Below are 57,671 nucleotides of genomic sequence, written 5' to 3'. Positions count from 1 at the left end.
GAATACATAATTATCTTGAATTGAGGACTTCCAAGTTAATAATCAAAATTTATGATAATGAAAAAATTGATGTCTATGACGAACAAGAAAATCCTTTAATTATTGATTATCGAGCTACTAGAGTTCCGCTTGATCGGCAAATAGATGAAATCCATCAAAAATTAGCTGAATCAGAAGGCCACGATGTAGCGACTAGGTCAGAAAAGAATAGTCACTATTATGAAATAGTTAAGGAATTAGCAGATGATGAGCAATTTTATGGCTTAGGGGATAAAACAGGATTCTTGAATAAAAGGCACTATGCATATGAAAACTGGAATACAGATAATCCAGAACCACAAGTGGAAAGTTTTACGCGACTTTATAAATCTGTTCCCTTCTTAATTGGTTTGAAAAACAATCATCCCTATGGAATGTTTTTTGATAATACGTATCACAGTTATTTTGATTTAGGCAAGGAAAGCAATCACTATTACTACTACGCTGCTGATAATGGCAATCTTGATTATTACATTATCGGCGGTAGTAGCTTAAAGAAAGTTGTTGAAAATTATACTTACTTGACTGGCAGAGCACCACTTCCACAAAAATGGACTTTAGGTTATCAACAGTCTCGTTGGGGATATAGTATTAGCGCTAAAAAAGTAGAAGAAATTGTTAATAAAATGCGTAAATATCATCTTCCTTGTGATGCGATTCATTTGGATATTGACTACATGGATGGCTACCGCGTCTTTACCTGGCGAACAGATACCTATGATGATCCTAAGAAATTTATTGATAAATTGCATGAATTAGGTTTGCATGTTATTACGATTATTGATCCAGGCGTGAAAAAAGACGAAGCTTATCGAATTTATCAAGAAGGGCTTCAAAAGGGCTATTTCGTTAAAGCACCTAACGGACAAGTTTATGTTAATAAGGTTTGGCCAGGTGATGCAGTTTATCCTGATTTTGGACGAGATGCAGTTAGAAAATGGTGGGCAGAAAACTGTAAATTCTTAGTTAGTTTAGGTGTTGATGGTATTTGGGATGACATGAATGAACCAGCTTCATTTAATGGTGAAATTCCTGAAAATATTATCTTTAGCGATGAAGATGAAAAATCCACACATGCGAAAATGCATAATGTTTATGGTCATAATATGGCTAAGGCAACGTATGATGGATTAAAGAAAGCAACCGGCAAACGGCCATTTGTGATTACTCGTGCAGCTTATGCTGGAACGCAAAAGTATTCTACTGTTTGGACTGGAGATAATCAGAGCCTATGGGTACATTTGCAGATGATGATTCCACAATTATGCAATTTAGGGATGAGTGGTTTTTCTTTTGCAGGTACTGATATTGGCGGTTTTGGTGCTGATACAACGCCGGAATTATTAACAAGATGGATTGAAGCGGCTATTTTTAGTCCGCTTCTCCGTAATCATGCGGCTTTAGGAACACGCTCGCAAGAACCCTGGATATTCGGTGAGCCAACCTTATCAACATACCGTAAGTATTTACATCTTCGCTATCACTTTATTCCATATCTTTATGATCTCTTTGCTCAAGAAAGTAAGAATGGCTTACCAATTATGCGCCCTTTAGTTTTGAATTATCCAGACGATCCCCTTGTTAAAAATATAAATGATGAATACATGGTTGGCACGCAAATTTTGGTGGCGCCTGTAGTTGAAGAAGGAAAAGAATATAGGGCTGTTTATTTGCCACAAGGCGAATGGATTGATTTTTGGAATAACGTTACATATAACGGCAATAACACCATTTTGGTGAATGCTCCACTTGATAAGTTACCTTTATTTATTAGGAAAAATACAATTTTACCTTGGGGAGAAGTGAAAGAACATATTTCATCTAAGCCAGATGAGAAGATGATTTTTAGAGTGTTTGGTAAACATGGAAACTATACACACTATCAAGATAATGGCACTGATTTTGCTTATGAAAATGGCGAATATAATGTGTATGAGATAAGTATTGATGGGGATAAGGCAAATATTACTTTGAGAAAACATGGCTATAAGACCTACCGAAGAATTGATCTTAGAACTCCAAATGAAGAAATAAATTTTGTTTATAGAGATCAAAAATACGTTCAAATTTAATAATAGATAAAAGCTGACGAATAATTCGTTAGCTTTTTTATTTAGGTTCAACTTTTTGTAAATTTAGTTATGACTAATAATGAATGAACGTGAATGATTTTGAAGAAAAATGATTGATTTTATGAATGGAAACGCTTATCATATTATACGAGGTGATGATGAACGATGCTGACTGAAGAACGTCAACAAGCGATAGCAACCTATATTAATAATCACAGTATCTGTCGTGTTAATGAATTATGTAAGTTGACTAAGTCATCAGAGTCAACAATTCGCCGTGACCTCATTGAATTAGAAAAACGTGGTGTAATTGTACGTGTACATGGAGGTGCACGTTCATTGCAAGATTATTCACGCGATGTTGAACAGCAAGTAAGATTCAATCTTAACGTTGACAAGAAGCGTGAAATTGCACGTTTTGCGGTAATGAACCATGTTACTAGCGGAGATCATATTTTCCTTGATGCAGGAACAACAACTTATGAAATGGTGCCATTCTTGCGCGATATTAATGATTTACACGTAGTTACTAATGGGGTTGATATTGCACTTGCATGCTTAGATCATGGCATTCATACTCGCTTGTTAGGGGGCGAGGCGAAGATTGAAACGCATGCAGTAGTCGGCAATACTACCATGAAGCAACTTCAGGAAATGAACTTTACTGTTTCCTTTATTGGTGCTAATGGTTTAACCGCAAAAGGGCAATTTACTACACCGGATCCTGCTGAAGCTGGAATCAAGAAGGCTGCAATTAAGCAGGCTAAAGAATCTTTTATTTTAATGGATAGTAGTAAGATTGGCGTAGCAAATTTTGCAAGTTTTGCACATATTAATGAGGCAATACTCATCACTAACCATTTAAGTATAGGCAAGAAAGAGATTTTGCCTAAACAAATCAGAGTTGAGGAGGCTCGGTCATGATTTATACTGTTACAGTTAATCCAGCATTAGATTATGTTATGCAATTAGAAAAGGTGGATGCTGGTAGCGTTAACCGTTCAAATGATTGTCAATTTTTAGCTGGTGGTAAAGGAATTAATGTATCTCAAATCTTAAACCAACTTGATGTTGATAATACTGCTTGGGGCTTTGTCGGTGGATTCACTGGTAAAGAATTAGTTCGCCAATTAAACGTTAAAAAAATCGAAAGTGATTTTGTAACTATTTCTGACGATACCCGTGTTAATGTTAAAATCCATGCTCAAAAAGAAACTGAAATTAATGCGGCTGGTCCAAAGATTGATGAACAAGAAATTACTGCTTTTAAGGCGCGTTTGGATGATCTTAATGAAGGCGATATTGTTGTATTAAGTGGTAGTTTAGCACCAAGTTTGCCAACAGATTTCTATGAACAATTGTTACCAACTATTAGAGAAGCCGGTGCTGAATTCGCAATCGATACTACTGGTGAAGCTTTACTTGCAACTTTGAAGTATCACCCATTGGTTATTAAGCCTAATCACCATGAATTGGCAGCTTTGTTTAATACAAGCTTTGCTAACGATAAAGAAATGCTTGAAGCAGCTAAGAAGCTTTTAGACATGGGTGCACAAAATGTCATGATTTCTATGGCTGGAGATGGCGCTTACTTAGTAACTAAAGATCATGTTTACCACGCAAGTGCTGCTGTTGGTACTGCAGTTAACTCAGTTGGTGCTGGAGATTCAATGATTGCTGGATTTGTAGGTACTTACTACAAGACACATGATGTTGTTGAAGCATTAAAGGTTGGTTCTGCTTGCGGCGGAGCTACTGCATTTACCGAAGATATTGCTGTTAAGAGTCAAATCGATACTGTTTTACCACAAATTAAAGTTGAAGAAGTAAAGTAGTTAAAACTAAAAAATAAGAAATAAAGTTAGGATAAGGAGTTACTTTCATGAAAATTGAGGATCTTTTAAGTCCTGATTTAATGATTATGGATCTTAAAGCTACTACTCAAGAAGAAGCCATTAAAGAAATGGCAGATCTTGAAGTAAAGCAAGGCGTTGTGAACAACGAAGATGAATTCATTAAATCAATCTGGGCTCGTGAAAAAGAATCAACAACTGGTATTGGCGATGGAATTGCTATGCCACACGCAAGAAACAAGTACATTAATCGTGCTGCTGTTTTATTTGCAAAAAGTCCTAAAGGAATTGACTATAATTCTCTTGATGGTCAGCCAGTTCACTTATTCTTTATGATCACTGCACCAGCTGGTGCTGATAATACACACTTACAAGCTTTAGCTAAATTATCTAGTTTGTTAATTAATCCAGATGTTGTAAATGCTTTGAAGGCAGCAACTAAGCCTGAAGAAGTTATTGATATCTTCAAAAAAGCTGAAGCAGAAAAGGATGCTCAAGATAAAGCTGACGCTGAGAAGAGAAAAGAAGAAGCTGTAAAAGAAGCATCTAAGCCAGCTAGTGAACAAAAGCCATTAATTGTTGGTGTTACTGCATGTATTAACGGTATTGCACACACTTACATGGCTCAAGAAGCATTAATTAAGGCTGGTAAAAAATTAGGCGTTGATGTTCGCATTGAAACTAATGGTTCTGAAGGTGTAAAAGACAAGCTTACTCCTGAAGAAATCAAGCGCGCCAAGGGAGTTATTATTGCTTCCGATAAGAAAGTTGAAATGCCACGTTTTGACGGTAAAGAACTTGTGATGAAGCCAGTTGTAGATGGTATTAACCACCCACAAGAATTAATTGAAGACATTTTAGAAAACAAGGCTCCAATTTATCACGCTGATAGTAATGCCAGTGCAAGCGACGATAGTGCTAAAGAAAAACAAGGTTTATGGGCTTCCATCTACAAGAACTTAATGAGTGGTATTAGCCACATGCTTCCATTCGTTATCGGTGGTGGTATCTTAATGGCCATTTCCTTTATCGTTGAAAACTACATGGCTGGTGGTGCTAAGAACCCTGCATTTATTTTCTTAAACAGTGCTGGTAATTTAGCCTTTGCTTTCATGGTTCCGGTTTTAGCTGCTTATATTGCTGAATCAATCGGCGATTTACCTGCTTTGATGCCAGGTTTCGTTGGTGGATACATGGCAGCCATTGTTAATGGTACTAATGGTTTACAAGTTAACGTTCAAGCTCATGCTGTATCTCCGGCTGGTTTCTTAGGCGGTATTGCTGCTGGTTTTATTGCTGGATACATGATGATTGGCTTGAAGAAGTTATTTGCTAAACTTCCTAAATCTGTAGAAGGTATGAAACCAATGTTGCTATACCCAATCTTGGGCTTGCTATTCATTGCTTTGATTATGTTCTACATCATCAACCCAATCTTTAGTTCAATTAACTTTGCTATTACCCACTTCTTAAACAGTATGGGTACTGGTAATCTTGTAATTTTGACTATGATTTTAGCTGGTATGATGGCTATTGATATGGGTGGTCCTTTCAACAAAGCTGCTTACGTATTTGCTTCGGGAGCTTTTGCTAACGACCCACATTCTGCAACTGCTGCTGTTATGATGGCTGCTGTTATGGTCGGTGGTATGGTTCCTCCATTTGCTACTGCAATTGGTACTACTTTCTTTAAGAAGCGTTACACTAAAGAAGAACGTCGTGCTGGTGTTTCAAATTGGATTTTAGGATTTTCATTCATTACTGAAGGTGCTATTCCATTTGCTGCAGCTGACCCAGGTCGTGTAATTCCTTCCTGCGTAATTGGTTCAGCAGTTGGTGGTTTACTTGTTGGATTATGGCATATTCAAGTACCAGCTCCTCACGGAGGCCTATGGGTATCACCATTATCCAACCACATTTTACTTTACTTCGTTGCTACAATTGTTGGTTCTATTGTGGCTGGTCTAATTATGAGTTTCTGGAAGAAACCTGTTTCTGAAGATCCAGATGAATAAAAATAGTTTTGTGAAAAACGCTACCTCTGGGTGGCGCTTTTTAGTATAGTGGAGTGTGGATAATAAAAGTGGAAAGTGAGACTGGAAATGATTAAGCTTATTGCAACTGATATGGATGGTACTTGGCTAAGAGAAGATAAGACTTATGATAAGGAACTTTTTGAAAAAGAATTCCAAATTATGCAAGATCGCAATATAAAATTTGTTATTGCCAGTGGTAACCAATACGAAAATATTTTAGATCGTTTTCCAGAAGCCAATAAACATATGTACTTTGTGGCTGAAAATGGTGCTTTAGTAGCCCATGGAAATGAAATTCTTCAAATTTCTGATTTGTCTGATAAAGACTACCAAACAATGCTTGAAATTGTGGAAAAACTCCCATATAAGGCTATTGTAGCTGGAGTGACTAGTGCATACGTTGAAAAAAGTAGTGGAAAAGAATTTGCGGAAGATTTGAAAAAATACGTTAAGAAAATTCAAGTTGTGGATAGCTTTAACGAAATTGATGATCGAATTTTTAAAGTTAGTCTACGTGTTCCAGAAGACGAAATGCCTAAGGTTTTAGATAAGTTGCGTGAAGATTATCCACAGATTGGCTTTGTTTCAGGAGCCAGTACAGCTATTGATATGCAAACTAAGGGAATGAATAAAGCTGTTGGGCTAGAATATTTAGGTAAAAAACTTAAAATTAAATCAAGTGAAATGGTTACTTTTGGTGATAGTGGTAATGATGTTGGGATGCTCAAATTTGCTGGAACAAGTTTTGCTACAGCAACTGCTCTTCCAGATGCCAAAAAAGCAGCTAATCAAATTATTGGCTCTAGTGAAGAATCAAGCGTTCAAAAGAAGATTCTTGAATTACTTTCATAATAAAAATGTAAATTGAAATAGGTGAAAAAGGTGAATGAGCAAATTATTCGGGTTACCAGGGCTTTAAATCATCCCATTCGAATACAAATTCTTTATTATTTAAATGACAATGAAAAAAGTAGTGTAAATAATTTAGTTAAGCAGTTCGATGTAAGTCAGCCAGCTATTTCTCGGCACTTACGGATACTAGAGGAAGCAAAGCTCGTTAAAAGCGAGCAAGTGAAGCAAGAGCGCTATTATAGCTTAGAAGATAAGCATGTGATCAAGATTTTAGACGTCTTAAGACAACATGTTAAGGAAGATTTTTAGTTTAGGTATTTGAATAGTTTATAAAGTTTAAGCATCTTTTTTTCATGATCGGCTTTGACAAACATATAAAAATATGTTTATATAAAGATGTAATTTTAGAGAAAAGCATTAAATTAAAAATTCAGCAAAATTTTTATTATTAGCACTTATTGGTAGCATCAAGTCTGAGACGTCTTGGTGCTATTTGTCTATCTAAAAAATATTGACATAATAAAAAAAGTAGCTTAATCTAAGCATTAAGTTAGAACTTATGCTGAATTTTCTAACTTAATGCTTTTTTATTTTGCACAGGAGGATATAAAAATATGCAAAATTTTAAATCTAAAATTACAAAATTTATTTCTATTATTGGGCTAGTGGGGCTTTTAGCACTTGTGACTACAGCATGTGCTGATAAAAAAGAAGCAACTAACCAATCAGATAAAATTTCGATTGTTACAACAACTAATGTCTATTCAGACATTGCTAAAAATATTGTTGGAAAATATGGTACAGCTACGGCAATTATTGATAAAAGTAGTATTGATCCACATGACTTTAACCCAACAACGGCTGATGCCAAGAAATTAACTAAGGCAAATATTATTGTTGCTAATGGCTTAGGGTATGATTCATGGATGAATAAGTTAGCTAAATCTGTTGATAAAAAGCCAGTTTTAGTTGGCGAAGATCTAATGGGATTAAAGAAGGGCGATAATCCTCACATTTGGTACAATTTAAATATGCCAACTAAGTATGTTGATTATTTAGTTAAACGTCTATCTAAGTTAGATAAGAAGCATGCTGCTTACTTTAAGGCGAACGGTGAAAAGTATCTAGCTAAAGTTGATAAAATTAAGAATTTAGTTAAGACTGATAAAAGCAATAAAAAGCCAGTTTATGTAAGTGAACCTGTTTTTGACTATGCTTTAGAAGAAGCTGGCTATAAGGTGGGCGATAAGGAATTTGAAGAAGCTATTGAAAATGGCACAGATCCTAGTCCAAAAATGATTAACAAGATGAACACTGAAATTGAAGAAAAGAAGATTGCCTTTTTCGTTAACAATACGCAGGCAAGTAGTTCAACTGTTAAAACATTTGTTAAACTAGCTAAAAAGAACAATGTTCCAGTTTTAAATGTTCGTGAAACTATTCCAAACAACACTACTTACTTAGCTTGGATGAAAGAAAACTATCAGAATTTAGCTAATATCGAAAATAAATAGGATCATTTATAGGATGAAGAGAGGAAGGGTGAGATGACTGATATATTAACTGTTAAAGACCTTGGGATGAAATTTGAAGATAAGGTGATTTTTAAAGATTTGAATTTTACCTTAGCTAAGGGGTCAATGACGGCTTTACTTGGTGCAAATGGTACGGGGAAAACAACCTTAATTAGAATTTTGATGGGGATGCTGCAACCAACAACGGGCTCATTTAAGTTTGCAGCTGATACTAAAGTTGGTTATGTACCTCAATTTAGAAATTTGGATGCGGACTATCCACTTTCAATTAGGGCATTTGTGGAGCTTAATACTCCCTTATTTAAGAATGCCCAGGTAAAGGCTAGAGTAAATCAGATATTAAAAGAAACTCATCTACTCGATATTCAAAATACCAGAATGGGTGAAGCTTCTGGTGGTCAAAAGCAGCGTGCATATTTAGCTCAGGCTCTATTAGATAAACCTGATTTTATTATCTTAGACGAGGCAACTGCTAGTTTAGACCCAGTTGCTAAAGAAGAATTAATGTCATTAATTAAGCACTTGAATGAAAAGCATGCAATGACTGTGTTATTTACAACTCATGATATTCCTTTAGCAAAGAAGTATATGAAGGACTATCTTTTGTTTAAAGACAAGGGCTTAGTAGCTGGTAAAATTAAGGATTTAACTGAGGAGGTGGGTGAAGAATAATGTTTGCATATGACTTTATGCGTTATGCATTTCTAGCTAGTACCTTTATTGCAATTACTTGTGGAATAGTTGGTGTATATGTTGTAGCTAGAGGATTTTCATTTCTAGCCCACACACTTTCAGAAATTGGGTTCGCTGGTGCTGCTTTTGCAGTCTGGATTGGCTGGGTTCCTCTATGGGGGATGGTTCTCTTTACCCTGCTTGGTTCAATTAGCGTTGGTGAATTATCAATGAGAAGCGACCAGAAGGAATCCGCAATTAGTGCAATTTCAGCCTTATTTATTGGATTAGGTGTGCTGTTTTTAGCGATTGCAGGTGGTAATAGTCGCTACGCCACTAACATCTTATTTGGATCAATTATTGGGGTTGATAAAGAGGGAGTTATTCAATTAGTTATCTTGTCTCTCTTTGTTTTAGCAATCATTTTCTTAGTTTTAAGACAATTGAACTATGATTCGTTTGATCATGTTGGAGCAATTAGCCACCATATTAATACTAGTTTAGTTTCAGTGGTATTCTTAATTGCCTTAGCTTTAGCTGTTTCAATTGGTGCACAAGTTGTTGGATCATTATTAGTATTTATTTTATTAACTTTGCCATCTTCAAGTGCCCGCTATTTAGGCAAAACAATTTCTTCTATGTTGTGTTGGTCAGTTGGAATTGCCTTATTTGGAGTTTGGGTTGGATTAGTTTTGGGATATGTAACTAATTTACCGGTGACTTTCTTTATTTCGATTATTGAAGTTGGAATTTATTTATTTGTTTACGGTGTACATGCTATTAAAAAATAATAGACTTGGTTAAAACCTACAAGAGCAGGAGTTGCTTTTGTAGGTTTTTTGTTTTTAAATTTCCTTAAAATGTGGAAAAAGGATAAAATTAAATAGTATTACTTTTTTAAATGAGGAAAACTATGTGGATAAATTTTTTATGGGCATTGATACCAATTCTATGGTTAATAATTTCTCTTGGAATAGTTGGTATGCCTGCTTCAAGAGCATGTACAATTGGATTAATTATTACAATTGCTGATGCTGTTTTAATGTTTAAACAACCCCTAATTAATACTCTTTCTGGTGCTTTAGAAGGTATTATAATGGGAATTTGGCCGATTATGTATGTAATTCTGGCGGCACTTTTTGTTTATCAGATTACAACTGAGTCGGGAAGTATGCAGACGATTGAAAAGTTATTATCGTCTATTACAACTGATAAAAGAATTCTAGTTTTAATAATTGCCTGGGGCTTTGGTGGTTTTCTTGAATCTATTGCTGGTTTTGGAACAGCAGTGGCAATCTGTGCCGGTATTTTGATTTCATTAGGTTTAGAGCCAATTCAAGCATCTGTAATTTGCTTAGTTGCTAATAGTACGGCAACAGCCTTTGGAGCAATTGGCTTGCCGGTTTTGACATTAGCTGAAGTGACTAATCTTAATGATGTGCAACTAGGCTTTATTGTAACTTTGCAATTGGTTATTTTGGTTATTTTAGTACCTTTTATCTTGGTAATTCTTACTGGTAAAAGTGTTAAAGCACTTAAAGGTATTGTCTTTATTACTTTAATGTCTGGGGTGGGAATGGCAATTCCGCAAGTTATTATTGCTAAGTTTACGGGTGCAGAACTTCCAGCTTTAGTTGGTTCATTGTTCTCAATTTTGATTACAGTGTGGCTCACGAAGCGAAAGACTGGTGCGGTAGAAGAAGTAGAAAATGAAAGTGTTAGCGAGATTATAAAGGCTTGCTCGCCTTTTATCTTAGTCTTTATTTTTGTTTTACTTGCTTCATCTCTTTGTCCACCTGTGAATAACTTCTTAACTAGTGTAACTACGCATTTACATGTTTATTTAGGAAAGAATCCAAATGATCTTCCGATTAACTGGCTTTCTTCTCCAGGAACATTAATTTTATTAGCTGGTTTAATTGGTGGAAAAATCCAGGGATTGAGCTTTAGCAAGATGTTCAAAGTTTTGGTTAATGTATTAAAGACAATTGGCATGACGACTATTACGGTGTGTGCAATTGTTGGTCTAGCTAAGGTAATGGTTTATGCAGGGATGACAAACGCTTTGGCTTTAGCTTTAGTAAGTTTGCTTGGCCCAGCTTATCCGTTATTTGCACCATTAATTGGAGCACTCGGGACATTCTTAACAGGGTCTGCTACTTCGGCTAATGTCTTGTTTGGTAATTTACAATACTCAGCTGCTCAATCTTTAGGTGTAAGCAAGTATTGGATTGTAGCGTCAAACATGACTGGTGCGACTGCAGGGATGCTATCACCGCAGAATATTGCAGTAGCTACTGGTGCGATTAATAAAGAAGGCTTAGAAGGAAAGATTTTGAAAGAAACTGTTAAGTGGGGAAGCTTATACTTGTTGATTACTTGTGTATTTCTTTATTTAGTTGGTTTGTTTGCTAAATTGGTGTAATTGCTTGTTTGTGTTGGTTGTAATTAAGAAAAATTGTTAGATTTTCTTTAGCTTTAAATGTATGTAATAAAATAAAAAAGTTCCTGATTTCACTTGATGAGATCAGGAACTTTTTTATTTGTTTAGAAATTTATGATTTATAAATTGTGGCATATTTGTGCAATTAATTGTGTAAAAGAACTTGACTAAAGTAAAAATGGGGGGGGGTAAACTAGCCTTGTATATGCCGTTATTTAATATACTTGGAGGATGTAAGAATGAGAAGAAGAACAACGATGTTAATGTCAGCATTGTTTGTAGCTGGTGCGTTTGCAATTAATGGTAATACTGCTAAAGCAGATACAGTAGTAAAGCAACCTGCTGATAAAATCCAAGACGATAGTAATGCAATTCAAGAAAGTAGTGCTAAGGATAAGGCAGAATTGCGCAAAGTACAAGAGGATTTAACTAATAAGCAGGCAGATAAAATTAAAGCTGAAGACTCTAAAAAAGAATTAACTGCGACTTTAGAACAAAAGCAAGCAACTGCTGAACAAGCCAAAAAAGCTTTAGATAAAGCAAAAGGTAACTTAGAAATTGCACAAGATGTTCAAAATAAATATGCTACTAAATATGATTCATCATTTGAAAATAATGTAAAATCTGCGCAAGTAGATAAAGATAATGCAGATAAAAATGAAAAAGATCTTGAAGATCAAGTACAAGATTCTAAAAATAAGCAAAATGATTTAATTGACCAAAAAAATACTGCTGATAGTGAAATTAAAGCTAATACTGAAACTTTAAATAAAGCTAATGAAGATTTAGCTAAAGTACAAGAAAATCAGATACAAGCTCAAAAGAATTTTGGTAATGTACAAAAACATTATGCACAAATTCAAGAAGAATATGAAGCTAAGAAATCTGCTACAAATAAAGCAACACAAGATTTAGAGCAAAATAAATCTGATTTAGCTAAAAGTCAAAAAGCACTATCTGATTTACAAACTAATAACAATGACTTAGATAAGGCTGTTAATAGTATTCAAAATAACTTGAGTACTGCAAATATTGAATTGACTAATACCCAAAGTAATTTGAGCGGTATTCAAACTAAGGCAAATGATATTCAAAAAAAAATAAATAATGTAAATATTAAATTAACAGAAGCAGTTGATAAAAGAGACGGTGCTAAAACAAAACTAGATAGTTATAATCAATCTTCATTTGTTGTGCCAGAAAATTATAAAAATACTTTTATTAAGTGGTTAGGTATTGACGGCGTCGATGGACTAGTAATAAAAGATGGCGGTGTCAAATTTAATTACAAGCAATATGAAAATGAAATGCGTCTAGTGTCTTCAGAGGGAGAAAAGTTAAATAACTTTAAGCACAATACACAAGATGAAAAACGTATGGTTAATGTTAATCACATGACTGAAAATGAAAAACTTGAACTTAATAAATTTAGCACTCGCTTGATTAACCAGATCCGCGTTCAGATGGGAAAAAAGCCTGTAAATTTAAATAGAAGTGCTATGGCTTTTGCTGATGAAATTGCTAAGAATTATATAAAAGATAGATTTATGATGGATGATCCTAAATATGATCGTTATCGGGGACATGATACTCCTGCAATTAGCTTAGCTGCCCAACAATATGGATTAGATCCTACGAAAAATTATTATGAAGATATGGCTGACTCATTTGTTGTGCCGAAAAATGCCAAAAATGCCGACGCCGTATCAATGAGTATGGATAAGTTAAAAGAAGGTATTTACAACGCCATTAAATTAATGATTTTCAGTCAGAAAGAATGGAATCATGCACAAGGTTTATTGACTATGGGATACATGTCTGACTACGACAAATGGGGTACTCACAAAAATCGGCCTATCTATGCCGGGATGAGTATGAGTATACAACCAGATAAATATGATGATGGAACTGGGCAAGACACTTATGAGGTATTATTCCACTTTATTGATGTTCCAGGGGATATTCAGACAAAAGATGGAGAGTTGAGTCTATTACCTCGATATATTGGTGACAAAAGTAAATTTGACACAGAGGATAATATTTCATTGGACCGTGCTGATAACTCCAAGGTGCAACAAGCTTATAATCAAGCTGCAGATGAAGTTAATAATTTAACTGCACAAAAGAACAACCTAAATAACCAGATTCAAAACATTAATGACCAAATTAAGAATAATCAACATATTATTAATGATTTAACGGTAAAAATTAGTAACTTATCTAATGAACTTGCAAAGGCTAAACAGCAAAAACATGAAGTTGAGGACAGCATTAATACTATTTCAAAGCATATTTCTGATTTAAAATCTTCTCAACCTGTATTGATACAAGCCCAGAATAAAGCTACCAACGATCTAAATGCATACCAACAAAAACATGCTGATGCAATTAAGGATTATTCAAAGGCTAAAACTCAATTAGATAAAGTAAATGATGATCTTAAATTAGCTAATAACAATAAAATTGGTGCTACTCAAAATCTCAAACAAGCTCAGGACAAATTGGGACAAATTAATAAAGAGTTAGATATTGTTAATACACAATTGACGGATTTAGAAGCAAAAGTATCAAGTGCAAAAAACTCTCAAATTGTTGCTAACGAAAATCTACTAAGAGCACAAACTGCTTTTAATAATTATTTAGCTGCTTATCAGGATGCTGACAATAAGCTGAAGAAAGCAAAAATAGATTTAGCAACTAAAGCTGAAGAATTTAAAAAAGCTAAGGGTAACTACGATACTGCTAATACTGATTATCAGACAACTAACAATCAAATTATTGAGCTAGATCGCCAAATTAGTAATCTTAAAAATGATATTAATGAAGCGCAAGCTAAAGTTACTAAATTAAGTGAAATTATTAAGACGAAAGAAAATAGTCAAAATAAAAACAACAAAGTTAACAAGATTGAAACAGTTGTTAACGGAAAATCGAATGTTCTTATCATTTCTAAGCATGATGATATAAAAGAACGTCCAATTAGTAATCTTAAAAATAATAGTAGTGAAAACGAAGATACTAAACTAAGTGACATCGTCAAAATTAATAAACAAAATAACTATAGTGAAAATAATAAGGTAGAGGTCACTGTTAATAGATCATCAAGTACTCCTATTCTTTCTAAGTACAATAGTATGAAAGGCAATCAAGCAAAGTTAAGTACTATTACAAATGAAAATAACAAATTTAATAATCAAGTAATTAATAGTAAGAACAATTCACAAGTCTCGAATTTTTCTAAACATGATCAAACAAGCAATGAAAAAGGTGTAACTACAAATAAAGTTAAATTGCCACAGACTAGTGAGAAACAAGGATTTTTTGCAAGTTTACTAGGTATGTTTCTTGCAACTTTAGGTCTAGGAATTTTTGGAGCAGACAGAAGTAGGGATCGGAAAGAGTAAGTGTATTTAGAATACAGGTAGTATTAAGTTTCACTTAGAAAACTTTCTACGTAAAAATTTTAATCAAAAGAGGGGATACAAATAAATGGATAGAAATGAATTATTAAACTACCTTCAAGAAAAAAGAAATGCAACAGCTGGTGTTGCAAATGCTCAAGCTAATTTATCATCAGCGAAGAGAAGTTTGAGTAATGCAGAAGATAAATGGCATAAAACAATTCTATGGGTTGGAGGATTTGGAATATGCGCCATGATTTTTGATATATTGAATAATTCTCTAAATGATATTTGGGGTGCGTTATTCGTATTAGCAATTGCAATTGGTTTGAAGTATTGGAAACAAGTTAACTATGTTAAACCAGCCGAAGGTGTTGTTGCTCAAAAAAGACAAGAGTTAAATGCTGAATACGATGCCCCTACGTATAAGCAAGGAATGAATGGTTTTCCAAAGAAGTTCTATAATTACGCTGATGTTTATCGTCTTTGGAACTTAGTTAATGAAAATCGTGCTACTACATTACAAGATGCATTTAATTTGCTTGAAACACAACAGTTCCAAGAAAGTCAAATGGAGATTCAGAAACAAATTAGAGCAGCTCAAGAAGATATTGCTAGAAATGCAAGAATTGCGGCAGAAGCCGCTGGAGCTGCTGCCGCAGCAGCTTCTCGTCCACGAAAGGTAGAAGTGAGTGGGACTGTTCGTCATACCGGTCATGTTACAAGTGACTCCCCTCGTATAATTGTTAAAAAATAAGGAATGGAAAATTTGAGGGAAAGAAACATGAAGAAAAGTATAAGTATAGCAACAGGATTATTAAGTTTATTATTACTAGCAGGTTGCAGTAACCAAAGTAAATCTAATTCAACTGCTTCTCAAGAAAGTAGTAAGAGTAGCGTAGTTTCAAGTAAGAAGAAAACTAGCAAAAAGAATGATTCAGATAGGATGGATGATGGTGCGAAAAGTAAATCAAGCTCTACAGAAAATTCTGAATCTTCTAGCTCAAGTAGCGAAAATAGCAACTCAAGTGAAAGCTCAAAGTCTAGTCAAAGTAGTACTAGTAGCACTAACAAAGTAGCTACTAAGAAAATGAATTTTGACCAAATTCAAAATGGTGACTACAGCAGTTTAGTTGGTAACTGGAAGTTAATTAAAGCCGTTGGTCAACATAAAGATGTAACTGACAGAACAGATTCTACTTTAACTATTACTCCGTCACTTTTAAAAACGAGCAGTATAGAATTATCAAAAGATGGGTTAACAGATAGTAATGATACACATCCGATTGAAGTTAAAAGAGTTGGAGACGCATTAAACATCTTGAATGCTGATGACCATGATTCTCAATATAACTGGAGTGTAACATTCTATCCAGCAAATTCACAAAGTGTTGTTATTGACGGTGAAAAACAAGCACCTGTTTCTAAAAATCTAATAGCTATTTGGGTAAGTAGTAATAACTATACTGAAGTTTTTGAAGAAGAATAATAATAACTGAAGTTTTTGAAGAAGAATAATAATAAAGGTAAGAAAATTAATGAAGGAAAAAATAAAGAGTAATAAACAAAATCTAATCGCTATTGCGGTTATTATAGTAATTGCATTAATAGGTATTATTCATGGAGTAGTCCATAAGCTTAACTATTTGAATTCTCACGATTTAAATGGAAATTATGTTTGTATAGTGAAACACGATGATCAGACGGAAAAATGGAGTTTTAAATTTAAAGATAATAAAACTTTTGTCTATACCGATAAATATAGGGATAAGGGGCAAAAGTATTGGGAAGTGGGAGTTCCTAAAGAGAAAGGAACATATCAGCTTTCGAAAGGTAAGTTAAAGCTTAAGAGTAAACGAATTAAGGCAGAAGGAAAACTTTCGGAAGACAGAAAAAGTTTTACTATAAGGAAAACAAAGAAGGAGCGTTCGTCGGTAATTACACCAGTCACAAGCCATTTAAGAACCGGATTAACTTTTAAAATTGATGAATAAGAAAAAGGATAAGAGATGGATTACGAAAATTTAAAAAAACATAAAAAGGGTTGGATTACTGGTGGAGTTATTCTTCTAATACTAATTATTTCCTTATTTGCCTGGAATAACTATAATGCTCATCGACTAGATGGAAGTTATAAGGGTACGGTAACTTTCTTATTTTGGAAAGAAAAAGTAGATATGAAGTTTTCAAGGAATAAGACTTTTACTTCTATTACTACATTGGAAGACGGAAGAAAGTCTAAAGAAAAAGGAACCTATGAAATTTCTGGCGATAAGTTAACTCTAAACTTTAAGGGAAAAGATTCTTTATACGGTAAATTAAAAGATAACCGGAAAAAGATAACGTTTACTTCTGGCGATAAAAATGTAGAAGACATATTGTGGAAAGGTGTGACACTGAGGAAAGATCAATAACTATTCTGCGTCATAAATAATATGAAAATGAGATGCAGATAGACTGAATATAGCTTACGCGCAAGCAGTTCCTAAAAAATCTGAGCAAAGAACTGGTTCTGATGAGCAAAATTCTAATAATTTAGAAGCTGCAACAATTATTGGTGATAGTGTAACTCTAGGTAGTCGGCAATATCTTTTAGACCATATGAAAAATGTTCAAATTGATGCCGAAGGTAATCGTACGATGGATAAGGCCTATAACGTATTAATAAATTTGCAAAATTCAGGACAACTATCTAAGAATGTTGTTATTTGTATTGGAACTAACTCTTTAGATGATTATCAAAAGCAGACTGAAAAGGTTATTCATGATTTGAAGCCAGGCCATCATCTAATCTTTATTACTCCACATGATGGTCATGCAGATTCTTCTTATAATTCGTATAAGCTTGCAGTATGGGAAAGAACGCTCCCTAATAAGTATAAATTTATTACAATTGGTGATTGGGATAAAGTGGCCCGGAAACACCAAAATCTATTTTCAGGAACTGATGGAACTCATTTTTGCGGACGAGATGATATAAGTAAGTTATACCTTGATTGTATTAAAGATGCTTTAGCTCGTTCAGAAAAGACGCCAGTCAAGAAGTAGAAAAATACATTGTTATTGCAAAATTGCAGTAATAATGTATTTTTTTGCTTTTCAAAAAAAAGCACCACTTTGCGTAATAAACATATGGGATTACTCCTCAAATATCTTTAGAGAGGATTTACTTCATATGGTTAAAAAGATTGGACCTTGGTTTGGGTTCACGGAAGATAAAGTTTTTGGGATGGTGAGGGAAAACAAGGATTTTTGCAAGTATTTGCTTGAAATCATTATTTCAGATTTAAAAATTAAAAAGATAGACTGGCTAGATAAGCAAGTTGAGATTAATAATCTTGAGCGTAAAAACGAGGCTAAAGAAGTTAGACTTGATGTTTTAGTCACAAACCATGAAGGACGTGTGTTTAATATCGAAATGCAGACAACAGACCAAGACGATATTGGTAGACGTATGCGTTACTATCTTTCAAGGATTGATTTACGCTATACTTTAAATAAGGGTAAGACCTATCGAAATTTGAAAGACGCCTGTATTCTTTTTCTCTGTAATTTTAAACCTAAGAAAGATGATAAATTTTATGACTCTTATCATATATATTTTGATCAGGATAGGGCGAAACTAATGGATAATGGCAGTACCTTGAAACTGATTTCTGATAAAGAGCTAGAAAAGATCGTCGCTATGTATAAAATAAAATAGCTAACGAAAAAGCTGGTAGATTTTATTTCTACCAGCTTTTTCTATTTAAATGTGAACCTTACTTTTCAGCGTTTAATTCATCTACAATTTTTTCAAATTCATTAAGACGCTTTTCAAAAGTATCAAAAGCATCCCTCAAGTAATCAGCCTTAGTCATATCAACGCCAGCTCGTTTCATAATTTCTGTTGGGTAATCCGAAGAACCTGATTTTAAGAAATTAATATAAGCATCACGTTCTTTGTCAGTGCCGTGAACAACTTTATTGGCAAGAGCAGTTGCAGCCGCAAAACCTGTTGCGTATTGGTAAACGTAGAAGTTGTAGTAGAAGTGAGGAATACGTGCCCATTCCATAGCAATTTCTCCACCAGGTTCTACGCTATCTCCATAATATCTTTGGTTTAAGTTGCCATAAAATTCATCAAGTACATCAGCAGTTAATGGTTGTCCATTAGCATCAGTTTCATGAATAAATTGTTCAAATTCCGCAAATTGAGTTTGACGGAAAAGAGTCCCCTTAAATGAATCAAGATAATGGTTCAAGACAAAAGCCCTAGTTTTAGGGTCAGTAATCTTGTCTAAGAAATACTCGGTTAAAATATTTTCGTTAGTAGTTGAAGCAATTTCAGCAACAAAAATTGGATAATCACCGTAGACGTAAGGTTGAGTGTTTCTTGTATACCAAGAGTGGACAGAGTGACCAGTTTCGTGAACTAGAGTATAGAGTGAATCAAGGTTATTTTCCCAGTTAAGTAGTTCGTATGGATCAGTATCGTAGGCACCACCTGAATATGCACCAGTTACTTTATTTTGACTTTCAACTATATCAATTACGCGGTTATTAAAAATGTAATCAACGTGCTTTAAATAGTCTTCTCCTAGTGGAGCTAAGGCCTTTCTAGCTTCTTCTTTTGCTTCGTTAAAGTTATAAGAAAGGACAGGTTCACCAGTTAACGGAACATACATATCGTACATTTGAAGATCTTTTAAGCCCAAAATTTTCTTTCTTAATGAAACGTAGCGGTGAAGTAAATTAAGGTGACTATTTACTTCTTTAATTAATGTGTCGTAAACGGTTGTTGGAACACCATTCTCACTTAAAGAAGCTTCTCTAGCTGAATTATATTTGTGTACTCGAGCATTAAAATTGTGAGCCTTTACCTCACCTGATAAAGTTGAAGCGAGACTGTTTTCAAACTGACCGTAGCTTGCGTACATTACGTCAAAGGCATTTTTACGAATATTACGGTCTTGAGATTGGATTAAAAGCGAATATAAGCCGTCAGATAATTGAACCATTTCGCCATCTTCGTCTTGTACATACCCATATTCCATATCAGAATTAGTTAAGACATTGAAGGTGTTAGCAGATGTACCCATTGCATCTCCGGCGTCAGCGATGATTTTTTCTTCATTTGCTGGTAGAGTATGAGGACGCTTTTGCGTAATTTGCTCAAGACGGTGCCGATAATTTTCTAAACGTGGTTCGTCTTGCATGAACGTGGCAAGTGTTTCTTCTGGAATAGATAAGATTTCAGGATCAACGAAAGCAATCGCAGCACTCATTTGGTTAGCTAAGCTTTGAGCTTTAGCCACTAAACCAAGGTAATGAGTATTTTTTGTATCGACGTCGCTTGACATTGTAGCGTAAACATACACCTTTTCAAGGCGTCGATTTACTGCTAGGATTTCTGTGATTCCTTCGTAAAGATTTTTACCAGACTTAGCTAGCATTCCTTTGAATTTATTTAGATTTTTGATTTCTTTAGCGACTTGATTATATTCTTGTTCCCATTCTTGATCGTTTTTAAAAACACGACTTAAGTCCCATTTGAGGTCATCAGATACTTCATTTCTTGTTGGAAGAGTCATATTTTTTCCTTCTTTCTGTGATACAAATTTTATTAATCACCATTATAGAACATTATTTCGCTTGCTAAAAAATAAAAATTTTTTAATAATGAAACTAATGCGCTTAACCAGTGATTTTTGTAATATGAAAAGGTAAGCAAATAGTCAGAGGAGTCAAAAATTAATGAGACCGGATGCACCTAATAAACCAAGTAAAAAACTGAAAAGAAATAACGTTTTTGCGGCGAATAAAAAAGACATTAAAGATGGAAATAGCTTTGCTCGTTTGGTAGGTCTCCTAACAATTTTGCTTGTATGCGGAAGCGTAGCTTATTTTGCTCATGCATATTTCTCTGCTATGAGTTCAGTACAGCAAGCTTATCGTGGAACTGGAAAAACTTCGCAGTTAATATCTCAGAAAAAGCCAATTTCGATTCTAATTCTTGGGGTTGATCAAGGAATTGAAGGTAGGCATGATCGTGGAAATTCCGATACGATGATTTTGTCGACAATGAATCCGCAAAAAAAAGAAGCAACAATGACATCAATTCCCCGTGACCTGTTAGCCGATATTAAGGGAGACGGAAGCGGAGAAGGAAAATATTATATGTTCCGGGTGAATTCAGCTTATCAAGTTGGTGGCAGTAAAGGAGCTACAAGAACAGTTAGTGCGCTTTTAAATACGCCGGTTAACTATTACATGGAAGTTAACATGAAGGCCTTAGAGAGCATGGTAGAAGCTCTAGGAGGGGTAGATGTGAATGTCCCATTTACATTTACTTACCACACCCATTTTAAGAAAGGAAAACAACATTTAAATGGTAAAGAAGCTTTAGACTATGTCCGGATGCGTAAGGAAGATCCACGAGGAGATTATGGCCGCCAGATGCGTCAAAGACAGGTAATTAACGATATTGTGCGTAAAGGAATGTCGGTTAATTCCATTACTAATTACCGTAAAATCCTCAAAGTCTTTGCCAAATATGTTAAAACTAACCTAACTTTTGATGATATGCTCTCAATTGCAATGAATTATCGGGGATGTACGCAAGACATTAAGAGTGGCTATATTCATGGACATAATGTCTGGATTGGAGCAGCTGCCATGCAGGTAGCCCCTACTAAGGAATTACAGCGAGTGTCAGACTTGGTTCGCTCTAGCTTAGGGTTAGAGAAAGAAAAACTGCGTAACCAAGAAACTAGACAGAACAGTTTGCAACAGGGATTAGACTGGGATGATCCTGAAGATTTTAGAAATTATGTAATTTACGATAAAAATTCAGATACTATTCCATGGGATGGAAATTAAGAAAAAAGCAACTAGCGAAGCGCTAGCTGCTTTTTTTAGTATATCTGTTGATGATTCTATCTTAGTGATTTTGGCTGCCAACTGCAACTCCTATCGTAAAAGTTTTAGTTGCTAAGTTGTGTATTAGGATTTTCGTGATTTAGTCTTTTTTCTTCAAATTTGATATCAGCTAATTTATTTTCTTTATCTTCTTGAAGTTGTTCTTCTTTGAACTTTTTGCTGAGAAGAGTTGGCTTAATTGTATTTTCAACTAGGCTTTTAGATACGTTAAAGTTAGTATCTTGATCAGCTGCCTGTGATGTAACTGAATTTGTAAGAAAACCAAAGCCTAATAATGCAATAAGTGCTACTGAAATTCCCTTCTTATGTGTCAAAGTGTTTACTCCTTTTAAGTCTAAATTTAATAATAATTGAATATGAATCGTGTTACACTAGTGGATATTTAAAAAGTCGTTTTTAATTTACTTAACAAACTGTATTATATAAGAGGATTATTGCAGTAAAATAAAACGAAATTTACATTTTTTTACAAAAAATTCAATTACGTAAATTGAATGTAATATTTGAAAAATCAGTGTAATAAAAAGGATGATGAAAAAATGAAGCAAACTAAGTATTTTCCAGTTGTTTATGGGGTAATTTCTGCACTTATTGCATTTATTGCAGTGTTTTTTATTGCGCAAAGAACCTTCCATTTATCTTTGCCAATGGCTACTTTAAGTGCTGGAGTTTTTGCGGCATTCTTTTATGTTCTTTCATATTTTAGAGGACACGCTTCCTATGAAATTAAAGCAATTGTTGCTAGGTATAACTTAACAGACCAAGAATTAGCTGAGATAACAGGCATGAAGGCAAGCGACTTCCCGATTTATCACAATAAACTTCAATTAATTATTCCAAAAAGGCAATGGCCAAGAGTATTAAATGCACTACAAGAATACGACCAAGAACAAAAAAGTAAGATAACCGATCAAGAAAACGAGCAAGATGAGAGGAAACAATGAGTTTACTAACAGTTAAAAATTTAAGCCAAACATTTATTGATAAAACTTTATATGAAGATGCAAATTTTGTTTTAAATAAAGAAGACCATATGGGGGTAACTGGTCAAAACGGAGTTGGAAAATCAACTTTAATTAAGATTTTAACTGGTGAAATTACCCAAGATGAAGGTGAAGTTAAATGGCAGAATAAACTTCACGTTGGTTATTTAGATCAATATGCCAAGCTTGAAGCAGGCATGGGAATTAAAGAGTTTTTACAGACGGCATTCAGTGATCTTTTTGCAAAAGAAAAAGAATTAAATAATCTTTATGTGAAATATGGCGAAAATGGGGATGAATCTCTCCTAGAAAAAGCTGGTAAGATTCAAACTTTACTAGAAGAAAAAGAATTTTACGATATTGATACTAAGATTGACCGAGTAGCGACAGGTTTAGGATTAGCTGATCTAGGTTATGATCGGGATGTATCAAAACTGTCTGGTGGACAACGGTCTAAATTGATTTTGGCTAAGCTGCTTTTACAAAATCCAGATGTTTTAGTCTTAGATGAACCAACTAACTATTTGGATGTTAACCATATTGATTGGTTGGCTGATTATTTGAATGATTTTGAGGGAGCTTTTATTGTAGTTTCTCACGACTATGATTTCCTAGGCCAAATTACAAACTGTATTATTGATATAGATTTTGGAACGATTACCCGTTATACAGGTGATTTAAAGCACGCTTTGCGTCAAAAGGAAGCTGATCGTGAAAGTTACTTAAAGGCATATGCGAACCAGCAAAGAAAAATAAAAAAAACTGAGGCATACATTAGAAAGAATAAGGCTGGATCGAGATCTAAGAGTGCCAAATCCCGTGAAAAACAACTTGCAAAGATGGATATTTTGACTCCACCACAAAATAATAAGAAAGCGCATGTCATCTTTCCATATGTTGATACAGCTTCAAATCTACTTCTACAAACTCAAGATTTAGTAATTGGTTATGATCAAGCTTTAGTCAAATCTGCCTTTAACTTTTCTGTTGGGAATGGTGAAAAAGTAGCAGTAACTGGATTTAACGGAATTGGAAAAACTACGCTTCTAAAAACCTTGTTAGGAAAATTGAAGCCAATTTATGGTAGTTTTGAATTATCTTCAACTGCTAAGCTTGGCTACTTCCAGCAGGATTTGGTTTGGCCAAATAAAAATATGACGCCTTTACAGTATTTACAAGAAGAATTTCCACGCCTACGTCCTAGAGAGTTGCGTCAGGCTTTAGCTCGAATGGGGTTAACTGCTCAGCAAGCAATGAGCCCTTTAAAGGAACTCTCTGGTGGAGAACAGGAAAAAGTGAAGTTAGCTAAGATGCAATTTGAGCCATCAAATTTACTATTTTTAGACGAGCCTACTAACCACTTGGATATCGCAACAAAAGATTCTTTACGTAAAGCAATTGTTGAATTTAAAGGTGGAGTAATTATTGTAAGCCACGAGCGAGATTTCTTTAGAGGAAATTGGGTTGATAAAACGATCGATATTGAAAAGATGAATAATGAATAGTATTTAGAGGATTAAAAATGGATAAAGAGCATGTGAGCCAAGATTATGTTGCTGAAGTGCTGGATACCTGTTTAAAAGCGGGCAGATTAATGATCGAAGGCGGTAGCGAAACTTATCGTGTTGAAGATACGATGATGAGAATAGCACGCAATGCTGGCATTGCTGGTGCTAGATGTTTTACAACTCCAACCGGAATATTTATGAGTTTGGGTGAGCATTCTTATACCCAGGTAACGCAAGTTAAGAAAAGAAATATTAACTTGGAATTAGTAGATCGAGTTAATGAACTATCACGTGAATTTGCGGCTAAGGAAATAAGCTTAAAGGAATTGCAAGAGCGATTGAAACAGATTTCAATTTCGATTCCTGACTTTCCAATTTGGCTTCAAATTATCGGGGCTGCAATTTTAAGTCCGACTTTAATGGTTTTGTTTATGGATGACTATGACTGGATTGATTTTCCAGCAGCTGCTGTGATTGGTGGATTATCATATGCTGTATATTTAGCCATTAAACGCTATACTAACATTCGTTTTTTAGCCGAAATGGTGACTGCAATTTTTATGGGAGTAATTACGATTATGGCTTGCAAAATCTTCCCTAAACTTGTAGTTGATAATATCTTGATTGGGTCTTTAATGACTCTTGTGCCTGGCGTAGCAATAACTAACGCCTTGCGCGATCTTTTTGGCGGTGACTTACTATCTGGTATGGCAAGAACGACTGAAGCAGTTTTAACGGCTATCGCTTTAGGCGGCGGAATTGGTATTGCCATTAAGTTATTATGGGGTGTGATGTAATGCCTTTTTGGTTAGAAATAGTAATTAATTTAGTATTTGCTTGGCTTGCCTCTGTAGGTTTTGGTCTAATTATTAATGTTCCACACCGTGCTTTAGTTTTATGTGGTATCAGTGGAAGTGCAGGTTGGATTTTATATTGGCTAGCGAATAAAATTGGCGTTGGTCGTTTAGGCTCTAATCTTCTAGGAGCACTTTGTGTCGGAATTTTAGGTTTGGTATTTGCTAGGATTAAGAAATGCCCTGTGACAGTTTTTAATATTCCTGGAGTTGTTCCACTTGTGCCCGGTGTGCCAGCTTATCAAGCAGTACGTGCGATGGTGGAGGGACAATTATCTGACGCCGAAGATTTAATCTTACGAGTAGCAATTGTAACAATTGCGATTGCGATGGGATTTATGCTGGCGCAGTTGATTGGAGAAATTCTTTTTAAGACGCGTAAGAATAGAAAAAATAAGAAAAATTTAGTATAATAATAATGCGACGAGTCGAGGAAAACGCGAGATGCGTTCTTTGACAGAGATCATCTAGACTTTAGAAGTCAAAGCACGGGAAGTGCTGATGATGGGCTACTTTGGCTGTGAAACAAAGACCCTGACATACTTTTGTATGTTTCTCGCAAAAAAGACTAGCTTTCTTTTGAAAGTTAGTCTTTTTTAGTACTACAATATTTTTGAAAGTAACTTAATGAGGTAAAAACTTATGAAAATATCTATTCATCATATTGTAACTCAAAAGGTCGGTAATTCAGTTGGCTTTTCACTTCCCGCTTCTTTTAAGGTTGAAGTGGGGACTGAGTATGCAATTCATCAAAAATCTGATGGAAGTTTGATCTTAATACCTAAAATTTCTAATCCTTATACCTCCGATGCTAAATTTGAAGATGTACCAGGACCAGAACGGGAAGCTTGGGAAAATTTGGCTATGGAGGAGTTGCGTCATGCCGAAGATTAAATTTAAACAAGGAGATATTGTGTGGGCAGATTTTTCACCTTCAGTTGGACAAGAAATGAAGGGGAAACATCCCGCTGTAGTAGTATCTTCTAATGCATATAATGAAAAAACAAATTACTTAATGGTTTGTCCCATTACTTCACATGGTAATCATTTTCCTACTTATTTAGATTTGTTAGGATATCGGATTCATGGCCGAGTAAATGCAGCGCAAATTCAAACTTTTTCTAGGATGCGTTTGCTAGATGAAAAACCTGCCGATCACCTTAGACCGGAAGATATGCTTAAGGTAATGGAATTACTTAGTTTTGCTTTGCAGTTTGATTGATCGAATTTTCAGTTGCATGAAGAAGATTTATTGAGTATCTTAGTAATGAAAAAGGATACATGAAGGAATTTTATCGTGAAAATTAAACAAGAAGAAATAACTAAAAAAATAGAAGATCAAGATTATTTGCAAGATCTTGAAACAATTAAATATAGTGAAATAACAAAGACAAAATTAAAAAAGATTGCGACTAAAATGATTAGTGAATCTGCTCAGGCATTTAAGCATGATTCATTGATTCAAACGCAACTTGCAATCAGTGGAAGAAGACCAATGACTTTTGCACTTGAGAGTAACATCATTAATCTTCCGTTTGCTAACTATAAAAAGATTAGCAATTTCTGTAATGATGAAGATGAATATGAAGTAAATATCTATTTTGAAACTATTTCTGAGTATGTAAATGTTTCTCACTTTAGAATCGATATTTTAGGTTCAAGTGATGAAATTGTAGCTGATCCAGAAAAGTACAGCGAGCTACTAGTTAAAGCAATTGAGGAAAAAATAGAATTTATTCGCAACTATCAAAAACCTGAAACAAAAGCTAAAACAGCAAAAAAATAAGGAGTTGAATTTCAACTCCTTATTTTTTTATTTCACGCATTTTAAGAATGGGATGTGCGTTTGTATAAAAGAAGAAATCTTCAATCATTGCACTTTCCATTAGACCTGTTGTAAGAATAGGATCTAGAATTTCGATATTTTCAGGATATTTTGGTTCCTGACCTAAGTTCATTAGTGCCTTGTTTAAAGTATAGCGAATGTAATGCTCTACTTTATCTTCTAGGCTGGTATGCTGATATAGAAGTTTTATATGATTGAGTTCGTTATCGTATAATTTATCACACAAATCATATACCCAGTGATGGATCTTATCTTGTTCTTCTTTAGATAATGTAAAAAAGTCCCGACGGAACTTAATTCCTGTGTAGATACCATTTAATGTGGTTATGCGAAGAGCATACTTTATTAATTCTGCAGTTCGCGGTAATTTATGTTGTCCAAACAAATAAAGTGGACCAAAAAATGATGAATGATAAAGGCCAGTTGAGAGAAAAACATGAGCTGCTTTTTTCTGAATGGGATTTCCAGATTGATAAACTGTATTAAACAGTTTCATTTTCTTTTGTAAATAAGGATTTTTACTTGCCCACTCAGATGCTTCTTTCTGTTCTTTAGAATTAGAAAATTCTGCTAGTGCATGACTATAGGCTTTATTATTAATCGACTCCAAATATTGCAATGCATTATATACAGCAGCTTCTTCAGAATTTTTGGCATCCTGCTTGATTTTGGAGAGTGCTACTTTCATTTGGAGAGTAGATGAAAGAGTTAAAGAACCAAAACTGTGCAAAAGCATAGTTTGTTCATTTTTAGGGAGGCGTGAAAATTCATCGCGGTCTTCGTGAATTGGAACACGGCGAGGTTCATAAACAATATCATTTAATCTCGCCCAAGCAGAACGATCTACTTGATCTTCGACAGCATTCCAGTTACTTGCTTTATAATAAGGTTTTTTATTCATTTTTCTGCCTGAAGTCACTTAAGAAACTAATATTGCTAAGAGATGGATTTTTAATTGGCAAATCCTTTTGCATGCCTCGTTCTTTTTTACGGGCTTCTTTAACAATTTGACGAACGTTTTTGACATCTGTCGAATTGCCACTAAGTTCAAGTAAATAAAGAATAGGCACGTGTAATGTAACTGAGATCTTTTTTGCAGTCTGAGCAAAGAGATCATTAAAGTTACGATTACCGCAGCCAATTAATCCTAAAAGGTTCTCTTTATTATCTTTATATGTTAAAAAATCAACAACGGAATCCATCATAAAATCCTGATATGACGGCAAAATCAAAATATATTTGTCGTTCATTTGATATTGAGGATGAGCATCCTCAATCCGATGTGCATCAAGGCCCGTTTTATTTATGAATCGTTGCGTTTGTCCTGTAATTGTATAAAAAGCTATTTTTACCATAGTTTTGCCTAACGCTATATACCAAAACTACCTTCTACATATTCAATTGTCGCGACTTTTTATCATAAAGTCAAATTAAAAAAAGTTTTAAAAACTATCATAAGTACCGTATACTTAACTTAAAGAAAAATGGAGGATTCTTTATGACACTCGGATGGAATATTTTAGGTATTTTGGCCTGGTTAATACTTGTTCTATACTTAATTTTTATTGTACAAAATATTCGTAAACGTCACCTAATGATGATTGTAAAAGATCGTAAACGATTTGAATGGAAGACTACTTTATTAGATATTTTAGAAGTTCTAGTTCTTTTATGTGGTGCGATCTATATGTTTAGCATCACTTTGTTTTACAATCCTAATTTAGAAAATAAAAAAGTTTTGTCTAGTCGAATTGACTATCAGCCATTAATTTTAACTGCAGGTAATAAACGGTCATATTATGTTACTGCTAGATCTGACAATAAAAAGACTCCAATTCAGACCTATACTTTTTATAGTAATGGAAATAGAGTAACTGTTAAGAGTAACTATGCAACAATTTCTGATGGCAAAAATCCGATGTCAGTGCAAGCAGCAGCCATTCCGTATTCAGCTAAGCAATTAAGTCAAGCGGATGGACGCTACCAGAATGCATATGTAGCTACCTATACTGCAACTTACAAGAAAAATTGGTACAACGGTTTAAGAATGCATGCAGGGAAAACTGCGACTAGATACTACTTGATTAGAGTACCGGATCGTACTTTTGTGAGAGAATTGAAATAATATCTGTATAGAAAAAGACCTTACTCCGAATTTAAATCGGGGTAAGGCCTTTTTAGGTTAAATTGTCTGCTAAATCTTTTGATTTTCGGCTATAGCGAATATTTTGTAATAAGAACCCTAAAATAAATGCCATTACTAAGGTTGCAGATAAATATTCAAGTACATTTCCTGCATAAAAAGCAGCAAAGAGAATAAAGCCAGTTGATAGCAATAGTGAAGAATTTAGAAAACTTCTTGACTTCTTATCCCGTAACCAATAAAAGATACCATAACCAAGGACAACTAAATAGATTCCTGTTAGCAAAATAGTTCCGAGTAATCCCATTGAGTAATACTGTGCTAAAAAGTCTCGCTCAAGTGGGGCAATATTATTTTCACGGCTAAAAGAAATACCAAACAGTTTATTTAGTTTATTTTTGTCGTTTTTCATTACGCGGCTTAGAATATCTTTTTCAAGCTGTCGATAATTCAGTCGTTCATTTGCTGGACTCTTCATAACTTCAAGCCAATAGTAAGGATCATTTTGATAAGAATAATGATCTAAAACCAGATCATGTTTTAAAGAATAGACCCAGTAATTTTTCTTGATGAACTTTTTGAGGTATTCTTCTTGCTTTTGTCCTTTGTACCTTTTTAGTTCTGCATTAAGTTCAGAATCAAGCTTTTTTTTGTCGCCAAGATTGCTTCTTTTCTTAGCTACGCCACTTTCAAGAGAAGAGCGTCTAAGTGTCGGACTATAAGGAAAAACAGCAGTAGAAGCTGCTAAAATGCAAATTAATGCAATCAAGAATTTAGCTGAGAACTTAGTATTTTTCAAAATTAAAGTATGAATTAAGAAGATAATTAAGAAAGTTACTAAGCTAATAATTAAACCAAAGTTTCCTACCTTTGTTCCGAGCATTAGCATTGCTAACGCTTGGGCACTTACTAAAATTATGTTTAAGAGATTGAACTCTTTGTAGAGAATATATAGCATAATCGGCATCAGCATAAACAAAATAGCCGACAAGGTATTAGCTTGATAGAAAATCCCTTTAGAAGCTAACGCATTAAAAGGATAGTCTGACTGACGAAACCAAGCAAAAATATTAGCACTAATTCGTTTAGCTTCACCGGTATGGTATGAGGTTAAAGAAAAGACGAATATATTTGAGAACACAATGGTTAGAGAATATAGGCCAGAAATTCCTTGAATTACTCTGAAGAAATACTTAGTCTTGAAATCACTATATGAGGTGATATAAATAACTATTAGAGGTAGACAACAGCGAACTAGGTAAAGAATTTCAACTATTGGTGAATAGTGAAAGCCAGTTGGATCTACTCCAGTAAAATTCCTAACCGAAATTAAATGGCAAATTGAATATAGGATTAAAATTGCAACATAAGTAATAATCCACCATTGTTTTCTAAATCTTTGCCAATTATTTTTGATGCTAAAGAATAAAATAATTGCAATAAAAACTCCTAAAACTCTCAAAATAGTAGGAATTGAGAATCTTAGAAGTGGAGGTCTAGATAACCAATAAATGTCCAAAAATGGCTGAATTAAAATGAACCAAAATAAGAATATTCGAAGCCGTTTTTTCATATGATTTTAGGTATCCTTGTTAAAACTAAAATTTATTTAGGCTTATTTTGCGTCTTTGGCTTTTTGGTCAGGTTCCACTTTAGAAATTTTGACATCGTTTGTTGCAGCAGTCTTTCCGCGTGCAGGCGATTTTACTTTCTTTAAGTTCTTAAAGTTAATAACCATTTTATTGTTTAATTCATTAACTGAAGATTCGTCTTCTGGATCGTATGAAGTAATAGCTAGCAAAGCAGAATTTTCGTAAATTTTTTCTACTTTTCCTTGAAAAGGATGCTTAAGCTCTTCTTCAGAAGTAGCAGCTAAAATTTGACCAATTTTTACGTCAGCTTTTTTCATTTAAAAAACTCCCTTTTCTGTACAGAAATGTTTTACAATAGTGAAATACTATTATATATAATAGTCGATTTCAAGCGGGAGAGTAATATTTTGCAAAGAATTATCATAATTGCTGGTCCAAGCGGTGTAGGAAAGACCACAGTCTCAAAATACTTAACAGAAAAATATAATATTCCTCGTGTAGTAACTCATACTACTAGGCCAATTAGACAGGGAGAAATTCCTGGCAAGTCATATTATTTTGAAAGTAATGAAAGCTTTAAGAAGTTGCACTTTTTTGAACATGTAAAGTATGGAGAATACCAATATGGTTCAAGCAAGGAAGCGTTAGAAAAGGCCTGGAAGAAGAATGATTTAGTCTCGTTAATCGTTGAAACAGATGGAGTTCAGTCTTATTTAGATAAATTGGGGAAGCAAGTATATTTTATTTATTTAACTGTTTCAGACTTTTCAGTTTTAAAGAAAAGATTACTAGCACGTGGAGACAAAGTAAGTGAAATTGATAAGAGATTAAATAGCTACGAATTTAAGCGTGATCTCCATTTGTCAGATGAACTATCTAAAAAAGCTCATGTATTGAATAACGATAACTGGAAAAAGACAGTCAAAGAGCTCGACAAAATCGTAAAAAAACTAGAAAATAATTAGGTTTTGAATATTGAAAAAGGCTGATAATAAGCTAAATGTAACGACAATGATTTAGCTTTGTAACAGGCTTGTAATATTAATGCCCTACAATAACCATTGTCAATTAAAAAAAGAGACACATAGCATAACTTTTTAGTTAATTAATGACGGCTATGTTGATAATTAAGAAAATGAATTTTATGGAGGAATAACCTTTGACTATCAAATCTAAAGTAATCAAACTTACTACTGCTGCTTCATTCGCTGTTGCAGGTATCGCAACTTTAAGTGCAGCTAAGTTAAACTCATTATCATTTAACAACACTGCACAAGCTTCAACTATCCAAGCTCCTGCAAAAGAAATTGGTGTTGTAAAGGTAAATTCTAAGACCGGTGAAAGTGTTGCCGTTTGGAACAGCTACGAAGACAGTAAGCAACAAACTGGTAAGTACTTACCACACGAATCAAGCTGGAAGACATACAAGAAAGTTAAGACTGTCAAGGGTGAAACTTGGTACAACTTAGGTGGAGATCAATGGATCTCAGCTGATGATGTCGAAGAAGAAGCTCCTATTGCAGTTACTGCTGATTTATCTGCTGTTAAGGCTGCTGTAAGCCAAGTTCCTGCAGCTAACGTTGCAAACAACAACGTTGCTGCTGATGCACAAACTGCTGTAGCTAACGTTAACAACGCACAACAAGCTACTGCTCCAGTAGCACAAGCTAACACTCAAGCAGCAACTACTAACAATGCATCTGTTGCAACTGCACCTGTACAAACTAATACTGCTGCAAACGTACAACAAGCTTCAGCATCTGTACAAGCTCCAGTAGCACAAAGTGCAAACAACACTGCTTCAACTAACACTCAAGTAGCTCCAGCACAAACTAACTACGTACAAACTAATACTGCAGTTAAGACTCAACAAGTATCAACTGCTTCAACTCAACAAGCAGCTAGCCGTCCAGCTACTACTTACAGTGCACCTGCACAAAACAACACTGCTGCTAAGCCAGCACAACAACAAACTCAACAAGCTTCAAGCCAAGCAGCAACTACTCAAACTGCTAAGCCACAAGCTTCAACTCAATCAAACAGCAGCACTGCTCAAACTGTAGTTAGCGCAGCACAATCACAAATTGGTAAGCCTTACGTATGGGGTGCAACTGGTCCTAACGCATACGATTGCTCTGGTTTAGTTCAATACGCATACAGCCAAGCTGGTAAGAACGTTGGACGTACTACTTACCAACAAGCTGGTGCAGGTCAACACATTTCAGTTAGCCAAGCACAAGCTGGTGACATCTTAATGTGGGGTGACTACCACGATGCTATTTACGTAGGTAACAACCAATACGTACACGCACCACAACCAGGTCAAAATGTAACTCAAGCTACTATCTCAAGTTACTTCATGCCAGATTACGCAATCCGCGTAAACTAATTATTTGAAATAAAGATAGTTATTTTAGAAGGCTAATCGTAAGATTAACCTTCTTTTTTATGTTATAATGAAAAGAAATTTTTTAGGAAACAGGTATTTTTAATGAGTAACAAAAATGTAGAAAAAAATACCCATCCCACAAATAACTATCGTAAGTGGCTAATAGGTATTTTAAGTGGCTTAGTAATTATTTTGATAGCTTGGTTAATTTTCGGACATATTCAATCGAAAAGGAATGCCGAAGCAGAAAAATTTAATGCCAGTCACTTTAATTCTAATGTTGTGATTTATGACGTTCCTGTTGGTAAACTGACTGTTAAAAAAGCAACTGCTAAAATAAATGAAAAAGCTAAAAATAGTGCAGTTTTAGAAGGTAGCGAGGTTGTTTTAAAGAAGACTGACGATAAAGTAATTACGAAGAAAAAAGTTCAATCTTACTTTGAAGAGCAGCATACTCGCTATCCAAGTCATAAAAAGTGGAACTTTGAAAATACTGCTTTATTGAAGGCAAAGGATAAACTGAATCAGATTAAAGATCGACAGGTGAAATATACTGTAAGTGGCAAATCATATGTATTCAAACGATCAGAAATCTTTCCAACTGTAGCTTATAAAAATAATCAATATGTATTTTCAGATACAAAAATCTTAGCAGATAAGATTAGTACCATTAATAAGGAAGTATCCACACTTCATAAGTCTTATGACTTCCAACTGCCAAATGGACAAGTTACAAAAGTAAAAAATGAAAGCTATGGATGGGCTATCGATGAGAAGAAATTAATTACAGCTGTTGAAAATGCGTTAGCTAATAATATTCAAAAGCTTAATGGTAAGAACTATATCTATGGTGAAGGTTTTAGTACTTATGGAACTGGTTATGGCCTAAGCAATAATGGGATTGGTAATAATTATGTTGTTGTTTCTTTAACTGATCAAAAGTTGTGGATATATAAGAATGGCAAATGTGTCGTTACATTAGATACGATTGTTACTGGAACAGTTGAAACCAAAATTGCTCATAATAATTTAGAAACACCTACGGGAGTTTGGTATATTCACTATAAGGAATCTCCAAGTGTCTTGAAGGGAACAAATGATGATGGCTCTAAGTACGCAGTTGATGTTAAATACTGGATGCCGTTTACCTTAACTGGGTGTGGTTTCCACGATAATAGTTGGCGTAAGAACTGGTCAAAGACTGCTTACTTGAATGATGGTTCTTATGGATGCGTGAACTTAAGACCTAGTGATGCTCCAAAGGTTTGGAACAATGTAGAGAAAAATGAAGCAGTAATTATCTATAAATAGTATGAAAAAAGAGTAGATTTTAAATCTACTCTTTTTTTGCTAGATAACATTAGTCTTAAATTTTTCTAGATCTTTCGGAGATAGTCGTACGGTCACATGGACTCCGTCATCTTTAAAATCTTCATTTAAAATTTGACCATATTCATGTAAATAAGCTAAGTTTTTACCATCTGAAAGTGGCAGTACTAAGTTTATCTTTTCATAATTATCAAATACTTTTTTGACAATTAAATTGGCCAACTGCTTAATTGATTCAGGATCTTTAGCAGAGTATAGAATATCATTTCCTTCAATTTGAGGGTAATTGCGCTCTGTTAAGTCGGCTTTATTATAAGCAGTAATCATTGGAACATCAGTGATGTTTAGTTCATTTAAAACTTTTTGCGTGGTTTTAATCATTTGTACCATATTGTGATCTGATGCATCTACCACATTGATGAGCAAGTCAGCATCTTTTGCTTCTTGTAATGTAGCTTTGAATGATTCAATTAGATTATGAGGGAGTTTAGAAATAAAACCGACAGTATCTGAAAGAATAAAACTTAAATCATCCTTCAAATCAATTCGTCTGACGCTAGTATCTAAAGTAGCAAAAAGCATATTTTTTTCAAAAACCTGTTTTTTATTGGCTTCATCACTAAAGACATTTAGCAATTCATTCATTGTTGTTGATTTTCCAGCATTGGTGTAGCCAACTAAGGCAACTTGTGGCAAACGAGAGTTGTTTCTTCTAGCGGACTTAATTTCTTCTTGTTTGCTAATATCTTTTAGTTCCTTTTTAATTGCACTAATTTGCTTGCCAATGGTACGTCTATTTAATTCAAGTTTAGTTTCTCCGGAACCACGGTTTGCGAAACCACCGCTTGCTCCTCCAGATCCACGTTGCTGGTCTAGATTGTTTTCAGAAGGATGGAGTCGAGGTAATTCATACTGTAATCTTGCAAGTTGAACCTGTAATTTAGCTTGTCGACTACGTGCGCGATTAGAGAAAATTTCTAAAATTAACTCTGTTCTATCTAAAACTTTTAACTTTGTCATACTCTCAATATTTCTAATTTGAGTTGGAGACAATTCATCATTGATAATTAAGATTTTAGCATGTAACTCACGTGCCATATTTTTAATTTGGTTAAGTTTACCAACACCAAAGTATGTGCCTGCGACAATATTTTCAGCCTTTTGACTTGCTTGCCCGACAACATCTAAGTTGTTTGCAAGAGCTAATTCTCTTAGTTCTGTCATATAATAGTCAAAATTAGGATCATTTAAATTTACGCCAGCGATAAAGGCTTTAAGCTTTTTTGGTTGATTGTCGATCAAATAATTCACCTGCTTTCATAAATTAACTTTTTATTTAAGATTAATAGCTTAAAAAATCATCATAACCATTCCTTTATTTGATAGTATGAAAATTATAATTTCTTTTTTAATGAAAATCAATTTTAAAGGCAAAAAAAGGCCACTTCGAACTCGAAGTGACCTTAGGATATTTGAACACGGTAATATCCAAATAGAGATAATTACTTTAATTAACCGTGCACATAAATATAAGTGGAGTATATAGTTGATATTTTGATCTCATAATAAATTTTACACTTATAAATAAAATTAAACTGACTGTATCAAAGGTAGTTAATTAAGAAAATCACTTAAGCCATACATAATTTATGGGGGAATAGGAAAGCTCACGACTTAAGGGTATATAGGGTGACAAATTTATTATCTTTGTAATACATCGTTTAAACTGAAACAAATTATATTAAGATACGTTTCAGCTTCCTGAAGAATTTAGTTAAACTGTATTTTACTAACAATAAGTTTCATTATTTTCAATTTTATTGAACTATAGACGGGAAAAAGTAGTGAAAATAGTGAATAGTTATTATGATTCAGAATATCAAAAATTTCTTCTTAATAGTATTTACTAGATATTTATATAAAGTAATAGCAACTAAATATATTGTTATTTATTGCTTCTCTATGAAGACTGTCTTCACTTATAAATATAAGACCTTAATAAAATAATAGCAAATAAAAGAACTTTCATAGATTGTTATGTTATTGAAACATAATAAAAGCCAAATCATTATGACTTGGCTTTTTTTGTAATAGAATTAATACTTAATTTTTTATCTTTGCCATTTAGCAATTAATGGTAATGCAGTTCCTAAACCAATCATTAAAAGTTATTCGACAATATTTAGGATTAGCATATGCCAGGAGGTATTGAACTGGTTTTAGCATCAATTGAAACGATACCAAGAGTTGCGCCAAAATCCATTAATGCAATTACAGATCAGATTAGTTTTTGTGCATATAAAAATACCCATGTTTTCTTCCTAATAATCCTAAATAGTTCAATTTAGTTTGATTTAAGACAGAAAAATAATGAAAAACATACTTTACTTTTTTTATTGGTGTCTGTATTATATAGTGTAACAGGTATGTAATACACTATAACGAAAAGAGGAACAACTATGAGTGAAGTAGTTCAAGTTCAAAATATTACCAAGACTTATGGTAAAAAAGGTGAGAAGCAATACCAAGCATTAAAAGGGATTAGCTTTGATGTAGAACGTGGCGAATTTGTTGGAATAATGGGGGCTTCTGGCTCAGGTAAAACAACTTTATTGAATATTCTTTCAACTTTAGATCAACCAACAACTGGAAACGTTTATATTAATGGTCGTGATATTACTGGCTTAAATAAGAATCAAATGGCGGATTTTCGTGGGCAAGAGATTGGATTTATTTTTCAAGATTTTAACTTATTAGAAAATTTAACTAACCGCGAAAATATTGCTTTACCATTATCTTTACAAAATGTAAAAACTAGTGAGATTAATCCAAAAGTGGATAAGATTGCAAAACGTTTAGGAATTGATCATATTTTAAATAAATATCCAGCAGAAATATCTGGTGGTCAAAAGCAACGTGTTGCAGCAGCTAGAGCTTTAGTTCATGAGCCTGCTATTCTTTATGGGGATGAACCAACTGGAGCACTTGATTCAAAGAGTGCAACAGAACTTCTTGAAACTATGAAGGGATTAAATGAAAAAGATCGAGTATCGATTTTAATGGTAACTCACGATCCATATTCTGCTTCATACGCTAGCCGCATTCTTTTCATTAAGGACGGTAAGATTGGTAAAGAAATTAAAAAAGACGATAAGAGTCGAGAAGAATTTTATCAAGAAATTATTGCGGAATTAGGTAGACGTTAATACTAGAAAGGAAATAACTATGCTTTGGAAATTATCATTAACCGGAATTAAAAGCCGGTTCAAAGACTATTTAGTTCTTTTTTCTGGCTTAACTTTTGCTAGTGCAATCTTTTACATGTTTATGACTTTAGCAACTAATCCTGCTTTCTTAAAGGGCTCGTTGAGTATTGCATTCCAACTTACTCAAATTGCCTTTGGATTCGGAATTGCATTGTTATCAATTATTACTTTTGTTTATATTGTGTATGCTAATAGCTTTTTGTTAAGTATGCGGCGAAAAGACTATGGAATGTACATGATGCTAGGTGCTAGGACTAGTAAAATTGGAAGATTGATTTTTACTGAAACACTTGTTGTTGGTTTATTAGCTACTTTATTAGGAACAATTTTAGGTGTAGCTTTAACGCAAGGCGTTTCTAGCATTTTAATTTCACAATTAGGATTGCAAATCCATAAATTTGTCGGATTTTATTTACCAGCACTATTTTGGACGGTTGCATTTTTTGCAATTTTATTCTTCTTGGCTGCCTTTTGGAATCGTCATAAGTTAGTTAAATCAAACATAATTAACTTACTTCATGAAGATCAAAAACCAATTAAATTACACAGAAATAAATTATGGAAGTTTATTGAGGCACTTTTAGGTATTGTATTACTTGCCGTAGGTTATTGGGCAATGATGCATGCAGCAAAATTAGGCACTAAAACTATTCCAATTGCCTTCTTTACAATCGTTTTTGGTTCTTACTTTACTTTTGATTCCTTCTTTACGGCAATTATTGATCTCCTTCGCAAGAACTTAGCATTTAAATATAGAAAACTTCATTCCTTTACTTTAGGTCAACTAAAATTTAGATTAAGTGATTACACTCGTATTCTTTCAACTGTTTCCTTACTTTTCGCTCTTGCTTTAGGAGCTATTACAGTTGGTTTGAATTTCAACAATATGACTGAACAAGCTATGGAGAGTACTTACTATGATGTAGTCTTGTACAACCATAGTAAAAAAGTAGACGATCAATTGAAAAAAGTTTCTGTAAGATCAACTACTAGCTTTAACTATAAGATTGTCGTAGAGGGTAAAGGAAAAGAAAAGAACCGCATCATCTATATTCCTGAAAATCAGATCAAGAATAATAAGATTATGTATCAGCACTATTCACGTAAAAATGATATGAGCCACTACGATACTAGACGTATTACCTTAAATGACTTTAAAGATAAAAAATCAGCTGCTGCAGCGGAAGGCGAATATCAATTAGTCTCTCTTACTCCATATGTTGACGCTCAAGCTAAAGTTGTACCGCAAGATCAATATGATCAAATTAAAGCTAAAGTAAATAAAATTGATTTATTAAGAGTTGATAATTTTAGAAGTAATTTCAATAATATTGAAAAGTTGCAAAAGTTATCAGTAGATCAGATGATTAGTTCACCAGAAGCTGAAAAAGGAGCAATTAATGTAAATCTTTCTAATTCAAAATCAGCTCAATATCGTTTAGTTTCAAGTATGACTTCTGGTTTTGAATTTATGGGCTTCTTCTTAGGACTTGCATTTCTAGCAATGCTTGCTTCAACTTTGATGTTTAAGGTTTTGTCAGGTGCAAATAGCGATAAGCCAAGATATCAAATGCTTTGGAAAGTTGGAACAAGAAAGAGCTTATTGAAAACTTCAATTGCTAAAGAAATTGGAATTTTGTTTGCTTTGCCAGCTGTTTTAGGTGTAGTAGACGTATTATTTGGACTTCAATTATTTAAATCTATTTTAGGGACAAATACCTATGATAAACTTTGGATTCCATTTACAATTTTCGGTGTGCTTTACGTAATTTACTACCTATTGACAGTGGTTTTATACCAACATATTGTTTTGCAAAAAGAAGATTAAGAAAAAGACTTCATCAAAAAAATGGTGAAGTCTTTTTTCGTTAAACTGACATTTTATTGTAAGAAGCAATTTTCATATCTTTATCAGTCATATTCATGATTGTAATTGATGCATTTCTAGGACCATGAGCTAAGTTATATTCGCCAGGAGCAAAGCGAGAAACGATACTTCTAATGGTAAAACCGTGAGTAACAAGCAAAATATTTTCAGCACCGTCTAATTGACTAATTAAGTTAAAGCCTTTGGTAACACGGTTCCAATATTCTTCTGCATTTTCAGCTTCATGATAAGGATCTGCTTCTTTCATGTAGTCCTTAATAGTATTAATATCAACTTCTTTAAGTAGGTCCTCTCTTCTTGGATAGCCGTGAGGACCACCGATCATACGCCAAGCTTCGTCAGAGTTCATCCCTTCAAAAAAGCCATAGAATTGTTCCCTGAAAAATGGTGTTGCGATATGTTGCAATTCATCTCGGTTACAATTTTCATTAATAATGTAGTCACACGTATCGCTAGCTCTCTTTAAGTCGCTTGAGATAGCAATATCAAAAGGAATGTCACTTAAAGCCTTACCGGCATCTTTTGCACCTTGAATTCCCTCATCAGTTAAAGGTGTATCGCACCAACCTTGCATTTTATCATAGCGGTTAATATAAGTTTGACCATGGCGGACGATATAGATTCTTTTCATTATAAAAATCTCCTTGAATTACTTAACTAGATTATAGCAAACCTAAAAAATCAAAATCTTAAAAGGTGTGTATAAAAATAAAATCAATAGAATTCCTACTATAACTAATAAAATAGTGTTTCTCTTAGTTAACTTTTGATGTTGTTGCTCAGTAATCTTATTGTTTCTAAAATCGCTACTTACTTTAATTTGTCGTCCTACAATAATAACAATTAAAACTAAGTAGATGAGTAAACCAACCATTTCAAATATTTGCATTAGGATTCTCGTCTTTCCATATGATAGAAATATTGTATCAAAAATTTTGAATATTAAGACTAAGTATACTACCTTAGTAGATGAAAGAAGAGATTTATATGAGAGTTACTAAATTAGTTGTCGGAATTTTAATGATTGTATATTCAGTGTGGCTATTTATTCAAGGTTTATTAGGAGGATTCCTAGGGATAATTGCTGATAAAAATATGATAGCAGGTATCATTGGAATTTTACTTTGTGGTTTATTTATGGCGAGTGGAATTGTTTATATTTCAACTGAAAATAGCGATGGCTTAGGTGGAGATATAGCAGGATTGGCTATGATGATTGTCGCTGGAATTTTAGGATTTTTTGGTGGTACTTATGCTGGCTTAGTTTGGAATGGAATTTTAGCTTTGATCATTGGAATAGGTTTCTTTGTTTGGCATTTGAAAACAAGATAAGAAAAAATCAGATTAACATATTTTACGTTAATCTGATTTTTTAGTTCGAAATATTTCATCTATGTGAAGTAAGTTTGTACAATTGAGTTGATGAGACCTATTATTTTATGATGGAAAGAAGAATTATTATGAAATTAATGTCTTGGAATGTAAACGGCTTAAGAGCAGCTTTACGGCATGGTTTTGTTAATACATTTACAAATTTAAATGCAGATATCTTTGCAATTCAAGATACTCGTCTTGAACCAAACGAAGTGCATGTTGACTTACCTGGGTATTATCAATATTGGAATTATGCCAAAAACCGTAAAGGCTATGCTGGCACTGCTGTATTTACCAAAGAAAAACCAATTACAGTGGCTAACGGTTTTGGAGTCCCAGAAGTTGATGGAGAAGGTAGAAGTATTACATTAGAATTTTCTAACTTTTACTTTATTAATGTTCAAGCTCCATTTTCTGGCGAAAAGTTACAGAGATTAGACTTTAGAGAATTATGGGCACAAGCATTTCGGAACTATGTAACTAAGCTTATGCAATATAAACCAGTAATTATTGGCGGAGATATGGGAATAGCAGATAAGAAAATTGATTTAGCTGAACCTGAAGACAATCGTCACCGTGCTGGCTTTACTGGCATTGAAAGAAAAGAATTTAATGAATTATTGAATGCAGGCTTTATTGATACTTTCCGTTACTTCCACCCAGATGAAGTCCAATATACTTATTGGAGTTATCGTGAAGATGCTCGTGAAAAGAATATTGGCTGGAGATTAGATTACTTCTTAGTATCGAATAATCTAGAAGATAAATTGACAAATGCTAAGATCTTAAGCAATATTATGGGATCTGATCACTGCCCAATTGAATTAGATCTAGATATTAAAACTAGAGATTAGTTTTAGCAGTTAAAGAAAAATGCACCTCGTATGGGGTGCATTTTTTGATTGTAATCCTATATTTATTATTTAGTTAAAACGGAGTAGACATCATTATGTGCTTCAACTATTTGTCCACTTGTCACAATATCTTCAACTTGTGAAACTCTATCGTTGCTATTAGTAATTAAAGTCATTACAGTTGGATCTTTTCCAGTATCTTTAATTTGTTTCAAATCCATTTCAATTAATTGAGTATCAGGAGTAACTTTGTCACCTTCTTTTACCTTCATTGTAAATGGTTTACCTTGAAGTTCAACTGTATCTATTCCGAGGTGAAGCATTACTTCTAGACCTGATTCTGTTTTAAGTCCAATAGCATGTTTAGTCTTAAATATTGAGACTACTGTAGCATTAACAGGACTATAAATTTTGCCGTTTTCTGGTTCAATTGCGAAACCTTCACCCATCATTTTTTGCGAGAATACTTCATCTTTAACTTGAGTAATATCTTCAAATTTTCCTTTTACAGGAGCTTTAAAAATAACTTTTTCTGATTTGTGGACAGCTTCTGTTTTAACAGAAGTAGATTTATTGACTTTATCCACTTGTGGATTACTTGCTGGCTGCATGTCAGGATGAGTGATAATGTCATTAATTTCTTGGCTGTAAAGGTCGGCTTTTCCACCAAAGATTGCTTGAACTCCTCCAGCAACTTTCAATACGCCAGGAGCACCCAGCATCTTAAAGACGTCATCGTTGACTAAACTATTATCTTTTAAGGAGACTCTCAATCTTGTAGCACAGGCAGAGACGGTTTCAATATTATCTAAGCCGCCTAATGCTGAAATGATTTCACATGATTCATTGTAAAGCTTGTCATCAGTCTTAGGACCTGCTGCCATAATTTGATCAGCAGCTTGATTTTCTTCGACAACCATTCCGGGAATGCCGACATGGAATTTTTTAATACAAAAAGTAAAGACAAAGAAGTAAAGGAAGAACCAAATAACTCCCATGATTAAGACGTTTGGCCAATTGGTCTTATCTCTTCCTTGTAAAACACCGAATAGCAAGTAGTCAATTAAACCACCAGAGAATGAGTTACCAATTCTAATATTCATGATATCGGCTACATAGAATGAGCAACCGTCAAGAAAGGCATGGATAACGTATAGCCAAGGTGCTACGAATAAGAAGGTATATTCAATAGGTTCGGTAATACCAGTTAAGAAAGAAGTTAAACCACCTGAAAGGTATAAACCGCCGCTCGTCTTACGATTTCTCTTAGGCAAGCAAAGGTACATTGCTAAGGCAGCCCCTGGAAGACCAAACATCATTGTGGCAAAACGACCAGCAAAAAATCTTGTACCGTAGGTAAATAAGCCATGGTGGTTAGGGTCAGCTAATTGTGCAAAGAAAATATTTTGCGCGCCGACCACAGTTTTACCTGCAACATCGGCAGTTCCACCTAAGGCCGTGTACCAAAACATTGGATAGATAGTATGGTGAAGACCAACTGCACCAGTTAAACGGAGTAAAAATCCATATAAGAAACTACCAAAGCTTCCCATTTTTGCAATTGCGTAACCTGCACTGGTTAATCCACTTTGGATTGGTGGCCAAATGATAAAGAAGATGGCACCAATGACAATGGCTGCAAGTGACGAGATAATCGGAATAAATCTTGACCCGCCAAAGAAGCCTAAAAATTGAGGTAGTTCAACTTTACGATAGTGGTTGTGAAGATAAGCAACTACGCATCCAATTACAATTGCTCCTAAAACACCTGTATCAATAGTGTTTTTAGGTGAAAACATTTGCAGTAAACCTGAAATTGTAGCTGTGTAAACTAAGTAAGCAACGCCGCCTGCTAGACCGGCAGTTCCTTTATCTCCTTTAGCTAGGCCGACAGCTAAACCAATTGAGAAAATAAGTGCTAAGTTGTTAAAGACCGCGCTACCGGCAAAGTTCATAACTTTTAGAATTGTTTGAAGCCATTCTTGGTTAAGCCAAGGATAAGCAGTAACGGCTGCCTTATTAGTTAAGGCGCCACCTAGTCCTAGAAGTAGACCAGCTACCGGTAGAATAGCAATTGGAAGCATGAAGGCTTGACCTAGCTGGGAAAAGGCCTGCCCCATATGAGAGAATTTCTTAGACATGATTAAGCCTCATTTCGTTATGCTTTTTATTTTTCAAAGACTGAAGTAAAAGTTTTGGCAATTTGAAGTGGACGAGTGATTGCGCCACCAACTACAATTCCCGCTGGGTTGATATCGATAACTTGCTTTAATTGTTCTGGACTATGAATTTTACCTTCGGCAATTACAGGTAAACCTGCGTCAACTAAGGCTTTGATTAGATCAAAGTCTGGATGATCAGTTTTAGGACTTTCTTCAGTGTATCCAGAAAGAGTAGTACCAACAAAGTCAACACCGGCCTCATAAGCATTTTTTGCTTCTTCGAAGTTTGAAGTGTCAGCCATTAAAAGTTGATTTGGATATTTGGCTTTAATTTCTTTAATAAATTCAGCTACGGTTTTGCCATCATGTCTTGGTCGCAAGGTACAATCAAGGGCAATTACTTCAACGTCAGTTTCAACTAATTCATCTACTTCTTTCATAGTTGGAGTAATATATGGCTTTTCAGGCGGGTAGTCTCGCTTAATAATTCCAATCATTGGTAAGTCGACTACTTCTTTGATTTGCTTAATATCTCTAACAGAATTTGCTCTTAAACCTGTTGCACCAGCTTCTTGAGCAGCTTTTGCCATGAGTGGCATAATGCCACCTTCTTCTGTATAAAGTGGTTCGCCAGGTAGAGCTTGACATGAGATAATTAAGCCACCGTGGATTTTGTTGATGAATTCTTCCTTGTTCATTTGTAAATATACTCCAAATTAATATTATTTTGGAGTTTTCCTCCCAAGAAAATAATATAATGAATTTAAATATTATGCAAGCGTTTTCTTATAAAACCATGATATAGTTATTAGGACAGGACGTGAGAAAATGGAATTTATACAGATCTATAACCAAAATAAAGACAAATTAACTAGGTCAGAAAACAAGTTAGCTAACTATATTGCTTCGCATACTGAGCGCGTGATTTATGACACTATTAAGTCACTGGGAAAGGCAACCAATACTGGAGATGCAACGATCGTTAGATTATGTAAAAAACTAGGTTATTCAGGTTTTTCTGATCTAAAAATTGCTTTAGCACAAGATTCAATGATGATCCCTGCAAAAGAGCATGAGGGAGAAGAAACAACTTTTGAATCAAGTAGCAAAATTTTGGTAGCTTCAATTCAAAAAACGGAAGAATTAATTAATCCGGTGACGCTCAATAAAGCTGTGGGGTTATTAGCACAGGCAAAAAGAATTCATATTTTTGGTCTGGGACATTCAGGAGAATCGGCGCGAGACTATGAGAGAACTTGGCTTAGAATAGGATTAATTGCTAATGCTGAATCGGATCCTCATATTCAAGTTCAAGTTGCAACCTTGCTAAATAAGGATGATGTAGTAGTAGGATTGTCTCTCTCAGGTCATACTAAAGATACTTACCAATCTTTAAAAGTAGCTCAAAAATATGGAGCAAAAATTATTTCAATTACTAACGATCTATCATCTCCGATTGCTCAACTAGGGGATGTAAGTTTGCAGACGTCAGTTAGCGAATTTATGAATATTGGTACAGTAGCAGGACAGGTATCGCAATTATATTTGTGCGACGTTTTAGCTAGGGAATATGAAAAGCTCAACAAGGTTGATGTCGATAAAATTAAAGAGCGAGCTTTGTCAGAAGTAATGAAAAAATCTATTTAGAGCACAAAAAAGCCAAACTACTCAAAAGTGAGTAATTTGGCTTTTTTAGTATCTACGATACCGATTATTTTGATTATTAAAAAGTGGAAAGCATAAAGATTTTTAAGTCTTTATGCTAGTTGTAAGTGTTAAATTTACACTTATATTATATAAGTTAATTGTCATTAAGTCGAAAAATATGCTCAGCTAAGTGACGTTAATATATTAGGATTAGTCAGTAGCTGTTTGTAATTTGCGATCTTTTTGTCTAACTCTACTTAGTCGCTTAATTAACTTAGTAATTTCAACTTGTAAGATTGAGAATAAGGAAAGGATAATTACTACTAGCCACTGTCTGACACTAAGATCAGTTAAGTGAAACATAGATTGTAAGTTAGGGGTAAAGAGAATAATTCCCATTAAAATGGCTGAAACAATAAAAGAAACTATTAGCCAAACATTCATTTTATTTCCTCTAACCCAAATTGGATCAGTATTAGAATGCTGGTTAAATGCCCGAAGCATTTGAGATAAGGCTAAAACACAGAACGCCATTGTTTGACCAGCAATTGGATTATCGAAAGTTGCGCCTATCCAGTAAGCTAACAAGGTCATCAAGGCAACAAATATTCCCTGACTAATGACGCGCCAGATAAGATCTCTTTCAAATAAGGTTCCAGTTTTTACTGGTTTATGTTTCATGATATTTTTACTTGCTGGATCAACCCCTAATGCTAAAGCAGGCAAGCTAGCGGTAGCCAGGTTAACCCAGAGAATATGAACGGCAAGTAGGGGTGCATCCCAGTTGAAGATTGTAGCTACAAATAGAGTGGTAATTTCTGCAATATTACCAACGAGTAAGAATTGAATTACTTTCTGAATATTGCGGTATACTTTTCGACCTTCTTTAATGGCAGCTGTAATTGTTGTAAAGCTGTCATTAAGTAAAATCATGTCTGAAACATCTTTGGCAACATCTGTACCACCAATCCCCATGGCAACTCCGATATCAGCAGCTTTTAAGGCGGGTGAGTCATTAACTCCATCGCCTGTCATTGCTACAACTTCATCATTTCGCTTTAGGCTTTGGATAATTCTTAATTTATCATTTGGTGAAACGCGGGCAAAAACGGTGGTAGATTTAACTGCTTGATCTAATTGCTTGTCTGTCATTTCATTTAGTTCAGTTCCTGAAATAACAGTGTTTCCATTAATATAAATACCTAAATTTTTAGCAATAGCGACTGCTGTGCTTTTATGATCTCCTGTGATCATGATTGTTTTAATTCCCGCTTCACGAGCCATCTTAATAGATGCTTTAACTTCATCTCTAGCAGGGTCAATCATACCAACAGCACCTAAGAAAACTAACTGCTGCTCTATATCTTCATCTTCTTGAGGTAAGTTTAAAATGTTTTTACTTGCAAATCCTAGAACTCTCAATGCTTGATCAGCCATTTTATGTGATAAGGCAAGGATATTGTCTTTATCAGCTTTAGTTAACCTACGCGTACCATTGCTTGTGAGAATGTAGTCGCAAAGTGGTAGTAATTCATCTAAAGCACCTTTAGTGTATGCAACATATTCATTGCTTATTTCATGAACCGTAGTCATTCTCTTCCTAATTGAATCGAAAGGACATTCGCTAAGCCTTGGATATTCTTTTCTTAAGTTAAGAGCTGAATAACCTAAATCTTGTGCTAAAGGAAGGAGTGCACTTTCAGTTGGATCTCCGATTGCTTCTTTAGGATTATCTAAATTAAAGCTAGCATCATTACACAGGCTAGATGCATAAATTAATTGCTTATATGAATTAGAATTTTTACTTATTTTTTCTACACTTAGAACTTTTTTATTAAGGAAATCATCACCATTAGCCAAATGAGTTACAGTCATTTTATTTAGCGTTAATGTTCCTGTCTTATCAGAACAAATAACCGTCGCATTTCCTAGAGTTTCAACAGCTGGTAACTTCTTAATTAAGGCATGTTGCTTTGCCATTCGTTGCACGCCAAGTGCCATAATGATTGTTGCTGTTGCTGGCAGACCCTCTGGGATAATTGAAATAGCTAAAGAAATGGCTACCAAAAATTGGGGTAAAAGTGGACGACCATAAAAGGCACCAATTGCAAAAATTAACACGCAGATAATTAAACCAATGATTGTTAAAATTTTACCTACTGCATTAAGTTTACGTTTAAGTGGTGTATCGTCAGTATCATTATTTTCGAGCATGCCAGCAATTTGACCGATCTCGGTATCCATCCCGGTTTTAGTTACAATTCCGCTTCCTCGACCATAAGTAACGATTGAAGAAGTGTAAGCCATATTTTTTCTATCTCCTAGGGGACAGTCTGGTGAAAGAACAGCATTCGCATTCTTTTCGCTAGCAATAGATTCTCCCGTTAAAGAAGCTTCTGCAATTTTTAAGTTAGCTGATTGAGTTAATCGCAAGTCCGCGGGTACCATGTCACCACTAGCTAAGCTCACAAGGTCGCCAATAACTAATTCGTTAGCAGGGATGATTTTATCCATGCCATCACGAATAACTGTAGCTGTTGGCGCACTCATAGTTTTAAGGGCTGCAAGAGAAGACTGTGCTTTCTTTTCTTGGATAATGCCAATGATTGAGTTAACTACAACGATAAAGAAAATCACACCTGCTTCCACCCATTCGTTTAAAATAGCAGAAAAAACAGCTGCTCCTAGTAAAATCAGAATCATAGGGTCAATGATCTGTTCTTTGAGCATCATTAAAACTGATTTTGGTGGCTTTTCGGCTAGAGCATTAGGACCATATTTCTTTAATCGTCTCGCAGCTTCTGGCTCACTTAAGCCAGAAGAATTTGTTTCTAAATTCGAAAATAACTCATTTATTGTTTGAGAATACGAGGGAGGTTGTTTCTGATTATCCATAAAGGATATACCATTCCTTTCTTTATTTGAAATTTGTATTTATCTTGTATAGACTTTATATTTACTGATATATCAGTAAAATTTCTTGAAATCAGTTTATAATATATACTATAAATTGAGAGGAAAACTAAGTCTAAAAATATGCTTATAATTAAATGATTTTGCTATGATTGGAATAGAAACGAGGTTAGAAAAATGAAACAACTCGATCAATCTTTTATTATTGGAATCTTTGGCTTAATTGGTCTATTTATCGGTTTGTTTGTCAAAAATATTATGGTATGGACTTTTGTAGGGATTGCAGTTGGTTATGTAGTAACCTTTTGGATTCCATATTTTAAAAAGCAATATCAATTAAAAAAGAAAAATGCAAAATAAGAGCGGTTCTCAAAGTAGAATCGCTCTTATTGTTCTTTATATAATTTTCTAACGTCTTCAACATCGCTTGGTTGAATTGTGTAAAAAGATCCTTGAGGATACATAACTGAAATGCCATCTTTGTGTCCTAAACCGATAGCATGCCCTAGTTCATGTTCAACGGTATTGACGATTCGGCCGTGATTATAGCCATAGCTTGGATTTAAGAGATAATATGAATTTAAATTAACAGTAGCCTTAATTAAATGACCGGTTAAAGAATTATATTGCGTATCAGTTAGACCAGCAGCGTTAGTTTGACCATCATCCATCGCTTTAATAATTATTTTTGCATTATTTTTATCATTTGTTGTTTTGAAAGTAAAGGCACCTGTATTATTCCAAATATTAATACCATCCATCGCTGCTTGCTTGAGAGTTGGATCAGAGAGGTCGAGATAGACTGTTGCTGTATTGGTCTCGAAAGTATGACCTTTATCACTATCGGCATTTTTATCGTCATTTTGAATTTTTTCAGGTGAAATAAACTGTTGGACTTTGGCTGTTAGATATGGGAGCGGGTTTCTAGTTCCAAAAGTTTTTTCAATTTCTGGGGCGGCTTTTTGATAAGCAAAGTCCAGTCCTATAAACAGAAAGGCTAGAACTAGAATTGTTTTAAAAAATCGTTTCACTTTCTCATCTCACTATGTAATTTTATTTAATTATAAAACTAATTATTTAAGAAAAGACTAAATAACAATTGAGACTTTCTGAAAGTTGTAAATCCTTTTAGAAAGCGTATACATATGATAAAATAGTATGCAAAGTTTTTACTAATGCTAGAAATAGGTGACTTAATTTTGGTAAAAGAAACTGAACAACAAAAAGAACAAAAACATTTAGATGAGGTTCTTGGTTTAATTAAAAAGAAAGAAAGCGAATTAGATCATTCAATTGAACACGCACAAAATGAAGCTCAAAATATTAATTCGCATTTTTTTGATGATGTGAAATTAGACTATGATGGTTATTCAACTTCAATGGATACCGCTCTATCGATTCACCAACAGCAACAAATGTTGGCAGAACGTCAAAATGCATGGCAGCATTCCGCTAAACAATTATCAACGTTGCAGCGTTTAGAAAAGAAACCTTACTTTGCTAGAGTAGATTTTCAAGAACCTAATGAAGATCCAGAAACAATTTATATTGGTTTGGGGTCTTTTGCAGATAAAGAAGATCACTTTTTGATTTATGACTGGCGTGCACCTATATCTTCCATTTACTATGATGGTAAATTAGGCAAGGTTTCTTATAATGCTCCTGATGGCGTTCAGACAGTTGATATGACTAAAAAACGTCAATTTTTGATTGAAGACGGCAAGATTACTAATATGTTTGATACTAATGAATCAATTGGGGATCAAATGCTCTTAAACGTCTTAAATGAAAAATCTTCTACGCAAATGAAATCGATTGTAACGACGATTCAACGTGAGCAGAATAAGATTATTAGAAATACTAGTGCCGATCTTTTATTTGTTCAAGGGGCAGCAGGATCTGGTAAAACATCAGCTATTATGCAACGTGTAGCATATTTGCTTTACAGATATCGTGGCAATTTGACTTCTAGCGATGTTATTATGTTTAGTCCTAACCAATTATTTAATGACTATGTTAAAAATGTTCTACCTGAAATGGGTGAACAAAATATGGTGCAGATGACTTACTGGCAGTTTGTTTCTCGTCGTGTTCCAGGGATGAATGTTGAAAACTTGTTTGAACAATTTGAGGACAATGAGCAAAACGACAAGATAGTTAACTTAAAGGATTCGCTTCAATTCTTTAATGCTGTAACTCGGTATGCCAAGCACCTTGAAAAGAATGGTTTGATTTTTAAAAATATTTACTTTAAGAGTAAGAAGAAGCCATTTTTTGATAAAGAAAAAATTAAAGAAATATACTATGGTTTCAATGAAAACTATCATCTAAGAAATAGAATTGAAGCTACTAAAGAGAGTTTAATTAATAGCTTAAACAGAAGAATTGAGCCAGAAACTAGGAAAGCATGGGTTGATAAGACAATTGAGTCATTAGATCAAGAACAGCTAAATAAGTTGTATGATCGTCCAGACCAAGAGTTTGAATCAAGTGCTAAAGAAGAGCATTTCTTAGCTCGTAAAATTGTAATTAAGCAGTTAAAGCAAGTTAGCCGCAAGATCCACCAGAACCGTTTCTTGAATATTCGTGCGCAATATTTACGTTTCTTGCGTGCTGTTCCTAAGCTGATTGACTTAAGTAAGTGGGATATCAGCCAAGAAGAGTGGGAAGCACATATTGAAAAAGTTAAGGAAAGATTTAGAAATGGCAAGATCAAGATGGCTGATATTTCACCATACTTGTACTTGTATGACTTGGTAACAGGCCGCAGAACTGACTATGAAATGCGTTATGCCTTTATTGATGAAATTCAGGATTATACGCCATTCCAATTAGCTTACCTTAAGTACAACTTCCCAAGAGCTAAGTTTACGATGCTGGGAGATTTGAACCAGGCTATTTTTACTAAAGATGAAAGTAAGACTCTGTTAAGTCAAATTTCTAAGTTGTTTGATCCAGAAAAGACTGACGTTGTTCAATTAACGAAGTCTTACCGTTCAACTAAAGAATTGACGAACTTCACTAAGCAAATTCTAAGACAAGGCGAAAAGATTGAAGCCTTTGATCGCCGTGGTCCTAAGCCTGCCTTTTATAAGCGTGATAGTCTTGAAAAAGAATATAAGGCTTTAGAAGATATCTTAGTGGAAAATGATGAACAAAAGTTAACAACTGCTATCATTACGAAGACATTAGCTGAAGCACAGGAAGTAGCTAAGGTTTTGAAAGAAAGAAAAATCAAGGCAACTTTGATTGGATCAGCTAATCAGCGTTTAGTACCAGGAACTTTAGTTATGCCATCATACTTAGCTAAAGGATTGGAATTTGATGCGGTAGTAGCTTGGGATGTTTCAAAAGATAATTATCATCAACTTGACGAAACACAATTGCTTTATACAATTACGTCACGTGCAATGTATAAACTTGATTTAATTTATACAGGTGAAAAGAGTCCATTGTTTGATAATTTAGATGAAAAAACTTACATAAATAAGTAAAAATAAAATCCCTCTTGAATCTTGGTATCATTAGAACCTTGATTTAGAGGGATTTTTCGTTATTCAAGTAAGCAGATAAGGATTTAAAGTTAATTCTATTTAATTTGCAGTATCATTTAGTATATAAATTAAATAGACTTCATTCTTTTGCAAAAACTAACACATAAATTAAATCTATTTAATTCTCATGCATTTTGACAGACTTAATACATAATAGTTAAAATACTTAGCATGAAAAGAATAAGTAGAGCTAGAAAATATCGGCGTAGAAGAAGAATTTTATATACATTTTTACTATTAATTACTGCAGGAGTAGTCGCTTTAGTACTTAATTTTGATAAGATTCAAGATGAATATGATTGGCTTACTTTAAAACCAGAACAGAAGTTAAATGTTCCTTTAGAAAAACAATTGCCAGACTTACCGAATGGCTGCGAAGTCACTTCACTATCAATGCTTTTGAATTATTATGATATTGATGTAAGTAAACTAGAATTGTCTTCTAACATTAAGCATGTTTCTTCTTTTATTGGAAATGATTATCGTGGCAATCCTCATGTTGGCTTTGTTGGTTACATGAGTATCAAAAATGCAGGTTGGTGCGTTTATAATGAGCCGCTATATAATGTTGCTAGAAAATATACTAAGAGAATTCGCAATTATTCTGGCAATGATTTTATCAGAGTACTGAAGCTAGTATCTAAGGGACATCCGGTAATGATCATTACGACTTTAAAATTCGATCATGTCAACGATATGCAGACATGGCAGACTAAGCAGGGAAAAGTTAATGTGACGCCTTCTTCTCATGCATGCGTAATTACTGGATATAATAAAAAGAAGAGGATTGTTTACGTAAATGATCCTTATGGTGTTAAAAATAAAAAAGTGGATTTAAAGAAAATAGAAGCCAGTTACAATCAGCAAGGTAAACAAGCTTTGTACGTAGAATAGGTATATTAAAAAGGCATCCTGTTTGTGGGATGCCTTTTTATGATGTCTGAATAAAATGTTTTTCAAAATAGAAACATGTTTTCAAAACAAGGAAAAGTATTCAAAAATGTTAAAAACCAAAGTAGTATAAGAATTGTCTTAAGAAGGTACCTAATTAGACAAAAAGTTACTCATTAATAATTCAAAGTAGATGAGTGTTAGACCAAAAAACAGCTGAGGGTAATGGCTGTCAAAAGAAGTAGGATTAAAAGTATCAGAACTTATAGCAAGCGTTGAATGTTTTGCAATTGTTGAATTTTTATCTCCAGTAAAAGATAAAACATCACGATTATTTTTCTTAGCTTGTGTGCAAAGTTCCGCAAGTCGCTTTGTTTCTCCAGAATTACTGATAATGATTACGAGAGTATCCTTATGTTTCCTGAGCATTTCTAGGTGTGAATTTGATGTGCAACGAAAACCATTTAAGTTGAGATATTCGCTCATGTAATTAGCAATATTTTGAGAGTAACCACTACCCAATATCATGATCATTGAGTCTTTATGCTTATCCATCAAGTTGGAAAAAGGCTTTACGTATGACTCTACTTTTAAGTCGTTTTCAGTATTATTGGGAAAATTTGGTGCATCTGCTATTAGAAAGACTAGTTCTGAATATCCTGAAAGCTTCATCTTTTTACAAGTCTTTACGATAAAGCTAGGAGAAGAAAATGTTCTTTTAGCTAGTTCACGAATATTGATATTTTTAATTTCATTACGGTGTTGATTCATATAAATTAAGATTTTTTGTTCATCAGTATTCAATTGAAACTTTTCGCTAATGGTTTGAATATTCATTATTTTCTCCTGTAATTTGAAAGAAGGACTCACAATGTCAGAAAAAGATGTTAAGAAAAATGAAGTACCACAAAATAGAGATAAAGAATTTCTAGCTGATCCATGGGCTAGAACTAGAACCAGAAACGGATTAGCAGCTGATGAAGTTATCTCTGCATTACAAAAGTCAATCAGAAAAGGTAAGGAACGTGTAGCATGTGAATTTGCCTACGAAATGTACATTTCTTCACCACAAATGGAGGAAAAATTATGGCGTCGCCTTCAGGCTATTTCGGTTGAGGATATAGGAATGGGAAATCCACAAGCTCCGATTTTGATTAACAGTTTAAATCAAATGAGACAGAACTTTAGCTATAATGAACCTGATCGCGCCATGATGTTTGTTCATGCAATTCGTTACTTATGCGAATCAACTAAAGATCGTTCTTCTGATTTACTTAAGAATATCATTATTAAGAACTTTGCTCTAGGTTATGTACCAGAAATTCCAGATTATGCATTAGATAAACATACAACTCGTGGTCAAAAAATGGGAAGAGGAAGTATGCATTTTTTAGAAGTAGATTCTAAAGTTACGCCGCAACTAAAAGTGGATAATGATTATTGGGATGAATATCACAAGATTAGAGAAAATTGGGATGATAGTAAAGTCATACCTAATGCTTTCAAGTTCAATCCATATCAGATTTAAGTTGTATTTATCTTTAGTAAAGAAAATAGGTGATCTCTAATGGCTGAAACTACTGCTAAAAAAGATTCACTGATTACTAAATTGGATAAAGTTTTAACGCCTATTGGACAAAAACTTGGAAATGAAAAGCATTTGCAAGCCATTTCAAATGGTATGCTTTTCGGATTGCCATTTTTGGTAATTGGTTCGTTCTTCTTGATTGTTGCTAATCCACCGATCGTACTTGATAGATATAATTCACAAACTGCTAATAGCTTTATGCAATGGCTTGCTGGCTGGAAATATTGGGCAGTTGCGCACTATGCTCAAATAACTGTTCCGTACAATATGACTATGGGAATTTTTGGTATGATTTGTGCATTTGGTATTGCATATGAACTAAGCAAGTCGTATCGTCGACTTCATCCTGCTACTGATGGCATGATTTCATTAGTTACATTTTTAATGGTAGCCACTACTGTTGATAAGAATAATAAGATCAGTATTAATAACTTAGGAACAAATGGACTATTTGTAGCAATTATTATTGGATTACTAGCTGTTGAAATTAACCGCGGGATTGAAAAGAGTAAGTTAAAGGTAAAGTTACCGGCATCAATTCCCCCAATGGTAGCAAACTTTATTAATTCTCTTATCCCGCTTTTAGCAAATATCTTTATCTTTTATGGTGCTAATTTGATTCTAATTAGTGTAACACACGCTGATTTTACTACATTTATTATGCAATACCTGACGCCAGCTACGTTTATGGCTAACAGTTTATGGGGCTATATCCTGATAGTTACTCTAGGAAACTTATTATGGTTAATCGGAGTTAATGGTAGTAATGTAATCTTTCCAATCGTTTTTGCAACAGGGATTGCAGCTACTGGTGCTAATGCAGCTTTAGTAGCCAAAGGGTTAGCACCCACTCATTTAATGAATTTACAAATGTTTAGAATTGCTGTTTTAGGTGGATCAGGTAATTCACTTGCTTTGGTAATTTTAATGATGAGAAGCAAAGTGGAAAAATATCGTGCATTAGGAAAATTATCAATTATTCCTGGAATATGCAGTATTAATGAACCGATAATTTTTGGTACACCAATTTGTTTCAATCCTATTCTAGGCATTCCGTTTTTGATTGCTCCAATTATTAATATTATTCTTACTTATATTGCTGAAAATTTGCACTGGATCGGAATGGGATACATTGTTGATCCTTCATTTACGCCATTCTTTTTTCAAGCATATATGAGTTCAATGGATTGGAGAAATATCATTTTTGAAATAATTTTAATTATTATAGGTATTTTTATTTATCTTCCGTTCTTTAGAGTTGCTGAACAAAATGAATTAAGAAAACAAGAGACAGTTGAGTAAAGAAATAAAAATGTTACTAAAAAAGGCATCCCACAAACAGGATGCCTTTTTATGATGTAGTAACCATTTCTTTTTCTTCGACTAGTTCTGCTAGTTTTTCAATTAATAATTTGTTTCCAGCTTTATTCAAATGGATTCCGTCTTTTTGTAATAGCTTATTAGGATAACCTGTTTTACGCATGACTTTAGCAAAATTTAAAAATGGAATCTTGTTTTCACAATGACATTCTTCTGCAACTAACTCAAATTGCAAAGTTTTAGGCCAGGCTTGATCTGGAGCGATTTTCCAATTAGTATAGGAAGGTCCCATTAATAATGTTTTATCAGCTCCAATTAAGTCAACTAATACTTGTAAGTTATGCGCATATCGACCAGCGCTTAAGCCAAAGTGTATATTAGCATCATTAGTACCTAAAGAAAGAATAACTAGGTCATAATCAAAAGGCTTGACTCTTAGCTCGTAAAAATCAATTGCTTCTTCAGTAGTTGTGCCAGGTACAGAATTATTAATAATTGTAAATTTAGGTAATTTTTCTTGCAGTCCTTGAGTTACAATATTAGTTGCGTGTCCATCAATATAACCTGCAAGTAGGGAATCACCAAAAAGAATTAATTTTTTCATAGATATCTTCTTTTCTTTCTCTCAATATATATGATAGGCTGAACAATGTAAAAATACTAGGAACAAGGCAGAAGGAAGGCGGCTTTTATGCAAGAGCAATTTTTACACCTGACACCTGAAAAGTGGCAGGCTTTAATTCCTCCAAGTGATGAATTTAGCGCAGAAATTTTCATGATGAAAAATCTTCAATATATCATGAGTCAAAAGAATGCAGTTTATCACACTCAACAAACATTTTATAAAGAACATTGGTCAAAGATCCCCTTTATAATTGGAGTAACGGGATCTGTTGCTGTTGGTAAGTCTACCTTCGCTAAGAAAATAACTCGCTTATTTGAACGCCTTGAACCTGATAAAAAGATTGCACAAGTTTCTACAGACGGCTTTTTGATGCCTAATGCAGAACTTAAAGCTAAAAACTTAATGGATCAAAAAGGCTTCCCAGTGTCATTTAATTGGGATGCCTTTTCTACTTTTTTGGCAAGTGTTAAAGCTGGTAAAGAAAGAGTACCATATCGACTATACTCACAGGAAATTTCTGATCTGGTTCCTAACGAAGTTGGTTCAGTTGAACAACCAGATGTCTTAGTAGTAGAAGGAATAAATTTACTAGAAGTTCCTCCTAACGGCCAAGCACCACCAAGTGACTTCTTAGATTATGTGATTTATCTTGATGCTAGTGAAGAAGATTTAGAAAGATGGTATCTTGATCGTTATCATTTAATGCTAGAAATTAATCGCAATAATCCTGACAATTATTTTTATCAATGGGCTCATGTACCGCGTGAACAAGCAGATATTTTTGCTAAGAAAGTTTGGCGGGATGTTAACTTAAAGAACTTACACGAGTATATTGAACCAACTAAAAAACGAGCAGACATGATTATTAAAAAGTATGGTAATCATGAAATTAGTGATATGTATATTAAAAAATTTTAGAGGTATGTGTTAATGCAAGCAATTGAATTGAAAAAAGGTATGATTTTTAGCCAAGATGGTAAGTTAATCGAAGTATTAAAGAGCAATCACCACAAGCCTGGTAAGGGCAATACTGTTATGCAAATGGATTTGCGTGATGTTATGAGTGGAGCAGTTGTGCATAAAACAATGCGTCCAAGTGAAAAGGTAGAGTTAGTTAATGT

General features: G+C 34.1%; 56 protein-coding genes (2 of these 56 only partly in view). 41 read left to right on the top strand and 15 right to left on the bottom strand.

The window, feature by feature from the left end:
- The 17 genes from QM512_RS07605 to QM512_RS07525 all read left to right on the top strand — a co-directional run.
- Positions 1 to 2,111 carry the 3' portion of a glycoside hydrolase family 31 protein gene (locus tag QM512_RS07605; protein ID WP_282805126.1) on the top strand. It extends 190 nt beyond the left edge of the window, so the window shows 2,111 of its 2,301 coding nt (coding positions 191-2,301); its start codon lies beyond the left edge, outside the window; it ends in the stop codon at positions 2,109 to 2,111.
- Positions 2,112 to 2,276: 165 nt separating this feature from the next.
- Entirely contained in the window at positions 2,277 to 3,035 is a 759-nt protein-coding gene (locus tag QM512_RS07600) for a DeoR/GlpR family DNA-binding transcription regulator (protein WP_282805125.1), read from the top strand.
- Complete coding sequence (gene pfkB, locus QM512_RS07595) at positions 3,032 to 3,946, top strand: 1-phosphofructokinase (RefSeq protein ID WP_282805124.1); 915 nt, start codon at positions 3,032 to 3,034, stop codon at positions 3,944 to 3,946. Before QM512_RS07600 ends, pfkB begins: the two co-directional genes overlap by 4 nt.
- Before the next feature lie 47 nt (positions 3,947 to 3,993).
- Entirely contained in the window at positions 3,994 to 5,979 is a 1,986-nt protein-coding gene (locus QM512_RS07590) for a PTS fructose transporter subunit IIABC (protein WP_282805123.1), read from the top strand.
- 87 nt (positions 5,980 to 6,066) lie between these two features.
- Positions 6,067 to 6,852 carry a Cof-type HAD-IIB family hydrolase gene (locus QM512_RS07585; protein WP_282805122.1) on the top strand — a complete coding sequence of 262 codons (786 nt, stop codon included), beginning with the start codon at positions 6,067 to 6,069 and terminating at the stop codon, positions 6,850 to 6,852.
- Between the two features lie 30 nt (positions 6,853 to 6,882).
- Entirely contained in the window at positions 6,883 to 7,161 is a 279-nt protein-coding gene (locus QM512_RS07580; RefSeq protein ID WP_282805121.1) for an ArsR/SmtB family transcription factor, read from the top strand.
- A gap of 305 nt (positions 7,162 to 7,466) precedes the next feature.
- Positions 7,467 to 8,366 (top strand): metal ABC transporter solute-binding protein, Zn/Mn family, encoded by a 900-nt coding sequence (locus tag QM512_RS07575; protein WP_282805120.1) that lies wholly within the window; start codon positions 7,467 to 7,469, stop codon positions 8,364 to 8,366.
- A 33-nt stretch (positions 8,367 to 8,399) separates the two neighbouring features.
- Entirely contained in the window at positions 8,400 to 9,059 is a 660-nt protein-coding gene (locus tag QM512_RS07570; RefSeq protein ID WP_282805119.1) for a metal ABC transporter ATP-binding protein, read from the top strand.
- A complete protein-coding gene (locus QM512_RS07565) occupies positions 9,059 to 9,850 on the top strand; it encodes a metal ABC transporter permease (protein ID WP_282805118.1) in 792 nt (263 codons plus the stop codon). Before QM512_RS07570 ends, QM512_RS07565 begins: the two co-directional genes overlap by 1 nt.
- 122 nt (positions 9,851 to 9,972) lie before the next feature.
- Entirely contained in the window at positions 9,973 to 11,484 is a 1,512-nt protein-coding gene (locus QM512_RS07560) for an L-lactate permease (protein ID WP_282805117.1), read from the top strand.
- 257 nt (positions 11,485 to 11,741) lie between these two features.
- Positions 11,742 to 14,906, top strand: a complete 3,165-nt coding sequence (locus QM512_RS07555) for an SEC10/PgrA surface exclusion domain-containing protein (protein WP_282805116.1) — start codon at positions 11,742 to 11,744, stop codon at positions 14,904 to 14,906.
- An 85-nt stretch (positions 14,907 to 14,991) separates the two neighbouring features.
- The gene (locus QM512_RS07550) at positions 14,992 to 15,660 is read left to right on the top strand and encodes a hypothetical protein (RefSeq protein WP_282805115.1); all 669 of its coding nucleotides are present in this window, start codon (positions 14,992 to 14,994) and stop codon (positions 15,658 to 15,660) included.
- Positions 15,661 to 15,687: 27 nt separating this feature from the next.
- Positions 15,688 to 16,392 carry a DUF6287 domain-containing protein gene (locus QM512_RS07545; RefSeq protein WP_282805114.1) on the top strand — a complete coding sequence of 235 codons (705 nt, stop codon included), beginning with the start codon at positions 15,688 to 15,690 and terminating at the stop codon, positions 16,390 to 16,392.
- Between the two features lie 49 nt (positions 16,393 to 16,441).
- On the top strand, positions 16,442 to 16,897 hold the full coding sequence (locus tag QM512_RS07540) for a hypothetical protein (protein ID WP_282805113.1): 456 nt from the start codon (positions 16,442 to 16,444) through the stop codon (positions 16,895 to 16,897).
- A 15-nt stretch (positions 16,898 to 16,912) separates the two neighbouring features.
- Positions 16,913 to 17,317, top strand: a complete 405-nt coding sequence (locus QM512_RS07535) for a hypothetical protein (protein ID WP_282805112.1) — start codon at positions 16,913 to 16,915, stop codon at positions 17,315 to 17,317.
- Between the two features lie 187 nt (positions 17,318 to 17,504).
- Positions 17,505 to 17,951, top strand: coding sequence for an SGNH/GDSL hydrolase family protein (locus tag QM512_RS07530; RefSeq protein ID WP_282805111.1), 447 nt, complete (start codon positions 17,505 to 17,507; stop codon positions 17,949 to 17,951).
- A 127-nt stretch (positions 17,952 to 18,078) separates the two neighbouring features.
- Entirely contained in the window at positions 18,079 to 18,606 is a 528-nt protein-coding gene (locus QM512_RS07525; RefSeq protein ID WP_282805110.1) for an Rpn family recombination-promoting nuclease/putative transposase, read from the top strand.
- Between the two features lie 58 nt (positions 18,607 to 18,664).
- Here the strand turns inward: QM512_RS07525 and pepF are convergent, their stop codons facing one another.
- Complete coding sequence (gene pepF / locus QM512_RS07520; RefSeq protein WP_282805109.1) at positions 18,665 to 20,476, bottom strand: oligoendopeptidase F; 1,812 nt, start codon at positions 20,474 to 20,476, stop codon at positions 18,665 to 18,667.
- A 163-nt stretch (positions 20,477 to 20,639) separates the two neighbouring features.
- Here pepF and QM512_RS07515 point away from each other — a divergent pair, with 163 nt between their 5' ends.
- Entirely contained in the window at positions 20,640 to 21,764 is a 1,125-nt protein-coding gene (locus QM512_RS07515; RefSeq protein WP_257587671.1) for an LCP family glycopolymer transferase, read from the top strand.
- Positions 21,765 to 21,868: 104 nt separating this feature from the next.
- Here the strand turns inward: QM512_RS07515 and QM512_RS07510 are convergent, their stop codons facing one another.
- The gene (locus tag QM512_RS07510; protein ID WP_282805108.1) at positions 21,869 to 22,138 is read right to left on the bottom strand and encodes a hypothetical protein; all 270 of its coding nucleotides are present in this window, start codon (positions 22,136 to 22,138) and stop codon (positions 21,869 to 21,871) included.
- A gap of 225 nt (positions 22,139 to 22,363) precedes the next feature.
- Between QM512_RS07510 and QM512_RS07505 the strand changes: the two genes are divergently transcribed.
- From QM512_RS07505 to QM512_RS07475, 7 genes are all read left to right on the top strand, one after another.
- A complete protein-coding gene (locus tag QM512_RS07505) occupies positions 22,364 to 22,768 on the top strand; it encodes a hypothetical protein (protein ID WP_282805107.1) in 405 nt (134 codons plus the stop codon).
- Positions 22,765 to 24,312 (top strand): ABC-F family ATP-binding cassette domain-containing protein, encoded by a 1,548-nt coding sequence (locus QM512_RS07500; RefSeq protein ID WP_282805106.1) that lies wholly within the window; start codon positions 22,765 to 22,767, stop codon positions 24,310 to 24,312. Before QM512_RS07505 ends, QM512_RS07500 begins: the two co-directional genes overlap by 4 nt.
- Before the next feature lie 17 nt (positions 24,313 to 24,329).
- Positions 24,330 to 25,112, top strand: a complete 783-nt coding sequence (locus tag QM512_RS07495) for a threonine/serine exporter family protein (protein WP_282805105.1) — start codon at positions 24,330 to 24,332, stop codon at positions 25,110 to 25,112.
- Positions 25,112 to 25,582, top strand: a complete 471-nt coding sequence (locus QM512_RS07490) for a threonine/serine exporter family protein (protein ID WP_282805104.1) — start codon at positions 25,112 to 25,114, stop codon at positions 25,580 to 25,582. The genes QM512_RS07495 and QM512_RS07490 overlap by 1 nt, the downstream gene beginning before the upstream one ends.
- A 229-nt stretch (positions 25,583 to 25,811) precedes the next feature.
- Complete coding sequence (gene mazE / locus QM512_RS07485) at positions 25,812 to 26,063, top strand: type II toxin-antitoxin system PemI/MazE family antitoxin (protein ID WP_282805103.1); 252 nt, start codon at positions 25,812 to 25,814, stop codon at positions 26,061 to 26,063.
- Entirely contained in the window at positions 26,050 to 26,391 is a 342-nt protein-coding gene (locus tag QM512_RS07480; protein ID WP_282805102.1) for a type II toxin-antitoxin system PemK/MazF family toxin, read from the top strand. Before mazE ends, QM512_RS07480 begins: the two co-directional genes overlap by 14 nt.
- A 75-nt stretch (positions 26,392 to 26,466) precedes the next feature.
- Positions 26,467 to 26,955 carry a hypothetical protein gene (locus QM512_RS07475; RefSeq protein ID WP_282805101.1) on the top strand — a complete coding sequence of 163 codons (489 nt, stop codon included), beginning with the start codon at positions 26,467 to 26,469 and terminating at the stop codon, positions 26,953 to 26,955.
- A gap of 19 nt (positions 26,956 to 26,974) precedes the next feature.
- Here the strand turns inward: QM512_RS07475 and QM512_RS07470 are convergent, their stop codons facing one another.
- Together QM512_RS07470 and nrdI are read right to left on the bottom strand one after the other, a co-directional pair.
- Entirely contained in the window at positions 26,975 to 27,916 is a 942-nt protein-coding gene (locus QM512_RS07470; protein ID WP_282805100.1) for a ribonucleotide-diphosphate reductase subunit beta, read from the bottom strand.
- Complete coding sequence (gene nrdI, locus QM512_RS07465; protein WP_282805099.1) at positions 27,909 to 28,370, bottom strand: class Ib ribonucleoside-diphosphate reductase assembly flavoprotein NrdI; 462 nt, start codon at positions 28,368 to 28,370, stop codon at positions 27,909 to 27,911. Before nrdI ends, QM512_RS07470 begins: the two co-directional genes overlap by 8 nt.
- Before the next feature lie 143 nt (positions 28,371 to 28,513).
- Here nrdI and QM512_RS07460 point away from each other — a divergent pair, with 143 nt between their 5' ends.
- The gene (locus tag QM512_RS07460) at positions 28,514 to 29,140 is read left to right on the top strand and encodes an LVIS_2131 family protein (protein WP_282805098.1); all 627 of its coding nucleotides are present in this window, start codon (positions 28,514 to 28,516) and stop codon (positions 29,138 to 29,140) included.
- Between the two features lie 52 nt (positions 29,141 to 29,192).
- On the opposite strand, the gene QM512_RS07455 is transcribed toward QM512_RS07460, so the two are convergent.
- Together QM512_RS07455 and QM512_RS07450 are read right to left on the bottom strand one after the other, a co-directional pair.
- Positions 29,193 to 30,731: an O-antigen ligase family protein gene (locus QM512_RS07455; protein ID WP_282805097.1), complete on the bottom strand. Its 1,539-nt coding sequence runs from the start codon at positions 30,729 to 30,731 to the stop codon at positions 29,193 to 29,195.
- Positions 30,732 to 30,773: 42 nt separating this feature from the next.
- On the bottom strand, positions 30,774 to 31,067 hold the full coding sequence (locus QM512_RS07450; protein ID WP_282805096.1) for a DUF2187 domain-containing protein: 294 nt from the start codon (positions 31,065 to 31,067) through the stop codon (positions 30,774 to 30,776).
- A gap of 90 nt (positions 31,068 to 31,157) precedes the next feature.
- On the opposite strand from QM512_RS07450, the gene QM512_RS07445 reads away from it, so the two are divergent.
- From QM512_RS07445 to QM512_RS07435, 3 genes are all read left to right on the top strand, one after another.
- Entirely contained in the window at positions 31,158 to 31,715 is a 558-nt protein-coding gene (locus QM512_RS07445; protein WP_282805095.1) for a guanylate kinase, read from the top strand.
- A gap of 194 nt (positions 31,716 to 31,909) precedes the next feature.
- Positions 31,910 to 33,139: a C40 family peptidase gene (locus QM512_RS07440; protein WP_282805094.1), complete on the top strand. Its 1,230-nt coding sequence runs from the start codon at positions 31,910 to 31,912 to the stop codon at positions 33,137 to 33,139.
- A gap of 102 nt (positions 33,140 to 33,241) precedes the next feature.
- Positions 33,242 to 34,450, top strand: coding sequence for a L,D-transpeptidase family protein (locus tag QM512_RS07435; RefSeq protein WP_282805093.1), 1,209 nt, complete (start codon positions 33,242 to 33,244; stop codon positions 34,448 to 34,450).
- Positions 34,451 to 34,489: 39 nt separating this feature from the next.
- On the opposite strand, the gene hflX is transcribed toward QM512_RS07435, so the two are convergent.
- Complete coding sequence (hflX, locus tag QM512_RS07430) at positions 34,490 to 35,770, bottom strand: GTPase HflX (RefSeq protein ID WP_282805092.1); 1,281 nt, start codon at positions 35,768 to 35,770, stop codon at positions 34,490 to 34,492.
- 1,157 nt (positions 35,771 to 36,927) lie between these two features.
- Between hflX and QM512_RS07425 the strand changes: the two genes are divergently transcribed.
- Both QM512_RS07425 and QM512_RS07420 read left to right on the top strand, forming a co-directional pair.
- The gene (locus QM512_RS07425) at positions 36,928 to 37,674 is read left to right on the top strand and encodes an ABC transporter ATP-binding protein (RefSeq protein WP_282805091.1); all 747 of its coding nucleotides are present in this window, start codon (positions 36,928 to 36,930) and stop codon (positions 37,672 to 37,674) included.
- Positions 37,675 to 37,693: 19 nt separating this feature from the next.
- Positions 37,694 to 39,562, top strand: coding sequence for an ABC transporter permease (locus QM512_RS07420; protein ID WP_282805090.1), 1,869 nt, complete (start codon positions 37,694 to 37,696; stop codon positions 39,560 to 39,562).
- A 40-nt stretch (positions 39,563 to 39,602) separates the two neighbouring features.
- Here QM512_RS07420 and QM512_RS07415 read toward each other — a convergent pair whose 3' ends face one another.
- Positions 39,603 to 40,253, bottom strand: a complete 651-nt coding sequence (locus QM512_RS07415; RefSeq protein ID WP_282805089.1) for a histidine phosphatase family protein — start codon at positions 40,251 to 40,253, stop codon at positions 39,603 to 39,605.
- Positions 40,254 to 40,295: 42 nt separating this feature from the next.
- On the bottom strand, positions 40,296 to 40,511 hold the full coding sequence (locus QM512_RS07410) for a hypothetical protein (protein WP_282805088.1): 216 nt from the start codon (positions 40,509 to 40,511) through the stop codon (positions 40,296 to 40,298).
- Positions 40,512 to 40,609: 98 nt separating this feature from the next.
- On the opposite strand from QM512_RS07410, the gene QM512_RS07405 reads away from it, so the two are divergent.
- Both QM512_RS07405 and QM512_RS07400 read left to right on the top strand, forming a co-directional pair.
- A complete protein-coding gene (locus QM512_RS07405) occupies positions 40,610 to 40,954 on the top strand; it encodes a hypothetical protein (protein ID WP_282805087.1) in 345 nt (114 codons plus the stop codon).
- A gap of 128 nt (positions 40,955 to 41,082) precedes the next feature.
- Positions 41,083 to 41,850: an exodeoxyribonuclease III gene (locus tag QM512_RS07400; protein ID WP_282806458.1), complete on the top strand. Its 768-nt coding sequence runs from the start codon at positions 41,083 to 41,085 to the stop codon at positions 41,848 to 41,850.
- Positions 41,851 to 41,915: 65 nt separating this feature from the next.
- Here the strand turns inward: QM512_RS07400 and QM512_RS07395 are convergent, their stop codons facing one another.
- Positions 41,916 to 43,991, bottom strand: a complete 2,076-nt coding sequence (locus QM512_RS07395) for a PTS transporter subunit IIABC (protein ID WP_282805086.1) — start codon at positions 43,989 to 43,991, stop codon at positions 41,916 to 41,918.
- A gap of 26 nt (positions 43,992 to 44,017) precedes the next feature.
- Positions 44,018 to 44,710 (bottom strand): N-acetylmannosamine-6-phosphate 2-epimerase, encoded by a 693-nt coding sequence (locus QM512_RS07390; protein WP_282805085.1) that lies wholly within the window; start codon positions 44,708 to 44,710, stop codon positions 44,018 to 44,020.
- Positions 44,711 to 44,840: 130 nt separating this feature from the next.
- Here QM512_RS07390 and QM512_RS07385 point away from each other — a divergent pair, with 130 nt between their 5' ends.
- Positions 44,841 to 45,659 (top strand): MurR/RpiR family transcriptional regulator, encoded by an 819-nt coding sequence (locus tag QM512_RS07385; RefSeq protein WP_282805084.1) that lies wholly within the window; start codon positions 44,841 to 44,843, stop codon positions 45,657 to 45,659.
- 210 nt (positions 45,660 to 45,869) lie between these two features.
- Here the strand turns inward: QM512_RS07385 and QM512_RS07380 are convergent, their stop codons facing one another.
- Positions 45,870 to 48,554: a calcium-translocating P-type ATPase, PMCA-type gene (locus tag QM512_RS07380; RefSeq protein WP_282805083.1), complete on the bottom strand. Its 2,685-nt coding sequence runs from the start codon at positions 48,552 to 48,554 to the stop codon at positions 45,870 to 45,872.
- 195 nt (positions 48,555 to 48,749) lie between these two features.
- Here QM512_RS07380 and QM512_RS07375 point away from each other — a divergent pair, with 195 nt between their 5' ends.
- Positions 48,750 to 48,932 (top strand): hypothetical protein, encoded by a 183-nt coding sequence (locus QM512_RS07375; protein ID WP_282805082.1) that lies wholly within the window; start codon positions 48,750 to 48,752, stop codon positions 48,930 to 48,932.
- A 26-nt stretch (positions 48,933 to 48,958) separates the two neighbouring features.
- Here the strand turns inward: QM512_RS07375 and QM512_RS07370 are convergent, their stop codons facing one another.
- Positions 48,959 to 49,603, bottom strand: coding sequence for a matrixin family metalloprotease (locus QM512_RS07370; protein WP_282805081.1), 645 nt, complete (start codon positions 49,601 to 49,603; stop codon positions 48,959 to 48,961).
- A 144-nt stretch (positions 49,604 to 49,747) separates the two neighbouring features.
- Between QM512_RS07370 and helD the strand changes: the two genes are divergently transcribed.
- Both helD and QM512_RS07360 read left to right on the top strand, forming a co-directional pair.
- Positions 49,748 to 52,066, top strand: coding sequence for an RNA polymerase recycling motor HelD (gene helD, locus QM512_RS07365; protein WP_282805080.1), 2,319 nt, complete (start codon positions 49,748 to 49,750; stop codon positions 52,064 to 52,066).
- A gap of 231 nt (positions 52,067 to 52,297) precedes the next feature.
- On the top strand, positions 52,298 to 53,020 hold the full coding sequence (locus QM512_RS07360; RefSeq protein WP_282805079.1) for a C39 family peptidase: 723 nt from the start codon (positions 52,298 to 52,300) through the stop codon (positions 53,018 to 53,020).
- Positions 53,021 to 53,170: 150 nt separating this feature from the next.
- Here QM512_RS07360 and QM512_RS07355 read toward each other — a convergent pair whose 3' ends face one another.
- Positions 53,171 to 53,854 (bottom strand): MurR/RpiR family transcriptional regulator, encoded by a 684-nt coding sequence (locus QM512_RS07355; RefSeq protein ID WP_282805078.1) that lies wholly within the window; start codon positions 53,852 to 53,854, stop codon positions 53,171 to 53,173.
- Between the two features lie 34 nt (positions 53,855 to 53,888).
- Here QM512_RS07355 and QM512_RS07350 point away from each other — a divergent pair, with 34 nt between their 5' ends.
- Positions 53,889 to 54,545 (top strand): AAA family ATPase, encoded by a 657-nt coding sequence (locus QM512_RS07350; RefSeq protein WP_282805077.1) that lies wholly within the window; start codon positions 53,889 to 53,891, stop codon positions 54,543 to 54,545.
- 39 nt (positions 54,546 to 54,584) lie between these two features.
- Positions 54,585 to 55,907, top strand: a complete 1,323-nt coding sequence (locus QM512_RS07345) for a PTS sugar transporter subunit IIC (RefSeq protein WP_282805076.1) — start codon at positions 54,585 to 54,587, stop codon at positions 55,905 to 55,907.
- Positions 55,908 to 55,956: 49 nt separating this feature from the next.
- Here the strand turns inward: QM512_RS07345 and QM512_RS07340 are convergent, their stop codons facing one another.
- Positions 55,957 to 56,529 (bottom strand): SGNH/GDSL hydrolase family protein, encoded by a 573-nt coding sequence (locus QM512_RS07340; RefSeq protein WP_282805075.1) that lies wholly within the window; start codon positions 56,527 to 56,529, stop codon positions 55,957 to 55,959.
- An 87-nt stretch (positions 56,530 to 56,616) separates the two neighbouring features.
- Here QM512_RS07340 and coaA point away from each other — a divergent pair, with 87 nt between their 5' ends.
- Both coaA and efp read left to right on the top strand, forming a co-directional pair.
- Entirely contained in the window at positions 56,617 to 57,468 is an 852-nt protein-coding gene (gene coaA / locus QM512_RS07335; protein WP_282805074.1) for a type I pantothenate kinase, read from the top strand.
- A 12-nt stretch (positions 57,469 to 57,480) separates the two neighbouring features.
- Positions 57,481 to 57,671, top strand: partial view of an elongation factor P gene (gene efp, locus QM512_RS07330; RefSeq protein WP_282805073.1) — the beginning only. The gene runs 382 nt beyond the window's last position; only the first 191 of its 573 coding nucleotides appear in the window; it begins with the start codon at positions 57,481 to 57,483; the stop codon falls past the right edge of the window.

Source organism: Lactobacillus isalae, from assembly GCF_947539375.1.
GTDB lineage: Bacteria > Bacillota > Bacilli > Lactobacillales > Lactobacillaceae > Lactobacillus > Lactobacillus isalae.
Note: the sequence above shows the minus strand (reverse complement) of the source record. Positions and strands in the feature narration are given on the sequence as shown.

Excerpts from the sequence above, each read along its gene's own strand:
- QM512_RS07575 (WP_282805120.1), top strand. The coding sequence starts at position 7,467 with ATGCAAAATTTTAAATCTAAAATTACAAAATTTATTTCTATTATTGGG.
- pfkB (WP_282805124.1), top strand. The coding sequence starts at position 3,032 with ATGATTTATACTGTTACAGTTAATCCAGCATTAGATTATGTTATGCAA.
- QM512_RS07355 (WP_282805078.1), bottom strand. The coding sequence starts at position 53,854 with ATGAATATTCAAACCATTAGCGAAAAGTTTCAATTGAATACTGATGAA.
- QM512_RS07565 (WP_282805118.1), top strand. The coding sequence starts at position 9,059 with ATGTTTGCATATGACTTTATGCGTTATGCATTTCTAGCTAGTACCTTT.
- QM512_RS07495 (WP_282805105.1), top strand. The coding sequence starts at position 24,330 with ATGGATAAAGAGCATGTGAGCCAAGATTATGTTGCTGAAGTGCTGGAT.
- QM512_RS07490 (WP_282805104.1), top strand. The coding sequence starts at position 25,112 with ATGCCTTTTTGGTTAGAAATAGTAATTAATTTAGTATTTGCTTGGCTT.
- nrdI (WP_282805099.1), bottom strand. The coding sequence starts at position 28,370 with ATGGTAAAAATAGCTTTTTATACAATTACAGGACAAACGCAACGATTC.
- QM512_RS07530 (WP_282805111.1), top strand. The coding sequence starts at position 17,505 with ATGAAAAATGTTCAAATTGATGCCGAAGGTAATCGTACGATGGATAAG.
- QM512_RS07390 (WP_282805085.1), bottom strand. The coding sequence starts at position 44,710 with ATGAACAAGGAAGAATTCATCAACAAAATCCACGGTGGCTTAATTATC.
- QM512_RS07480 (WP_282805102.1), top strand. The coding sequence starts at position 26,050 with ATGCCGAAGATTAAATTTAAACAAGGAGATATTGTGTGGGCAGATTTT.
- QM512_RS07415 (WP_282805089.1), bottom strand. The coding sequence starts at position 40,253 with ATGAAAAGAATCTATATCGTCCGCCATGGTCAAACTTATATTAACCGC.
- QM512_RS07540 (WP_282805113.1), top strand. The coding sequence starts at position 16,442 with ATGAAGGAAAAAATAAAGAGTAATAAACAAAATCTAATCGCTATTGCG.
- QM512_RS07340 (WP_282805075.1), bottom strand. The coding sequence starts at position 56,529 with ATGAAAAAATTAATTCTTTTTGGTGATTCCCTACTTGCAGGTTATATT.
- QM512_RS07435 (WP_282805093.1), top strand. The coding sequence starts at position 33,242 with ATGAGTAACAAAAATGTAGAAAAAAATACCCATCCCACAAATAACTAT.
- pepF (WP_282805109.1), bottom strand. The coding sequence starts at position 20,476 with ATGACTCTTCCAACAAGAAATGAAGTATCTGATGACCTCAAATGGGAC.
- QM512_RS07515 (WP_257587671.1), top strand. The coding sequence starts at position 20,640 with ATGAGACCGGATGCACCTAATAAACCAAGTAAAAAACTGAAAAGAAAT.
- QM512_RS07590 (WP_282805123.1), top strand. The coding sequence starts at position 3,994 with ATGAAAATTGAGGATCTTTTAAGTCCTGATTTAATGATTATGGATCTT.
- QM512_RS07375 (WP_282805082.1), top strand. The coding sequence starts at position 48,750 with ATGAAACAACTCGATCAATCTTTTATTATTGGAATCTTTGGCTTAATT.
- QM512_RS07380 (WP_282805083.1), bottom strand. The coding sequence starts at position 48,554 with ATGGATAATCAGAAACAACCTCCCTCGTATTCTCAAACAATAAATGAG.
- QM512_RS07585 (WP_282805122.1), top strand. The coding sequence starts at position 6,067 with ATGATTAAGCTTATTGCAACTGATATGGATGGTACTTGGCTAAGAGAA.
- QM512_RS07410 (WP_282805088.1), bottom strand. The coding sequence starts at position 40,511 with ATGCAAATATTTGAAATGGTTGGTTTACTCATCTACTTAGTTTTAATT.
- QM512_RS07470 (WP_282805100.1), bottom strand. The coding sequence starts at position 27,916 with ATGAATAAAAAACCTTATTATAAAGCAAGTAACTGGAATGCTGTCGAA.
- QM512_RS07345 (WP_282805076.1), top strand. The coding sequence starts at position 54,585 with ATGGCTGAAACTACTGCTAAAAAAGATTCACTGATTACTAAATTGGAT.
- QM512_RS07550 (WP_282805115.1), top strand. The coding sequence starts at position 14,992 with ATGGATAGAAATGAATTATTAAACTACCTTCAAGAAAAAAGAAATGCA.
- QM512_RS07535 (WP_282805112.1), top strand. The coding sequence starts at position 16,913 with ATGGATTACGAAAATTTAAAAAAACATAAAAAGGGTTGGATTACTGGT.
- QM512_RS07570 (WP_282805119.1), top strand. The coding sequence starts at position 8,400 with ATGACTGATATATTAACTGTTAAAGACCTTGGGATGAAATTTGAAGAT.
- QM512_RS07500 (WP_282805106.1), top strand. The coding sequence starts at position 22,765 with ATGAGTTTACTAACAGTTAAAAATTTAAGCCAAACATTTATTGATAAA.
- QM512_RS07460 (WP_282805098.1), top strand. The coding sequence starts at position 28,514 with ATGACACTCGGATGGAATATTTTAGGTATTTTGGCCTGGTTAATACTT.
- QM512_RS07600 (WP_282805125.1), top strand. The coding sequence starts at position 2,277 with ATGCTGACTGAAGAACGTCAACAAGCGATAGCAACCTATATTAATAAT.
- QM512_RS07350 (WP_282805077.1), top strand. The coding sequence starts at position 53,889 with ATGTCAGAAAAAGATGTTAAGAAAAATGAAGTACCACAAAATAGAGAT.
- QM512_RS07555 (WP_282805116.1), top strand. The coding sequence starts at position 11,742 with ATGAGAAGAAGAACAACGATGTTAATGTCAGCATTGTTTGTAGCTGGT.
- coaA (WP_282805074.1), top strand. The coding sequence starts at position 56,617 with ATGCAAGAGCAATTTTTACACCTGACACCTGAAAAGTGGCAGGCTTTA.
- QM512_RS07455 (WP_282805097.1), bottom strand. The coding sequence starts at position 30,731 with ATGAAAAAACGGCTTCGAATATTCTTATTTTGGTTCATTTTAATTCAG.
- mazE (WP_282805103.1), top strand. The coding sequence starts at position 25,812 with ATGAAAATATCTATTCATCATATTGTAACTCAAAAGGTCGGTAATTCA.
- QM512_RS07405 (WP_282805087.1), top strand. The coding sequence starts at position 40,610 with ATGAGAGTTACTAAATTAGTTGTCGGAATTTTAATGATTGTATATTCA.
- QM512_RS07560 (WP_282805117.1), top strand. The coding sequence starts at position 9,973 with ATGTGGATAAATTTTTTATGGGCATTGATACCAATTCTATGGTTAATA.
- QM512_RS07400 (WP_282806458.1), top strand. The coding sequence starts at position 41,083 with ATGAAATTAATGTCTTGGAATGTAAACGGCTTAAGAGCAGCTTTACGG.
- QM512_RS07425 (WP_282805091.1), top strand. The coding sequence starts at position 36,928 with ATGAGTGAAGTAGTTCAAGTTCAAAATATTACCAAGACTTATGGTAAA.
- QM512_RS07360 (WP_282805079.1), top strand. The coding sequence starts at position 52,298 with ATGAAAAGAATAAGTAGAGCTAGAAAATATCGGCGTAGAAGAAGAATT.
- QM512_RS07395 (WP_282805086.1), bottom strand. The coding sequence starts at position 43,991 with ATGTCTAAGAAATTCTCTCATATGGGGCAGGCCTTTTCCCAGCTAGGT.
- QM512_RS07545 (WP_282805114.1), top strand. The coding sequence starts at position 15,688 with ATGAAGAAAAGTATAAGTATAGCAACAGGATTATTAAGTTTATTATTA.
- QM512_RS07450 (WP_282805096.1), bottom strand. The coding sequence starts at position 31,067 with ATGAAAAAAGCTGACGTAAAAATTGGTCAAATTTTAGCTGCTACTTCT.
- QM512_RS07420 (WP_282805090.1), top strand. The coding sequence starts at position 37,694 with ATGCTTTGGAAATTATCATTAACCGGAATTAAAAGCCGGTTCAAAGAC.
- helD (WP_282805080.1), top strand. The coding sequence starts at position 49,748 with ATGCTAGAAATAGGTGACTTAATTTTGGTAAAAGAAACTGAACAACAA.
- QM512_RS07525 (WP_282805110.1), top strand. The coding sequence starts at position 18,079 with ATGGTTAAAAAGATTGGACCTTGGTTTGGGTTCACGGAAGATAAAGTT.
- QM512_RS07505 (WP_282805107.1), top strand. The coding sequence starts at position 22,364 with ATGAAGCAAACTAAGTATTTTCCAGTTGTTTATGGGGTAATTTCTGCA.
- QM512_RS07385 (WP_282805084.1), top strand. The coding sequence starts at position 44,841 with ATGGAATTTATACAGATCTATAACCAAAATAAAGACAAATTAACTAGG.